Source organism: Pseudomonas sp. WC2, assembly GCF_050586545.1.
GTDB lineage: Bacteria > Pseudomonadota > Gammaproteobacteria > Pseudomonadales > Pseudomonadaceae > Aquipseudomonas.
Window position 1 is genome coordinate 284871 of the sequence record NZ_JBOBDR010000004.1, and the last position, 56346, is coordinate 341216.

Annotated in this window: 53 protein-coding genes (2 of these 53 running past the window's edge); 16 read left to right on the plus strand and 37 right to left on the minus strand. The window is 60.0% G+C overall.

The genetic code is table 11. From position 1 onward, the window contains the following. Positions 1-410: the start of a LysR family transcriptional regulator gene (locus ACQ4OE_RS06950; RefSeq protein ID WP_430946193.1), read on the minus strand. 454 nt of this gene lie to the left of the window's left edge; only the first 410 of its 864 coding nucleotides appear in the window; the start codon lies at positions 408-410; its stop codon lies beyond the left edge, outside the window. 14 nt (positions 411-424) lie between these two features. Then, positions 425-2734, minus strand: coding sequence for a heavy metal translocating P-type ATPase (locus ACQ4OE_RS06955; RefSeq protein ID WP_430946194.1), 2310 nt, complete (start codon positions 2732-2734; stop codon positions 425-427). A gap of 84 nt (positions 2735-2818) precedes the next feature. Between ACQ4OE_RS06955 and cadR the strand changes: the two genes are divergently transcribed. Further along, complete coding sequence (cadR, locus tag ACQ4OE_RS06960; protein ID WP_016983204.1) at positions 2819-3268, plus strand: Cd(II)/Pb(II)-responsive transcriptional regulator; 450 nt, start codon at positions 2819-2821, stop codon at positions 3266-3268. 20 nt (positions 3269-3288) lie between these two features. Here the strand turns inward: cadR and ACQ4OE_RS06965 are convergent, their stop codons facing one another. The 4 genes from ACQ4OE_RS06965 to ACQ4OE_RS06980 all read right to left on the minus strand — a co-directional run bounded on the left by ACQ4OE_RS06965 (position 3289) and on the right by ACQ4OE_RS06980 (position 6973). Continuing rightward, positions 3289-4125, minus strand: a complete 837-nt coding sequence (locus ACQ4OE_RS06965) for a hypothetical protein (protein WP_430946195.1) — start codon at positions 4123-4125, stop codon at positions 3289-3291. A gap of 150 nt (positions 4126-4275) precedes the next feature. After that, entirely contained in the window at positions 4276-5247 is a 972-nt protein-coding gene (locus ACQ4OE_RS06970; RefSeq protein WP_430946196.1) for a thymidylate synthase, read from the minus strand. 50 nt (positions 5248-5297) lie between these two features. Continuing rightward, entirely contained in the window at positions 5298-6113 is an 816-nt protein-coding gene (gene lgt / locus ACQ4OE_RS06975) for a prolipoprotein diacylglyceryl transferase (RefSeq protein WP_007913003.1), read from the minus strand. A gap of 77 nt (positions 6114-6190) precedes the next feature. After that, a complete protein-coding gene (locus ACQ4OE_RS06980) occupies positions 6191-6973 on the minus strand; it encodes a sulfite exporter TauE/SafE family protein (RefSeq protein WP_122594638.1) in 783 nt (260 codons plus the stop codon). Between the two features lie 131 nt (positions 6974-7104). Here ACQ4OE_RS06980 and ACQ4OE_RS06985 point away from each other — a divergent pair, with 131 nt between their 5' ends. Next, on the plus strand, positions 7105-7851 hold the full coding sequence (locus ACQ4OE_RS06985; RefSeq protein WP_430946197.1) for an NRDE family protein: 747 nt from the start codon (positions 7105-7107) through the stop codon (positions 7849-7851). Positions 7852-7967: 116 nt separating this feature from the next. Here ACQ4OE_RS06985 and ptsP read toward each other — a convergent pair whose 3' ends face one another. Continuing rightward, on the minus strand, positions 7968-10247 hold the full coding sequence (gene ptsP, locus ACQ4OE_RS06990; RefSeq protein ID WP_122594636.1) for a phosphoenolpyruvate--protein phosphotransferase: 2280 nt from the start codon (positions 10245-10247) through the stop codon (positions 7968-7970). Positions 10248-10269: 22 nt separating this feature from the next. Continuing rightward, complete coding sequence (locus ACQ4OE_RS06995) at positions 10270-10749, minus strand: RNA pyrophosphohydrolase (protein WP_003229203.1); 480 nt, start codon at positions 10747-10749, stop codon at positions 10270-10272. 143 nt (positions 10750-10892) lie between these two features. Between ACQ4OE_RS06995 and ACQ4OE_RS07000 the strand changes: the two genes are divergently transcribed. Then, on the plus strand, positions 10893-11549 hold the full coding sequence (locus tag ACQ4OE_RS07000; RefSeq protein WP_123593572.1) for an HAD family hydrolase: 657 nt from the start codon (positions 10893-10895) through the stop codon (positions 11547-11549). Positions 11550-11654: 105 nt separating this feature from the next. On the opposite strand, the gene ACQ4OE_RS07005 is transcribed toward ACQ4OE_RS07000, so the two are convergent. After that, positions 11655-12080: a DUF2269 domain-containing protein gene (locus ACQ4OE_RS07005; protein ID WP_430946198.1), complete on the minus strand. Its 426-nt coding sequence runs from the start codon at positions 12078-12080 to the stop codon at positions 11655-11657. A gap of 39 nt (positions 12081-12119) precedes the next feature. After that, the gene (gene ilvA, locus ACQ4OE_RS07010; RefSeq protein WP_122594633.1) at positions 12120-13634 is read right to left on the minus strand and encodes a threonine ammonia-lyase, biosynthetic; all 1515 of its coding nucleotides are present in this window, start codon (positions 13632-13634) and stop codon (positions 12120-12122) included. A gap of 147 nt (positions 13635-13781) precedes the next feature. Here ilvA and rpiA point away from each other — a divergent pair, with 147 nt between their 5' ends. Next, the gene (gene rpiA / locus ACQ4OE_RS07015; RefSeq protein ID WP_430946199.1) at positions 13782-14456 is read left to right on the plus strand and encodes a ribose-5-phosphate isomerase RpiA; all 675 of its coding nucleotides are present in this window, start codon (positions 13782-13784) and stop codon (positions 14454-14456) included. A 145-nt stretch (positions 14457-14601) separates the two neighbouring features. Here the strand turns inward: rpiA and ACQ4OE_RS07020 are convergent, their stop codons facing one another. From ACQ4OE_RS07020 to ACQ4OE_RS07035, 4 genes are all read right to left on the minus strand, one after another. Then, positions 14602-15519 carry an SdiA-regulated domain-containing protein gene (locus ACQ4OE_RS07020; RefSeq protein WP_430946200.1) on the minus strand — a complete coding sequence of 306 codons (918 nt, stop codon included), beginning with the start codon at positions 15517-15519 and terminating at the stop codon, positions 14602-14604. Positions 15520-15636: 117 nt separating this feature from the next. After that, the gene (locus ACQ4OE_RS07025) at positions 15637-16560 is read right to left on the minus strand and encodes an SdiA-regulated domain-containing protein (RefSeq protein ID WP_430946201.1); all 924 of its coding nucleotides are present in this window, start codon (positions 16558-16560) and stop codon (positions 15637-15639) included. A gap of 263 nt (positions 16561-16823) precedes the next feature. Continuing rightward, positions 16824-17489: a fumarylacetoacetate hydrolase family protein gene (locus ACQ4OE_RS07030; RefSeq protein ID WP_122594630.1), complete on the minus strand. Its 666-nt coding sequence runs from the start codon at positions 17487-17489 to the stop codon at positions 16824-16826. A 41-nt stretch (positions 17490-17530) separates the two neighbouring features. Next, a complete protein-coding gene (locus ACQ4OE_RS07035) occupies positions 17531-18925 on the minus strand; it encodes an FAD-binding oxidoreductase (protein WP_110718062.1) in 1395 nt (464 codons plus the stop codon). Positions 18926-19129: 204 nt separating this feature from the next. Here ACQ4OE_RS07035 and serA point away from each other — a divergent pair, with 204 nt between their 5' ends. Continuing rightward, a complete protein-coding gene (gene serA, locus ACQ4OE_RS07040) occupies positions 19130-20359 on the plus strand; it encodes a phosphoglycerate dehydrogenase (RefSeq protein WP_053124806.1) in 1230 nt (409 codons plus the stop codon). Between the two features lie 62 nt (positions 20360-20421). Here serA and ACQ4OE_RS07045 read toward each other — a convergent pair whose 3' ends face one another. Next, positions 20422-20847, minus strand: a complete 426-nt coding sequence (locus ACQ4OE_RS07045; RefSeq protein WP_430946202.1) for a DUF4399 domain-containing protein — start codon at positions 20845-20847, stop codon at positions 20422-20424. Between the two features lie 135 nt (positions 20848-20982). On the opposite strand from ACQ4OE_RS07045, the gene ACQ4OE_RS07050 reads away from it, so the two are divergent. Continuing rightward, positions 20983-21570, plus strand: a complete 588-nt coding sequence (locus tag ACQ4OE_RS07050; RefSeq protein WP_430946203.1) for a transporter substrate-binding domain-containing protein — start codon at positions 20983-20985, stop codon at positions 21568-21570. 119 nt (positions 21571-21689) lie between these two features. Here ACQ4OE_RS07050 and ACQ4OE_RS07055 read toward each other — a convergent pair whose 3' ends face one another. Both ACQ4OE_RS07055 and ACQ4OE_RS07060 read right to left on the minus strand, forming a co-directional pair. Further along, on the minus strand, positions 21690-22175 hold the full coding sequence (locus tag ACQ4OE_RS07055) for a DUF523 domain-containing protein (RefSeq protein WP_430946204.1): 486 nt from the start codon (positions 22173-22175) through the stop codon (positions 21690-21692). Position 22176: 1 nt separating this feature from the next. Further along, positions 22177-22809, minus strand: a complete 633-nt coding sequence (locus tag ACQ4OE_RS07060) for a 2OG-Fe(II) oxygenase (RefSeq protein WP_430946205.1) — start codon at positions 22807-22809, stop codon at positions 22177-22179. A gap of 108 nt (positions 22810-22917) precedes the next feature. Here ACQ4OE_RS07060 and ACQ4OE_RS07065 point away from each other — a divergent pair, with 108 nt between their 5' ends. After that, entirely contained in the window at positions 22918-23649 is a 732-nt protein-coding gene (locus tag ACQ4OE_RS07065; RefSeq protein ID WP_122594625.1) for a DUF2059 domain-containing protein, read from the plus strand. Positions 23650-23722: 73 nt separating this feature from the next. On the opposite strand, the gene ACQ4OE_RS07070 is transcribed toward ACQ4OE_RS07065, so the two are convergent. After that, positions 23723-24670, minus strand: a complete 948-nt coding sequence (locus tag ACQ4OE_RS07070) for an alpha/beta hydrolase (protein WP_430946206.1) — start codon at positions 24668-24670, stop codon at positions 23723-23725. A 98-nt stretch (positions 24671-24768) separates the two neighbouring features. Between ACQ4OE_RS07070 and ACQ4OE_RS07075 the strand changes: the two genes are divergently transcribed. Then, positions 24769-25347: a DUF6436 domain-containing protein gene (locus ACQ4OE_RS07075; RefSeq protein WP_430946207.1), complete on the plus strand. Its 579-nt coding sequence runs from the start codon at positions 24769-24771 to the stop codon at positions 25345-25347. 102 nt (positions 25348-25449) lie between these two features. Beyond that, complete coding sequence (locus tag ACQ4OE_RS07080) at positions 25450-27858, plus strand: penicillin acylase family protein (RefSeq protein ID WP_430946208.1); 2409 nt, start codon at positions 25450-25452, stop codon at positions 27856-27858. Positions 27859-28082: 224 nt separating this feature from the next. Here the strand turns inward: ACQ4OE_RS07080 and ACQ4OE_RS07085 are convergent, their stop codons facing one another. Beyond that, complete coding sequence (locus tag ACQ4OE_RS07085) at positions 28083-29048, minus strand: GlxA family transcriptional regulator (RefSeq protein ID WP_430946209.1); 966 nt, start codon at positions 29046-29048, stop codon at positions 28083-28085. Positions 29049-29202: 154 nt separating this feature from the next. Between ACQ4OE_RS07085 and ACQ4OE_RS07090 the strand changes: the two genes are divergently transcribed. Continuing rightward, the gene (locus ACQ4OE_RS07090) at positions 29203-29844 is read left to right on the plus strand and encodes an HD domain-containing protein (RefSeq protein ID WP_430946210.1); all 642 of its coding nucleotides are present in this window, start codon (positions 29203-29205) and stop codon (positions 29842-29844) included. A gap of 141 nt (positions 29845-29985) precedes the next feature. Here the strand turns inward: ACQ4OE_RS07090 and ACQ4OE_RS07095 are convergent, their stop codons facing one another. From ACQ4OE_RS07095 to ACQ4OE_RS07125, 7 genes are all read right to left on the minus strand, one after another. Beyond that, positions 29986-30876 (minus strand): ABC transporter permease subunit, encoded by an 891-nt coding sequence (locus tag ACQ4OE_RS07095; RefSeq protein WP_007913861.1) that lies wholly within the window; start codon positions 30874-30876, stop codon positions 29986-29988. Continuing rightward, positions 30873-31754: an ABC transporter permease subunit gene (locus tag ACQ4OE_RS07100; RefSeq protein ID WP_171057233.1), complete on the minus strand. Its 882-nt coding sequence runs from the start codon at positions 31752-31754 to the stop codon at positions 30873-30875. Before ACQ4OE_RS07100 ends, ACQ4OE_RS07095 begins: the two co-directional genes overlap by 4 nt. Positions 31755-31789: 35 nt before the next feature. Continuing rightward, a complete protein-coding gene (locus ACQ4OE_RS07105) occupies positions 31790-32932 on the minus strand; it encodes a polyamine ABC transporter ATP-binding protein (RefSeq protein WP_122594618.1) in 1143 nt (380 codons plus the stop codon). Between the two features lie 66 nt (positions 32933-32998). Further along, the gene (locus ACQ4OE_RS07110) at positions 32999-34096 is read right to left on the minus strand and encodes a polyamine ABC transporter substrate-binding protein (protein ID WP_122594617.1); all 1098 of its coding nucleotides are present in this window, start codon (positions 34094-34096) and stop codon (positions 32999-33001) included. A 188-nt stretch (positions 34097-34284) separates the two neighbouring features. Then, on the minus strand, positions 34285-35397 hold the full coding sequence (locus tag ACQ4OE_RS07115) for a polyamine ABC transporter substrate-binding protein (protein ID WP_430946211.1): 1113 nt from the start codon (positions 35395-35397) through the stop codon (positions 34285-34287). 172 nt (positions 35398-35569) lie between these two features. After that, positions 35570-36934 (minus strand): aspartate aminotransferase family protein, encoded by a 1365-nt coding sequence (locus ACQ4OE_RS07120; protein ID WP_122594615.1) that lies wholly within the window; start codon positions 36932-36934, stop codon positions 35570-35572. 56 nt (positions 36935-36990) lie between these two features. Further along, a complete protein-coding gene (locus ACQ4OE_RS07125; protein ID WP_122594614.1) occupies positions 36991-38349 on the minus strand; it encodes a glutamine synthetase family protein in 1359 nt (452 codons plus the stop codon). Between the two features lie 731 nt (positions 38350-39080). Here ACQ4OE_RS07125 and ACQ4OE_RS07130 point away from each other — a divergent pair. Together ACQ4OE_RS07130 and ACQ4OE_RS07135 are read left to right on the plus strand one after the other, a co-directional pair. Beyond that, entirely contained in the window at positions 39081-40457 is a 1377-nt protein-coding gene (locus ACQ4OE_RS07130; protein ID WP_007913842.1) for a glutamine synthetase family protein, read from the plus strand. A 141-nt stretch (positions 40458-40598) separates the two neighbouring features. After that, positions 40599-41225: a TetR/AcrR family transcriptional regulator gene (locus ACQ4OE_RS07135; protein ID WP_122594613.1), complete on the plus strand. Its 627-nt coding sequence runs from the start codon at positions 40599-40601 to the stop codon at positions 41223-41225. Positions 41226-41385: 160 nt separating this feature from the next. On the opposite strand, the gene ACQ4OE_RS07140 is transcribed toward ACQ4OE_RS07135, so the two are convergent. The 8 genes from ACQ4OE_RS07140 to ACQ4OE_RS07175 all read right to left on the minus strand — a co-directional run bounded on the left by ACQ4OE_RS07140 (position 41386) and on the right by ACQ4OE_RS07175 (position 48764). Then, positions 41386-41601, minus strand: a complete 216-nt coding sequence (locus ACQ4OE_RS07140; protein ID WP_003229256.1) for a TOBE domain-containing protein — start codon at positions 41599-41601, stop codon at positions 41386-41388. Positions 41602-41707: 106 nt separating this feature from the next. After that, a complete protein-coding gene (gene ssuB / locus ACQ4OE_RS07145; protein WP_430946212.1) occupies positions 41708-42514 on the minus strand; it encodes an aliphatic sulfonates ABC transporter ATP-binding protein in 807 nt (268 codons plus the stop codon). Then, on the minus strand, positions 42511-43293 hold the full coding sequence (gene ssuC / locus ACQ4OE_RS07150) for an aliphatic sulfonate ABC transporter permease SsuC (protein ID WP_003229260.1): 783 nt from the start codon (positions 43291-43293) through the stop codon (positions 42511-42513). Before ssuC ends, ssuB begins: the two co-directional genes overlap by 4 nt. Before the next feature lie 8 nt (positions 43294-43301). Next, the gene (ssuD, locus tag ACQ4OE_RS07155; RefSeq protein ID WP_430946213.1) at positions 43302-44450 is read right to left on the minus strand and encodes an FMNH2-dependent alkanesulfonate monooxygenase; all 1149 of its coding nucleotides are present in this window, start codon (positions 44448-44450) and stop codon (positions 43302-43304) included. Between the two features lie 25 nt (positions 44451-44475). After that, positions 44476-45456 carry a sulfonate ABC transporter substrate-binding protein gene (locus ACQ4OE_RS07160; RefSeq protein WP_064389465.1) on the minus strand — a complete coding sequence of 327 codons (981 nt, stop codon included), beginning with the start codon at positions 45454-45456 and terminating at the stop codon, positions 44476-44478. 90 nt (positions 45457-45546) lie between these two features. Then, on the minus strand, positions 45547-46140 hold the full coding sequence (gene ssuE / locus ACQ4OE_RS07165) for an NADPH-dependent FMN reductase (RefSeq protein ID WP_008085340.1): 594 nt from the start codon (positions 46138-46140) through the stop codon (positions 45547-45549). 333 nt (positions 46141-46473) lie between these two features. Then, entirely contained in the window at positions 46474-47112 is a 639-nt protein-coding gene (locus ACQ4OE_RS07170) for a peroxiredoxin (RefSeq protein ID WP_122594610.1), read from the minus strand. Between the two features lie 308 nt (positions 47113-47420). Continuing rightward, complete coding sequence (locus ACQ4OE_RS07175; protein ID WP_430946214.1) at positions 47421-48764, minus strand: OprD family porin; 1344 nt, start codon at positions 48762-48764, stop codon at positions 47421-47423. Between the two features lie 367 nt (positions 48765-49131). On the opposite strand from ACQ4OE_RS07175, the gene tauA reads away from it, so the two are divergent. After that, positions 49132-50118: a taurine ABC transporter substrate-binding protein gene (tauA, locus tag ACQ4OE_RS07180; protein ID WP_430946215.1), complete on the plus strand. Its 987-nt coding sequence runs from the start codon at positions 49132-49134 to the stop codon at positions 50116-50118. A 122-nt stretch (positions 50119-50240) separates the two neighbouring features. Here tauA and argA read toward each other — a convergent pair whose 3' ends face one another. Together argA and argE are read right to left on the minus strand one after the other, a co-directional pair. After that, positions 50241-51539: an amino-acid N-acetyltransferase gene (gene argA, locus ACQ4OE_RS07185; RefSeq protein ID WP_064389470.1), complete on the minus strand. Its 1299-nt coding sequence runs from the start codon at positions 51537-51539 to the stop codon at positions 50241-50243. Between the two features lie 265 nt (positions 51540-51804). Next, a complete protein-coding gene (argE, locus tag ACQ4OE_RS07190) occupies positions 51805-52959 on the minus strand; it encodes an acetylornithine deacetylase (RefSeq protein WP_430946216.1) in 1155 nt (384 codons plus the stop codon). A gap of 155 nt (positions 52960-53114) precedes the next feature. Between argE and ACQ4OE_RS07195 the strand changes: the two genes are divergently transcribed. Then, positions 53115-54485: an inorganic triphosphatase gene (locus ACQ4OE_RS07195; RefSeq protein WP_430946217.1), complete on the plus strand. Its 1371-nt coding sequence runs from the start codon at positions 53115-53117 to the stop codon at positions 54483-54485. A gap of 50 nt (positions 54486-54535) precedes the next feature. On the opposite strand, the gene ACQ4OE_RS07200 is transcribed toward ACQ4OE_RS07195, so the two are convergent. Next, positions 54536-55000 (minus strand): Lrp/AsnC family transcriptional regulator, encoded by a 465-nt coding sequence (locus ACQ4OE_RS07200; protein WP_016983809.1) that lies wholly within the window; start codon positions 54998-55000, stop codon positions 54536-54538. A 126-nt stretch (positions 55001-55126) separates the two neighbouring features. Here ACQ4OE_RS07200 and ACQ4OE_RS07205 point away from each other — a divergent pair, with 126 nt between their 5' ends. Together ACQ4OE_RS07205 and ACQ4OE_RS07210 are read left to right on the plus strand one after the other, a co-directional pair. After that, positions 55127-55465, plus strand: a complete 339-nt coding sequence (locus ACQ4OE_RS07205) for a hypothetical protein (protein WP_122594605.1) — start codon at positions 55127-55129, stop codon at positions 55463-55465. Positions 55466-55557: 92 nt separating this feature from the next. After that, a protein-coding gene (locus tag ACQ4OE_RS07210) for a GspE/PulE family protein (RefSeq protein ID WP_430946218.1) crosses the window boundary here: on the plus strand, positions 55558-56346 show its 5' end (the start). 996 nt of this gene lie beyond the right edge of the window; 789 of the gene's 1785 nt are visible here — the first part of the coding sequence; its start codon is at positions 55558-55560; its stop codon lies beyond the right edge, outside the window.

Sequence of the window (56346 nt, forward strand, 5' to 3'; positions counted from 1 at the left end):
ACCCGGTAATCCTCCAGCGCTTCCAAGACCTGCTGCGAATTGCCGATTTCCACCGACACTTCCACTTGCGGCAAACGCTCGCGAAAGGTTTTCACCAGATCGAGGATGTAATACGGCGCCGTCGCGGCAATGCGCAAAGTGCCCTGAACCTGACCGCTGTTGCGCAGGAAAAACTCGATGTCCGCCTCTTGCTGCAACAGCGTCTTGACCATCGGCAGCAACCGCGCGCCTTCGTCGCTGACGCTCAGGCGTCGACCGCCACGGTAGAACAGCTCCACCGAATACTGACTTTCCAGATTGCGGATCTGGGTGGTCACGGTCGGTTGGCTGAGGCCGAGCTTTTTCGCCGCCAGCGTGATGCTGCCCAGGCGGGCGACCATGTAAAACGCTTTCAGCTCGGCACTCAGCACAACCTTTCCTCACTCTATTTGCGCAGCAGGCGCAAACCGTTGAACACCACCAACAGGCTCACGCCCATGTCGGCGAACACCGCCATCCACATGGTGGCTAACCCGGCAAAGGTTACCGCAAGAAAGATCGCTTTGATCACCAACGCCAGCGCGATGTTCTGTTTCAGGATGCTCGCTGTATTGCGCGACAGGCTGATGAACGCCGGAATCTTGCGCAGATCGTCGTCCATCAAGGCGACATCGGCGGTTTCGATCGCCGTGTCGGTACCGGCGGCGGCCATGGCGAAACCGATCTCGGCACGGGCCAGTGCCGGCGCGTCGTTGATGCCGTCGCCGACCATGCCCACACGATGGCCCTGCTTGTACAGGTCTTCAATGGCTTGCAGTTTGTCAGTCGGCAGCAAATCGCCGCGAGCCTCGTCGATGCCAACCTGCGCGGCAATCGCCTGGGCGGTGTGGACGTTGTCGCCAGTCAGCATCAGGGTTTTCACCCCGAGCTCGTGCAATTGGCGGATCGCTTCGCGGCTGGTTTCCTTGACCGTGTCAGCCACGGCAAACAGTGCCAGCGGGCCAGAGCTATCGAGCAGCAGCACCACGGATTTACCCTGTTTCTCCAGCGCGAAGAGTTTTTCTTCCAGCGCCGGCGAACACAGGCCGAGTTCTTCGACCAGACGATGGTTGCCCAAGTGATAAGTCCGGCCGTTGATGTCGCCTTTGACGCCTCGCCCGCCCAGCGCTTCGAAGTTATCCACACTCAGCGCTGCGAAGTTTTTATCCACAGCAGCGTTGGCGATGGCCAGCGATACCGGGTGATCGGAACGTCCGGCCAACGCCGCAGCGATGGCCGGTGCGGTGGCATCGGCGGTCGCGTCGAGGGACAGGTAGTCGGTCTGCACCGGTTTGCCGTGGGTGATCGTGCCGGTTTTATCCAGCGCCAGATAATCGAGCTTGAAACCGCCCTCCAGGTACACGCCGCCCTTGACCAGAATGCCTTTGCGCGCCGCTGCCGCGAGGCCGCTGACGATGGTCACCGGAGTGGAAATCACCAGTGCGCATGGGCACGCAACCACCAGCAACACCAGTGCGCGGTAGATCCAGTCGAACCACACAGCGCCCATGAACAGCGGCGGAATGATCGCCACGGCCAAGGCAAAGACGAACACCACAGGCGTGTAGATTTTCGAGAATTGATCGACGAAGCGCTGAGTCGGAGCGCGCGCACCCTGAGCCTGTTCGACGGCGTGGATGATCCGCGCCAGGGTCGAGTTGTTCGCCGCAGCGGTGACCGCGTATTCCAGCGAACCAGCCTGGTTAATGGTGCCGGCGAAGACTTTGTCGCCGACGCTTTTCTCGACCGGCAGGCTCTCACCGGTGATCGGCGCCTGATCGATGGTCGAGTTGCCGCTGACCACTTCGCCGTCCAGCGCAATGCGCTCGCCGGGCTTCACCCGCACACGGGCGCCGAGTTCGACGCTTTTCACCTCCTGCTCGACCCACGAACCGTCAGCCTGCAACACCGTGGCTTGCTCCGGCGTCATCTGCATCAAACCGCTGATCGCGTTGCGCGCACGATCGAGCGAGCGCGCTTCGATCAGCTCGGCGACGGTGAACAGGAACATCACCATCGCCGCTTCCGGCCACTGGCCGATGAGGATGGCACCGGTCACGGCGATGCTCATCAGCGCGTTGATGTTGAGGTTGCGGTTCTTCAGGGCGATCCAGCCCTTTTTGTAAGTGGTCAGGCCACCGCTGAGGATCGACACCAGCGCAATGATCGCCACCACCCAGGTGGGCGCGGCGTTGGTGAAATGAATGACTTCAGCGGCGAGCGCGCCGATGCCGGACAACGCCAACGGCCACCAGTGCTTTTTCACTGGCGCAGGGGCTGGCGAGTCGACGCCCGCCTCCAGCGGCTCGGCGTGCATGCCGAGGGATTTGATCGCTTCGGTGATCGGCTCGGTGCCCGGCAGATTGTGGGTCACGCCGAGGACCCGATTGATCAGATTGAATTCGAGCTGCTGCACTCCGGCGAGTTTGCCGAGCTTGTTCTGGATCAGCGTCTGCTCGGTCGGGCAGTCCATCGCCTCGATGCGGAAACTGCTCAGCCGCGCATCGGCGGTGGTCTTTTCGCTCAGTTGCACCAACGCAGGCGCGGCGGCTGTCGACGAGCAGCAAGAGTCTTCGTGCGCATGAACCGGTGCCGGTGCCGCGACTTTCGACCCGCAGCAGGAATCGCCGCCCTGTGAGTGCTTATGCACAGGCTGCAATTTATGACTGTGATCGTGGCCGTCGCCGGGCTTGTGGGTGTGCTGGGAATCGCTCATTGGTCGCGTCCATGAAGGTGCCTGTTGCCAAGTAAAGACCCTGTAGCCACTATAGGGTCAAGCACCCTTTTGGAGATTGCCGTCATGAAGATCGGAGAACTGGCCAAACTCACCGACTGCGCCGTGGAAACCATCCGCTACTACGAGCGCGAAAACCTGCTGCCGGAGCCGGCCCGCAGTGACGGCAACTACCGCGTCTACACCCAGGCCCACGCCGAACGCCTGACCTTCATCCGCAACTGCCGCACCCTCGACATGACCCTCGAAGAAATCCGCAGCCTGCTGGCCATGCGTGACAGCCCGCAGGATCAGTGTGAAAGCGTGAATACGCTGATCGACGAACACATTCAGCATGTGAAGGCGCGGATTGATGGGTTGCTGGCGTTGCAGACACAACTGCTCGACCTGCGCCAACGTTGCGGCGAAGGGCCGATGGCCGATCAATGCGGGATTTTGCAGCGGCTGGAAGTGAGTGGCGGGGTTGTCGCGACGGAGGTCGAGCATTCCCATGTCGGCAGAAGTCATGGTCATTAGTCCCGCATCGCCAATGGCTCTCACACCAGCTTGAACTCCAAGACGCCCCGATGCCCCATGCCGTAGGTCAAGCCGGGGACCATTCCTGTACCCAGATAAAGACTGCAGAACAGGTGAACGGTCTCACCGCGATAAGCCTGATAGACCGTAGGCTCAATCCGAAAGCTGAGAGATGAATCCGGACTGACTGTCAGCTTGCGCTGATAGTCTCTCCAGGCGCCGGTCTGCCCGCCGTTGACACTGCTTTTCCAGAACACTTCTACGGCGTTATTGGTTTTCAGGTTTTCAATTCGGGGAATCGTCAGGAACACACCATCGGGGTGTTGATCGATTTCCAGGACACCTTGCGAGACAGCGTCGATAAATACCGAGCCGGTCTGGGCCAGTTCCGCTGCGAATGTCATATACAACGATAAGGAGGGTAAAAAACGCCCCTCTCTTTCAATGACAAAAATGACTTCGACCCGATCACCTTCGAACTGCCTTGCGATTTCGTCAACAACCGCAAAATGCAAAGGGGCGTAACCCACCACCGTCTGGGGCACCGATGTATAACTTCCCCCGCACCCGCCGAACGCCTGCCACTGCACCCGAACCTGATCGCCAATCCTGAAATCCGTTTCATTGACAGCCACACCTACACGGAGCGAGTCGATGAAGATCGGGGCACCGTTGAAAATTTCCATGGGCACCACGCATCCCCAGGGCTCCAGGCTCGGAATGTAATGAAACAGCCCTGACCGGCTCTCACAGCCTATAAACGGTCGGTTGTTCAATTGGCTCTCGAAGCGCTCAGGTACAAAACCGCTAGAGAGCTCCGAGAACCCAGCCAATGGATTGGATACAGTGATTGTCATGATCAAGCTCCTGAAATGAAAAAAGGTATTTGACTGACCCAGGCCCAGTAGACCCGCGTTCAGTCAAACACCCTCTTTTTCACTTGCCTACTGTCAGATATGACAGTCCGGTAGATCTATACCGAATATGAAAACCTCTGCACCAATCTTTCAGACCGCCATCGGCGCGGTCATTGGCGCGTGGTGCTCATAGCCTTCCAGCGAGAAGTCGCTCGGCTCGACCAGCTCCAGCCATTCCGGCTGGTATACACCCGTCTTGGCAAACTCCGGCACACGATCGGAGATTTTCAGTTTCGGCATGGCGAACGGCTCGCGCTTGAGCTGTTCGTTGAGCATGTCCAGGTGGTTCTCGTAGACGTGCGCATCACCGATGAAATAGGTGAACCAACGCGGCGTGTAGCCGGTCAGGCGACCGATCAGGCTCAGCAGCGCGGCGCCTTCGGTGAGGTTGAACGGCGTGCCCAGCCCCAGATCGTTGGAACGGATGTAGAGGGTCAGGGAAATCTCTTTGGTCTCGACATTCGGGTGAAACTGGTACAGCAGGTGGCACGGCGGCAGGGCCATTTCATCGAGCTGAGCGACGTTCCAGCCGTGGAACAGAATACGACGGCTGCCCGGATCGTTGATGATCGTGTCGATGCACTGGCGCACCTGATCGATGGCTTTGTACAGCACCACGTAGGCCTGGCCGTCTTCTTCGCCCTGAGCGATCTGCTTGTAGCCGTTGGCCAGGGTTTGTTCGATGGCGGCGCTGTTGCTCAGCGGGATCTGCTTGTACGCCGGCCATTTGCGCCATTGCACGCCGTAGATTTCGCCGAGGTCGTCGTCGCCCTGACGGAACGGGTTGGCCAGCCACTGCGCATTTTCGTTGGCGTTCTGGTCCCAGACCTTGCAGCCCAGCGCACGGAATTCAGCGGCGTTGTTCACGCCACGGAGAAAACCGCACATCTCACCGATGGCCGACTTGAAGGCCATTTTGCGCGTGGTGATCGCCGGGAAACCTTCCTGCAGATCGAAACGCAGCATCGCACCCGGGAAGCTGATGGTGTTGATGCCGGTGCGGTTGGCCTGTTTGCTGCCATTCTGAATGACGTGCGAGACCAGTTCGAGATATTGCTTCATGAGTTACCTGTGTCCTTTGAGCCCCGGCGTCGCGCGCCGGGGTTCGTAGTTTAAGCCGTCGGCGCGAGCGGTGCTGCCGGTGCGCGACGATAGGCCAGCCAGATCAGGAACAGCCCGCCGACGATCATCGGCACGCAAAGCACCTGGCCCATGGTCAGCCAGTTCCAGGCCAGGTAGCCCAGTTGCGCATCCGGCACGCGGACGAATTCGACGATGAAACGGAAGATGCCGTAGAACAGCGCGAACATGCCCGAGACAGCCATGGTCGGACGCGGTTTACGCGAGAAAATCCACAGAATCAGGAACAGCGCCACGCCTTCCAGCGCGAACTGATACAGCTGCGACGGGTGACGCGGCAATTGCGCCGGATCGCTGAATGGCGGGAAGACCATGGCCCACGGCACATCGGTCGCCTTGCCCCACAACTCGGCATTGATGAAGTTGCCGATGCGCCCAGCGCCCAGACCGATCGGCACCATCGGCGCGACGAAGTCCATCAACTGGAAGAACGACTTGCCGTTGCGCTTGCCGAACCACAACGCGGCGAGCATCACACCGATAAAGCCACCGTGGAACGACATGCCGCCCTTCCACACTTCGAAAATCAGCGTCGGGTTAGCCAGATAGGCGCTCAGATCGTAGAACAACACGTAGCCCAGACGTCCGCCGACGATGACGCCCATCGACATCCAGAAGACCATGTCGGAGAGTTTCTCCTTGGTCCAGGTCGGGTCGAAACGGTTGAGCCGGCGCGACGCCAGCAGCCACGCACCGCCAATGCCGATCAGGTACATCAGACCGTACCAGTGGATTTTCAGCGGACCGATGGCCAGGGCCACCGGGTCGATCTGCGGGTAAGGCAGCATTGCGACTCCTCGTTAGAGTTGAAACCAAAATTCCCGGGCGACGCTGCCACCTCAGGATTAAGCCAGGATTGCGACGGTTAAAGCAGGAAGCTCACACCCACGCTGAACAGCAAAGCGGCGAACAGCCGTTTCAGCAAGCGCGGCGACAAGCGATGCGCCAAACGCGCGCCGAAACGGGCGAAAACCATGCTGGTCAGGGCGATGCCCAACAGCGCCGGCAAATAAACAAAACCGAGACTATGCGGCGGCAACAATGGATCGTGCCACCCCAGAATCATGAAACTTAATGCACTGACCAAGGCGATCGGCAGACCGCAGGCCGATGACGTTGCCACCGCTTGCTGCATCGGCACGCTGCGCCAGGTCAGGAACGGCACGGTCAGCGAACCGCCGCCGACGCCGAAAATCGCCGAGGCCCAGCCGATGATGCTGCCGGCCACGGTCAGACCGAATTTGCCCGGCACCGTTCGGCTGGCCTTGGGTTTGATGTCCAGCGCCAGTTGCACCGAGATGATCAAGGCGAACACGCCGATGATCTTTTGCAGGTGCGGGCCGGAAATCGCTTCTGCCGTCAGCGCACCGAAACCGGCGCCGAGCAGAATGCCGACGGCCATCCACATGAAAATCGGCCAGCGCACAGCGCCTCGTCGATGATGCTCACGCACGGCGTTGACCGAGGTGAAAATGATCGTCGCCAGCGACGTCCCGACCGCCAGATGCGTGAGGATCGACTGATCAAAGCCCTGCAGGGTGAAACTGAACACCAGCACCGGGACAATAATGATCCCGCCGCCGACGCCAAACAGCCCGGCCAGCACGCCCGCACAGGCGCCCAGCGCCAGATAGAGCAGAAATTCCATGACCGTCTCCCAGACCGCATCCCCAAAACCGGAGCGGCATGGTAACGGATGCATGGCCTCCTGCTCCACTTGCGATGGATGCACGGACGCCGGATGCGTACAGTGGACAAAAAACACACAAGGACCACCTTATGTGCCTGATTGTTTTCGCCTGGCGCCCGGGCCATGCCCAGCCGCTGATCGTCGCGGCCAACCGCGACGAATTCTACGCCCGCCCGAGCCTGCCGCTGGCGCAATGGCCGGAGGTGCCGCACGTGCATGCCGGCCGCGATCTTGAAGCCGGCGGAACCTGGCTGGGGATTGGCGCCCATGGGCGCTTCGCTGCGCTGACCAATATTCGCGACCCGCAACAGCCGCCGGCGCGCAAGTCGCGGGGGGAACTGGTGGCGCGGTTTCTCACCGGTGATGCGTCGATTGATGATTATTTGAGCGATGTGGTCGGACGTGCGCCGGACTATGCCGGGTTCAACCTGTTGCTCGGCAATAGCCACGAGTTGTGGCACTTCAATGCGCGGTTGTCGGAGCCGGTGATGCTGGCAGCTGGCGTTTACGGGTTATCCAATGCGGGGCTGGATACGCCGTGGCCGAAGTTGCTTAAAGCCAAGGCTGCACTGAGTGCGGCGCTGGATGATCCGACGCCTGAGCGGTTGTTGGGGTTGTTGAGTGATGCGCAGACTGCGCCGTCGGCTGAGCTGCCGGATACCGGGGTGGGGATGGCGACGGAGACTTTGTTGTCGAGTGTGTTTATTGCCAGCCAGAGTTATGGGACGCGGGCGAGTACGGCGTTGGTGGTGCAGGCGGATGGGACGCGGCGGATGGTCGAGCGGAGTTTTGGGCCGTATGGCGGGCATTTGGGCGAGGTAGAGATTGTTGTTTAGCGGTGTTTGAACTGACGCCTTCGCGAGCAAGCCCGCTCCCACATTTGACCGCATTCCAAGATTAGAACGCGGTCAAATATGGGCGCGGGCTTGCTCGCGAAGAGGCCCTCAAGGTTTTAGAGAGCTTTGACGACCGCCGGCGGATTCATCTTCGACAACCCAAGGTTCTTCAGCGCCAATTGCAGCGAGCTGTGGATAACTTGCGGGTTGTCGATGGTCATCAGCTCAGCCAACAGCTCCTTGGCCTTGCTCAGATTGACCTGACGCAGCATCCACTTCACCTTCGGCAAGTTGGTAGCGTTCATCGACAAACTGTCGAAACCCATGGCCATCAACAGCACCGCAGCCGCCGGATCACCGGCCATCTCGCCGCAGATACTTACCGGTTTGCCTTCGGCATGGGCATCGCGCACCACGGTTTGCAGGGCTTGCAGCACCGCCGGGTGCAGATAGTCGTAGAGGTCTGCAACACGCGGGTTGTTGCGGTCGACCGCCAGCAAATACTGGGTCAAGTCGTTGGAGCCGACCGAGAGGAAGTCGACCATCCGCGCCAGTTCCTTGGTCTGGTACACCGCTGCCGGAATCTCGATCATCACGCCAATCGGCGGCATCGGCACGTCGGTGCCTTCGTCGCGCACTTCGCCCCAGGCCCGGTGGATCAGGTGCAGGGCTTCTTCGAGTTCGTGGGTGCCGGAGATCATCGGCAGCAGAATCCGCAGGTTGTTCAGGCCTTCACTGGCCTTGAGCATCGCGCGGGTCTGCACCAGGAAGATTTCCGGGTGGTCGAGGGTGACGCGAATACCGCGCCAGCCGAGGAACGGGTTGTCTTCCTTGATCGGGAAATACGACAGCGACTTGTCACCACCGATGTCGAGGCTGCGCATGGTCACCGGTTGCGGGTGGAACGCGGCGAGCTGTTCGCGGTAGATCGCCAGTTGTTCCTTCTCGCTCGGGAAGCGCTGGTTGATCATGAACGGCACTTCGGTGCGGTACAGACCAACACCTTCGGCGCCACGCTTCTGCGCCCGCGCCACGTCGGCGAGCAGACCGGTGTTGACCCACAGCGGCATGCGGTGGCCATCGAGGGTCACGCACGGCAGGTCACGCAGGGTGTCGAGGCCCAGCGCCAGTTGTTTCTCTTCTTCGACGACTTCGGCGAACTGCTTGCGCAGCACTTCGCTCGGGTTGGTGTAGACCTCGCCGCGTGTACCGTCGACGATCATTTCGATGCCGTCGACCTTGGCGTACGGCAGGTCGACCAGACCCATCACCGTCGGAATGCCCATCGCCCGGGCCAGGATCGCGACGTGGGAGTTGCCCGAACCGAGGACCGAGACCAGACCGACCAGCGTACCTTCCGGCACCTCGCCGAGCATCGCCGGCGTCAGTTCTTCGCTGACCAGAATGGTTTTTTCCGGATAGACCAGGTTCTGCTGACGCTCTTCCTGCAAATAAGCGAGCAGGCGGCGACCGAGGTCTTTGACGTCCGACGCCCGCTCACGCAGGTAGGCGTCATCCATCAGTTCGAAACGGTTGACGTGCTCAGTGACCACCTGACGCAGCGCGCCCTGGGCCCACTGGCCGGTCTTGATCACGGTAGTGATTTCGCTGCCCAGCGAGGCATCGTCGAGCATCATCAGGTAGACATCGAACAGCGCACGCTCTTCCGGGCGCAGCTGGGTCGCGAGCTTGGCGGACAACGCGCGCATGTCGGCGCGCACGCCTTCGATGGCGGTCTTGAACAGCGCCAGCTCAGCGTCAATGTCGGTGATGGTCTTGTCCGGCACCACGTCGAGATCGGCCGGCGGCAGCATGACCACGGCGGTGCCGACGGCTGCGCCTGGCGAGCCCGGTACACCGACAAACTTGGCTTCCTGAATGCCTTTGCCCTGACGGCCCAGGCCACGGATCGAACCGGTGGCCTCGGCGTGGGCGATTACGCCGGCGAGCTGCGCGCTCATGGTCACGAGGAAGGCTTCTTCACCTTCGTCGAACTGGCGGCGTTCTTTTTGCTGGATGACCAACACGCCGACGACGCGGCGGTGGTGAATGATCGGTGCACCGAGGAACGAGGCGTAACGCTCTTCACCGGTTTCGGCGAAGTAGCGGTAGCGCGGGTGAACCGAAGCGTTTTCGAGGTTCAGGGGTTCTTCACGCGTGCCGACCAGACCGACCAGACCTTCGTTAGGTGCCATGCTGACCTTGCCGATCGAGCGCTTGTTCAAGCCCTCGGTGGCCATCAGGACGAAGCGGTTGGTCTCGGGATCAAGCAGGTAGACCGAGCAGACCTGGCTGCCCATGGCCTCTTTGACGCGCAACACAATAATCCCCAACGCCGCCTTGAGATCCTTGGCGGAGTTAACTTCCTGGACGATCTTGCGCAGCGTATTGAGCATGGCTCGGGGTCGAACTCCGTCGTCAGTCGCGCGCTAAAAGGCGCGGGGCAAGCTCTTTGAGGGCGCGGCGATACACCTCGCGCTTGAATGTCACCACCTGGCCCAACGGATACCAATAGCTGACCCAGCGCCAGCCATCGAACTCCGGTTTACCGGTCAAATCCATCCGCACCCGCTGCTCATTGGAGATCAGGCGCAGGAGAAACCATTTCTGTTTCTGGCCGATGCACAGCGGTTGGCTGTGGGTACGCACCAGACGTTGCGGCAAACGATAGCGCAACCAGCCCCGAGTACAGGCCAGTATTTCAACATCTTCACGTTCCAGGCCAACTTCTTCGTTCAGCTCGCGGTACAAGGCGTCTTCCGGCGTCTCTTCAGGGTTGATTCCCCCTTGCGGAAACTGCCAGGCATCTTGATTGATACGGCGAGCCCATAGCACCTGGCCGGCGTCATTCGTCAGAATGATCCCGACATTGGGACGGAAACCATCGGGGTCGATCACGGCAACAACCTCGCAAACGCATGTCGCCGCATTGTTCCACAAAGGTTGATAAGGCGGCAACGAAGCTTCCTACCTTATGTGCACTCTTGTGAAAAGACCGTATTCTTGTCGCCTTTTTACAGACTTATCAGCGGGTAACTGCAATGCGCCTGGCACTCTTCGATTTGGACAACACCCTTCTGGGCGGCGACAGCGATCACGCCTGGGGCGACTATCTGTGTGAACGCGGCTTCCTCGATCCGATTGCGTACAAAGCACGCAACGACGAGTTCTATCAGGATTACCTGGCCGGCAAACTGGATAACGCCGCGTACCTGAACTTCTGCCTGGAGATCCTCGGCCGCACCGACATGGCCGTGCTCGATCAATGGCACAACGATTACATGCGCGACTGTATCGAACCGATCGTGCTGCCGCAGGCGCTGGAGCTGCTGAAAAAGCACCGCGACGCGGGCGACAAACTGGTGATCATCACCGCGACCAACCGCTTTGTTACCGCGCCGATTGCCGTGCGGCTGGGCGTTGAAACCTTGATCGCCACTGAATGCGAAATGGTCGATGGCCGCTACAGCGGGCGCAGCACGGATATTCCGTGCTTCCGCGAAGGCAAGGTGACGCGCCTGAACCGTTGGCTGGAAGAGACCGGGTATTCGCTGGACGACAGCTATTTCTATAGCGACTCGATGAATGACTTGCCGTTGCTGGAGCAGGTGGCGAATCCGGTCGCTGTGGATCCGGATCCGAATCTGCGTGCTGAAGCCGAGAAGCGTGGTTGGCCGGTGATTTCGTTGCGCGGCTGATTACGCCTTCGCGAGCAGGCTCGCTCCCACATTGGACCTGTGTCGTTCACAAGTCCTTTGTGGGAGCGAGCCTGCTCGCGAATCGGGTCGACTGGGTCGCAAGCCTTAAACAGGCTTGGCGCCCATCAACCCGGCAATCGCTACAAAACACACAAAACTGAACAACGCCAAAGCAAAGCTGAACCTGCCGACCCCGCCCGGCGCCTTGCGCAACCGATTCAAGCGCACCAGCAACCAGAACCACGCCAGCGCCGCCACGGTGTACAGCACGCTCGACGCCAGAATCCACGTCTGCCCCAGCGGCCAGCCGACCAGGTGAACCATCCACCAGCCAGTAAACGGCATGCTCAGCAGCGCCAGGCCCATCAGCAGCCAGACAAACGCCCGTGGCCGCTGCAACGTGCGGCTGCCTGCCGTCGCATCACCTTTGCGCCGTGCCAGCAAAACCCATATCCCCAGACCCAACGCACCGGCCAGCAACACCACGGTTGCGACCATGTGCGCGGTTTTCAGGGCAGTTAACGTTTCCATGGTTCGATGTCCTTATGGCCTGCCCATTAGCGTAGCCGCTCAGCCAAGAAACAGCTGATAGGCCGGGTTGTCGCTTTCGTCCCAGTACGGGTAGCCAATTTCTTCAAGGGCTGCCGGCACCAGATGACGCTCGTCGTGCGGCACTTGCAGGCCCGCGACTACGCGGCCATCGGCGGCACCGTGGTTGCGATAGTGGAACATCGAGATGTTCCAGCGCCCGCCGAGCTTGCTGAGGAAGTTGAACAGCGCGCCCGGACGCTCCGGGAATTCGAAGCGGAACACCACTTCATCAATCACGTGCGCCGCATGACCGCCGACCATGTGGCGGATATGCAGTTTGGCCAGTTCATTGTCAGTGAGGTCGATGACCGGGAAACCCTGCTCGGTCAGGCTCGCCAGCAGTGCGCTGCGCGGGTCGTTTTCCGGGTGGGTCTGCACGCCAACGAAGATGTGCGCCTCACTGCCCGTGTTGTAGCGGTAGTTGAATTCGGTGATCTGACGTTTGCCGACAGCCTCGCAGAACGCCTTGAAGCTGCCAGCCTTCTCGGGAATGGTCACGGCGATGATTGCTTCGCGACCTTCGCCCAGTTCTGCCCGCTCGGCGACATGGCGCAAGCGGTCGAAGTTGACGTTGGCACCGGAGTCGATGGCGACGAAGGTCTGGCCGCTGACGCCGCGCTGCTCGACGTATTTCTTGATCCCGGCTACGCCCAACGCGCCGGCAGGTTCGGTGATCGAGCGGGTATCGTCGTAGATATCCTTAATGGCTGCGCAAATCTCGTCGGTGCTGACGGTGATCACTTCATCGACGTAATCTTTGCAGATGTCAAAGGTGTGCTGACCGATCTGCGCTACGGCCACGCCGTCGGCGAAGATGCCCACGGTTGGCAGCACCACGCGCTCACCGGCCGCCATCGCCGCTTGCAGGCAGTTGGAATCGTCCGGCTCGACGCCGATGACTTTGATGTCCGGGCGCAGGTATTTCACATACGCGGCGATACCGGCGATCAAACCACCGCCACCAACCGGAACGAAAATCGCGTCCAGCGGCTGCGGATGCTGGCGCAGAATTTCCATCGCCACGGTGCCCTGCCCGGCAATGGTGTGCGGATCGTCGTACGGGTGGATGTAGACGTAGCCTTTTTCATCGACCAGTTTCAGCGAGTAGGCCAGGGCTTCCGGGAACGAATCACCGTGCAGCACCACTTTGCCGCCGCGCGAACGCACGCCTTCGACTTTGATTTCGGGAGTGGTCTTGGGCATGACGATGGTGGCTTTCACACCCAACACTTTTGCCGCCAGAGCCAGGCCCTGCGCATGGTTGCCCGCCGACGCGGTGACCACGCCACGGGCGCGCTCTTCATCGCTCAGTTGCGTCAGCTTGTTGTAGGCGCCGCGAATCTTGAACGAGAACACAGGCTGCAAGTCTTCGCGCTTGAGCCAAATGTCATTGCCCAGCCGCTCGGAGAGCTGGCGAGCGTTCTGCAGCGGGGTTTCTACGGCAACGTCATAAACGCGCGAGGTGAGGATCTTTTTGACGTACTGTTCGAGCATCGGAAAGCATCACTGAGCGGTTGAGCGGGACCGGGGAGTCTAACCCGGCTTTTGCCCGCACGACCACACGAATCCAGAGGTTTTAGCCGCGCTTGCGGCTATAATGCCGGCCTTTCCGTTCACACCTTGCCCGCTTCCGGAGCCCGCATGACCCAGGATCAACTCAAACAGGCAGTGGCTCAGGCCACCGTCGACTTCATCCTTCCGAAACTCGACGACAAGAGCATCGTCGGGGTCGGCACCGGCTCCACTGCCAACTGCTTCATCGACGCACTGGCTCAGCACAAGGGCGCGTTCGATGGCGCGGTAGCCAGTTCGGAAGCCACCGCCGCGCGCCTCAAAGGGCACGGGATTCCGGTGTATGAACTGAACACGGTCAGCGACCTTGAGTTCTACGTCGACGGCGCCGACGAAAGCGACGCGCACCTGAACCTGATCAAGGGCGGCGGCGCCGCACTGACCCGCGAGAAGATCGTTGCGGCCGTGGCCAAGACCTTCATCTGCATCGCCGACGCCAGCAAACTGGTGCCGGTGCTGGGCGAGTTCCCGCTGCCGGTCGAAGTGATCCCGATGGCCCGCAGCCACGTCGCCCGCCAACTGGTGAAACTGGGCGGCGACCCGGTGTACCGCGAAGGCGTGCTGACCGACAACGGCAACATCATTCTCGATGTGTTCAACCTGCAGATCACCAACCCGGTGGAGCTGGAAGCGCAGATCAATGCGATTGTCGGCGTGGTCACCAACGGCTTGTTCGCGGCACGTCCGGCGGATTTGTTGTTGCTGGGTACGAGTGAAGGTGTGAAAACACTGAAGGCTGAGTAAGCCAGACAGCCCACACTTTATGGGCAGACGAACATACCTGTGGGAGCGAGCCTGCTCGCGAAAGCGCCAGTTCAGCCAACATTTTCATTGGCTGACACGACGCCTTCGCGAGCAGGCTCGCTCCCACAGTGTTTTGTGGTGCTGGTTAATTCGGGACAGGTTTTTTGAAGACGTAAAACAGGTTCGGCTCGCTCACCAGATACAACGTCCCGTCATCATCCATCGCGATCCCTTCCGCCTGGGGCACGGTTTTCTTCAAACCTTGGCGCCCGCCACTGATCGACATGGTGCTCAACGGACGCCCATCGACATCCAGCTCCAGAATCAACCGCGACTCATCTGACAGCGCCAGCAAATGCCCGCTGCGCTCATCGTATTGAAGGCTCGATAGATCGCGCACGAACATCCCGGCATCGCGCTTGGGGTTGTTGATCACGTGCACCGCGTAGGACTTTTCCGGATTGAAGTGCGGAAAGCCGTGCACTTCGTAGATCAGCATCGGATCGCGCTCTTTCGCTACGAACAGACGCTTGCCCACCGAATCGTACGCCAGCCCCTCAAAACCCTTGTTACCGGCCATGTGCACACCGAGGGTCATCTGCTCGGCGTCGGCCGCATCGAGGAAGGTCGTGTCTTTTTCCAGATGAATCTTGATCAGCCGCTGCTGGCGCTCATCAGTGATCACGTAAGTATCGGCGCTGATGAACTCGACCGCTTCCGGGTCGCCGAAACCGATCAAGGCGATGCGCCGCAGGATCCTGCCCTCCAGCGACAACTCGACCAGTTCGGCATTCTTGTTGGTCACGGTGAACAGGCTTTTGCGCACCGGATCGAAGGTCAGTGCTGAAACATCGTCGTCCAGCCCTTCGATGACCCGCGCCTCGATCTCGACACGATATTGGTCCAGAGCAATGGACTCACTGCTCTGCGTCTGCCACAGCGTGTGCAGGTTGAACCAGGCGCGCTCGAACAAACGCATGTATTGGCCGATCGCAATCAATGCGATCAGGGCAATCATCGACAGCAGGATAAACAGAGGCTTGGGACGGGCAAGTCGACGCATTCGGGCAGGCTCGGAATCAAAACAGGCCGATGAAATATCACGCCCGTCTGAACTGAAGCTTAATGGCCACTTGCCTTTGAGGACAACCAGACTTGTCTGAAATTGCCCTGGGAACAGTTACTTCTGCTTCTCAAAGCGATAAAACAGATTCGGCTCGCTGACCATGTACAGCGTGCCCGCCTCGTCCATGGTCACGCCTTCGGCGCGCGGGATGGTTTTCTTGATGCCGTTGAAACCGCCGAGCAAGGTCATGAAGCTGACTTGTTCGCCCTTCTCGTCCAGCTCCAAAAGCAAGTGCGAATCAGCGGACAACACCAGCGTGTGCCCGGTGCGCGGGTCAATCGCCAAGGCTGACAGGTTACGGATATCCAGTTCGTCGCTGTCCAGCTTCTGCTTGTCGCCCTTCAGCGTCTGGCTGCCGTCGCTTTTCCAGGTGAACAGTGCCGGCGGGCGCTCTTCGCCCAGCAGCAGTTGCTGATTGCGAGGGTCCCAGGTGATGGCTTCGAACGCCTTGTTCTGATCTTTCGACGGGCCGAGGTCGTATTTCGGGAAATCGGCGATATTCAGCTCGCGGGTGTCGGCGTCGACTTTGACAATAGAGAGCACGTGCTCGCGCTCGTCGACGATGGCCATCAAGCCGTTTTCCATGACGGTCAGGCCTTCCGGATTGCTCCAGCCTTTGAGCGGCATCTTGCGCAGAACATCGCCCTGCAGGCTCAGCTCGGCGAGGAACGGGTTCTTGCCCATGACCGAAAACAGGGTTTTGGTCTGCGGGTTATAGGACAGGTCGGAGGCTTCGTCCTTCTCCATACCCGGCAGCAATTTCGCGTCGATCACCGCGCGGTAATCCGGCAGCCAGACGCTCTCTTTCTGCTCAGTCTGGCTCTCGAAACGTTCCAGCACCCAGAGCACACCGCGGTCATCCCAATGCATGGCGAACGCCAGGCCATAGGCAGCGGCAAGGGCCAGCAACAGCCAGGCATACCAACGCAGGGCGAAACGAGAACGGCGAGTGGGTTTGAGCTGAGTTTGAGAGGACATCAAGGGACGCGTTCCAGAAATTCAGGCTATGGGTAATAGCACAAAGAGGCCGGCTCAGACGCCAGAATTGCGGGAATTATCCAGACAGAATGTGAAAAAAACGGCAAATGGCGGGATTGCCCTGCACGTTTGTGCGTCACGACACAAAACCAATGTGGGCGCGAGCTTGCTCGCGAAGACGGCGTGTCAGGCAACGATGATGTCGACTGAGCTGACGTCTTCGTGAGCAGGCTCGCTCCCACAGGGGTGTGGCAGTGTGGCGGTTAGCGCACGCTGCTGGTGAAGCTGCTCGCGCCGACCAGTTCGAGAACGATGTCATCGCCGACGTTCAGCGGGCCGACGCCCACTGGCGTGCCGGTGAGGATCACGTCGCCGGCCTGCAGCGAGAAGCAGCCGGCCATGTGCTGGATCATCGGCACGATCGGGTTGAGCATCGCGCTGCTGTTACCGTCCTGACGGACTTCGCCGTTGATAGTCAGACGGATGCCGATGTCGGTCAGGTCAGCGAAAGTGCTGCCGACCACGAACGGGGCGATCACCGCCGCGCCGTCGAAGGACTTGGCAATTTCCCACGGCAGGCCTTTGGACTTCAACTCGGCCTGCTTGTCGCGCAGGGTCAGGTCCAGCGCCGGGGCGAAACCGGAGATAGCGTCGAGCACTTCTTCACGGCTCGGCTTGGTCGACAACGGCTTGCCGATCAACACAGCGATTTCCGCTTCGTAGTGCACCGAACCGCGCTCGGTCGGAATGCTGAAACCGTCTTCCAGCGGCACCACACAACTGCCCGGTTTGATGAACAGCAACGGCTCGGTTGGCACCGGGTTGTCCAGTTCCTTGGCGTGTTCGGCGTAATTACGGCCAATGCACACGACTTTCCCGATCGGGAAGTGGATGCGCGTGCCGTCGACGTACTGGTGCTGATAGCTCATTTACCGACTCCTGCCTTCATTGATTCATCAAAGATTACAGATCAAACCGCGAAGATCTTGCCCGGGTTCATGATGCCATTCGGGTCGAACACCGCTTTCACCGCTTTCATGTACTCGATCTCAACCGGCGAACGGCTGTAGGTCAAGTAATCGCGCTTGGTCATGCCCACGCCGTGTTCGGCGGAAATCGAACCGTTGTATTTCTCGACGGTTTCGAACACCCACTTGTTGACGGTCGCACACTTGGCGAAGAACTCATCCTTGCTCAGGTTATCCGGCTTGAGGATGTTCAAATGCAGGTTGCCGTCGCCGATGTGGCCGAACCAGACGATTTCGAAGTCCGGATAGTGTTCGCCGACGATCGCGTCGATCTCCTTCAGAAATGCCGGCACTTTCGATACGGTGACCGAGATGTCGTTCTTGTACGGCGTCCAGTGCGAGATGGTCTCGGAGATGTACTCGCGCAACTTCCACAGATTCTGCAGCTGGGTTTCGCTCTGGCTCATCACGCCGTCCAGCACCCAGCCCTGCTCGACGCAATGCTCGAAGGTTTCCAGTGCGCTGTTGGCCACTTCTTCGGTGGTCGCTTCGAATTCCAGCAACGCGTAGAACGGGCAATCGGTTTCGAACGGCGCCGGCACGTCGCCACGGCCCATGACTTTCGCCAAGGCTTTGTCGGAGAAAAATTCGAACGCGGTCAGGTCGAGTTTGCCCTGGAAGGCGTGCAGCACCGGCATGATCGAATCGAAATCGGCGGTGCCGAGGACCATCGCGGTGAGATTCTTCGGCGCGCGATCGAGGCGCATGGTCGCTTCGACGACGAAACCGAGGGTGCCTTCAGCGCCGATGAACAGCTGACGCAGGTCGTAACCGGTGGCGTTCTTGATCAGGTCTTTGTTCAATTCGAGTACGTCGCCCTTGCCGGTGACGACTTTCATGCCGGCGACCCAGTTACGGGTCATGCCGTAGCGAATAACTTTGATCCCGCCGGCATTGGTGCCGATGTTGCCGCCAATCTGACTGGAACCTGCCGAAGCGAAGTCGACCGGGTAATACAGACCTTTTTCTTCAGCGACGTTCTGCAAATGCTCGGTGACCACGCCCGGCTGACAAACGGCGGTGCGGTCGGTGAGGTTCACGTCGAGAATCTGATTCATGTAGTCGAACGAGACGACCACTTCACCGTTGGCTGCTACTGCGGCAGCAGACAACCCGGTACGACCGCCCGACGGCACCAGTGCGACCTTGTGCGCGTTGGCCCAACGGACAACGGCCTGCACCTGTTCGATGGTCTTGGGAAACACGATGGCGCTTGGCGCCGGGGCGAAGTGCTTGGTCCAATCCTTGCCGTACGCATTCAGGGAGTCGGCGTCGGTCAGGACCTTGCCAGGCTCGACCAGGGTCTTCAGTTCATCAATCAGGGCAGGATTGGTCATCGACAGAACTCTCGAACAATTCATGGTCATCCTGAGAACGCTTCACGTCGCAGGAATGAGTGTTTAGCGGGGAGGCTATGCTAGCATATCGACCCCGCAGGACAGTGCCCAAGGCCAGATCCGCGGAGACGACTTTCTTGTCGTCCGGGTCAGCGTCTGTTGACCATTTCCTGCCATTTTTCTCCGGGATACAGGTTTACGCAGATGAGCAAGACTTCTCTCGATAAGAGCAAGATCAAGTTCCTTCTTCTCGAAGGCGTCCACCAATCGGCTGTCGACGTCCTCAAGGCGGCGGGCTACACCAGCATCGAATACCTGACAGGTTCCTTGCCGGAAGCCCAGCTCAAGGAAAAGATCGCTGACGCTCACTTCATCGGCATTCGTTCGCGCACCCAACTGACCGAAGAGATCTTCGATCACGCGAAGAAGCTGGTTGCGGTCGGCTGTTTCTGCATCGGCACCAACCAGGTTGACCTGAGTGCTGCCCGCGAGCGCGGTATTGCCGTGTTCAACGCGCCGTATTCCAACACCCGCTCCGTAGCGGAACTGGTGCTGGCCGAAGCGATCCTGCTGCTGCGCGGCATCCCGGAGAAAAACGCTTCCTGCCACCGTGGCGGCTGGATCAAATCCGCAGCCAACTCCTTCGAGATCCGTGGCAAGAAACTCGGCATCGTCGGCTACGGCTCGATCGGTACGCAGCTGTCGGTTCTGGCTGAAGGTCTGGGCATGCAGGTGTACTTCTATGACACCGTGACCAAGCTGCCGCTGGGCAACGCCACTCAGGTCGGTAACCTGACCGAGCTGCTGGGCATGTCCGACATCGTTACCTTGCACGTTCCGGAAACCGCTGCGACCCAGTGGATGATCGGCGAGAAGGAAATCCGCGCCATCAAGAAGGGCGGCATCCTGATCAACGCTGCTCGTGGCACCGTGGTTGAACTCGACGCTCTGGCGGACGCGATCAAGGACAAGCACCTGATCGGCGCGGCCATCGACGTGTTCCCGGTGGAGCCACGCTCCAACGACGAAGAGTTCGAAAGCCCGCTGCGTGGCCTCGACAACGTGATCCTGACCCCGCACATCGGTGGTTCGACCGCCGAAGCGCAAGCCAACATCGGTCTGGAAGTGGCAGAGAAACTGGTCAAGTACAGCGACAACGGCACCTCCGTTTCGTCGGTGAACTTCCCGGAAGTGGCCCTGCCGGCTCACCCTGGCAAGCACCGCCTGCTGCACATCCACGAGAACATCCCGGGTGTGATGAGCGAGATCAACAAGGTCTTCGCCGAAAACGGCATCAACATCTCCGGTCAGTTCCTGCAGACCAACGAGAAGGTTGGTTACGTAGTGATCGACGTCGACGCCGAGTACTCGGACCTGGCGCAAGAGAAGCTGCAGCACATCAACGGCACTATCCGTAGCCGCGTATTGTTCTGATCAAGCGTTGAGCGACAAAAAAAGGGAGCCTGCGGGCTCCCTTTTTCATGCACGTGAAAAAGTTATTCGACGTTGACGGTGATTTTCTTCGAGACGATTGGCGGGTCGAATGCCATGTGACCGCTGTCGCCAAGTTCCAGCTGCAAGGTGTGTTTGCCCGGGGCGAGCTTGATGTCAGCCTGGGTCTGCGCCTTGCCGAAGTGCATATGGTTGGCATCGGTAGGGACGACCGAACCGGCAGGAACAATTTCCTTGGCGTCGATCAGCAAATGGTGGTGACCGGTGTTCTTGGTGACGTCACCCGCCGGCGCCAGCGCGACGTCCTTGGTCCCGAACTTGACGGTGAAAGTCTGCGGAACCGTGGCCCCGTCCTCGGGAGAAACGATGAACACTTCGGCGCCTTTTGGCGCGGGTGTGGCAGCACTGGCCAGCACCGAAACACCCATCAGCACACCCGCCAACGCTGCACGTGACATAAAGCTTTTCATTTTCTTCTCCAGTTTTTCCGTAAAATCCGCACGATCATGACAACTTCATGACCATTCGTTGTCGAAGGCACTCGACAACCATAGCAAAGCGAGCCTGACTCAGAGCATCGCGTTAATGATTTCAAAGGAGTGACCATGCGCTTTTTGCCTGGCCTGATCTGCCTGCTACCCCTTTTGAGCCCTTTGGCTCACGCCGAACTGATTGATGACGTCAACGACCGTGGCGAGTTGCGCATAGCCCTTGAGGCTAATACACCGCCCTTCAATTACAAGGATGACGGCGACAAACTCACGGGGTTCGAGGTCGAGCTTGGACAACTGCTGGCCAACGAACTGGATGTTCGCGCCGACTTCATCGTCACCGACGAGGCCGATCTGCTCCAGGGCGTCGAAAGCGGCAAGTACGACGTCGCGCTCAACCACATAGCACTGACACCCGAACTCAAGGATCGTTTCGACTTCAGCGCGCCTTACGGCAAGGTCGATTCGCAGTTGCTGGCGAAGAAAGATGAACAGCCGCAGCCTATGGTTCTGGTGCAGACATTGACTGAGGCAAAGCCAAAGGCCAGCGCGCCGGTGGAATTGGCGATACCGTTTCAGAAGGGTAATCCGGCGTTCCAGGCCAGCCTTGCGAGCGCGATGCAGCGGATCAAAGCGGATGGGCGCTTGGCGGCGTTGTCCGAGAAGTGGCTCACCGCGCAGCCCACTGAAAATCCGAAGTGAACACAAAACCTGTGGGAGCTAGCCCTGCTGGCGATAGCGGTGGATCCACCAAAGTTGGTGGAGACTGATCCAATGCAATCGCCAGCAGGCTAGCTCCCACAGTGTTTTGGGGTGAATGGTCAGTCGAGTTGTGTCAGCGCCAGCGCGGCTTGCGGCAGTTCGAGTTCGCTGAAGACCTGCACGCCATGGCGTTTGAGCAGCGCAGCGGTTACACCTTCACCGGAGACTTTGGCGCCGCTGAACGTCCCGTCATACGTCAAAAGATTCCCGCACGAAGGACTGTTGGCTTTCAGCACCGCCACGCGGATGCCGTGTTTCTGCACCAACGCCAGCGCCTGCCGCGCACCATCCAGAAACTGCGCACTCACATCCTCGCCTTCGGTGGTGATCACCGCAGCAGTTCCATCCAGCACCTCAGCGCCCTGCCCTCCGGGAATCTCCGCCGCCGCCCGTGGCGTTGGCAAACCTCCCGCGACTTCCGGACACAACGGCACCACGCGCCCTTCGGCAATCCACTGCTCAAGCAGATCAAACGGCCCGCTCGCGCCACCGTCATAACGCACGCGGTGACCCAGCAGACAGCGGCTGACCAGAATCCTGTTCATCTCAGAACGGCTCGTTGCCACGACGACGGAACCAACCGGTCAGCGACAGGCGCTCGCGGTTCGCGGGCAGCACTTCGTGCGGCACTTCGCCGGAAAGGAACACCACCAGACAACCGCCGGTAGGCTGCACGTCATGCACGCGCTCATTGCTCAGGTACATGCGCAACTGACCACCGTCCTCCGGCAGCCACCCTTCATTGAGGTAGACCACCACCGAAACCATGCGCTTGTCATCGTCGCGGAAGCGGTCGACATGCTTGCGATAAAACGCACCGGGCGGGTACAGGGCGAAATGGCATTCGAAGTCTTCGAGGCCGAGGAACAAGCCGCGGTTGAGCGCTTCGCGCAGGCTGTCCATCAGCTTCAGATAGCGGTCGCTGGCGTCGGCCTGGCCCGGGTCGATCCACTGAATGTGGTCGCCACGGATACCCTCGCGGATCTCTGAAAACGGCCCACGCCCGACCGCCGCTGGCGCCAGCTCACCTTCGGCCTCACGTTTACGGCACTCGGCGGCCAGCTCGCGGGTCAAACCGGCGGGCAGGAATATGTTCTGCTGCGACCAGCCATGCTCGGCCAGGTCGTCGACAATGCGTAACAGCAGTGGGTGTTCAGAGGATATTTGCATGGCGCGCATAGTATGCCGCCGGCGAAAAATCCGACAGAGCCACGCGGCGGCTTGCTACGAATTCTCGACAAGTACCGGCACCGCACGGAGAATAGTCCGCTGCTGACAGGAGTCCCTATGCGCCGTTTGCTTTTTTCACTGTTGATGTTCTGTGTTTTGCCCGCCTGGGCGGACGGCCACGATCAGCTGTACAAGGTCGCCGGCTGGCCAGAACAACGCGCGCATTTCAACGATGCCCTGAGCGCCGCCCAGCAGCGCTATCAGAACAGCCTGCCGCCGGCCGTTTTTCAGGCACTGGTGAACAACAGCAACCAGCGCTTCGCCCCGCAGGCCGTGGATCAACGCGCCGAAGCCCAGTTGCGGCAGACGCTCGCCGATCCGAAACCGGCGCTGACCTTCTTTCAATCGCCATTGGGCAAGAAAATCGTCGCCGCCGAATTGCTTGCGACCCGCCGCGATCAACTGGCGAAAAACGCCAAGGGTCTGCCGAAGATGCAGGTCAGCGACAGCCGCCTGCTGATCATCGGCCACCTCGCCCAAGCCTTGCCGGCCCGCGAAGCCGGCGCCGAAGTCAGCCTGGCGATTGCCGGCGTTGCGGCGGACAGCTTGAGTTCGATGATCCCGGGGCTGCTCGGCGGTGGTCAGGCGCAGGGCATGTTGAACGGTCAGCGTCAGCGTTTGATGGATCAGATCGGCGCGGACATCAACAACACGTTGCTCTACGTCTATCGCGACCTGTCGGATGAAGAGCTGGAAGAGTTTGCGACGTTTGCTGAATCGGCTGAGGGCAAGGCTTATTACCAGGCGGCGCTGGCGGCGATTCGGGCGGGGTTGGCGGTCGGGCAATGATCTTTAGCGCCTGACCGGCCGCCTTCGCGAGCCGGCTCCGGGCGGCGTTCCGGCGAAGAGGCCCTCACAGGCGCTAAAGATTCCGGCCCCTGATCCGCTTGCTCAAAAACTCGAAATACTCCTCACGCATCTCCGCCGTTTCATTCGCCAGATGATGGCGCGCCTCGGCCAGCAGCAGAATCTGCGGCCGATCGAACTTCCATTTCAACACCTGCAAATTGTGCTGCCAGTCGACCGTCATGTCCGCCTGCCCCTGAATGATCAGTGGCCGTCGCGGACTTTTTTTCGCGTGTTCGACGCGAATGATCCAGCGCGACAGAGCGCCGACCCATTTCGTCGGCAAGCGCCGTGGCTGCAACGGATCGGCCTGCAGAAATGGCAGGAAATCCGGATCATTGGAGTTCTCGCTGAAGCGCCGCGTGACCCCTCGAACAAAAGGCCTCAGCAAGTAATAGCTCAGCTGCGACCAACCCCACGCCCGCGGCCGCACCAGTGGCGCCATCAAAATCACTTGGCCCTGCGCCGGGCTGTTTTCCGCATGGTTAAGCAAATGATCAACCACAATCGCCCCGCCCGTGCTCTGCCCGCACAAGTGCCACGGTTGCGGCAGCGCAATCGACTGCGCTTCGGCGAACAACGCTTGCAGGGTGTCCTGATATTCAGAGAAATCGCGGATGCTCGCGCGCGGCCCGCTCGACAGACCATGGCCCGGCAAGTCGCAAGCGATCACGGCAAAATCCTGATCCAGCGCCCACTCGATCACATGCCGGTAGAGGCCGGTATGGTCGTAGTAACCGTGGAGCAGAAACAGCGTGGCCTTGACCTTCTCCGGCCACCAGCAATGGCTGACCAGTTCATAGCCATCGACCTCGAAACGGCCCATGCCACGCCAGACATCACGCTCCGGAAAGTCGGTCTGGTAAAAGCGCTGATAAGCCTTGGCCTCGTCCGACAACGGCTGCCACTCGGCCAAAGGCTTAAGGCTGGCGCGGATTTGATCGGGGTCGAAAGTGGCAGGCATGCGGGAATTCCAAAACGGTAAACAGACTTTATCGGCCTGCGATATTCATCTGTCGCGGCAAGCATGGCAAGCTAGCCCGCCTCTGAGGAACCAAATCCATGCGTTCGCCCTACCGCACCGCACTGTTTGCCAGCCTGCTCGCGCTGATCTGCGCCGGGGTGCTGTGGGCGGCGTACGACTGGTTTCAGGGGCGTTATCTGCGCGCATTCAGCGAACACACGGCAGTGTTTTCCGGTGATCCGCTGCGCCTGCCGGACGATCTCGCCGGGCCCGGACCGATTCGTCTGGTGCATTTCTGGGACCCCGCCTGCCCGTGCAACGTCGGCAATCAACAGCACCTGACCGAAATGGTCGAGCAGTTCAGCGCCAAGGGCGTCGAGTTCTTCTCGGTGCAAAAAACCGGCAGCCACGGCCAATTGCCCGCCACTCTCAGCAGCCTGAAAACCATCACCGTGTTGCCCGGTTCGGAACAGGTGCCCGCCAGCCCGGCTGTGGCGATCTGGGACCGCAGCGGCAAACTGGCCTACTTCGGCCCGTACAGCGAAGGCCTGACCTGCAACTCCAGCAACAGCTTCATCGAACCGATTTTGAATGCCCTGACAGACGATCGCCCGGTCAACGCCACGCACACCCTGGCGGTCGGTTGCTACTGCCCGTGGCCGGTGGAGACGAAGTAAGGCATTCCGGACTTTTCAAGGACAGCGCTGCACCGGCCCAACGGTCTGTGCTAATTGTTTGCAGCCCGACGGGCGGCAATCCCGCCTGCACAAGGAGTCACCATGAAGCGCGTGTTCACCGTTCTTGCCTTGCTCATCGTTGTCCTGCTCGCCGGCGCAGGCTGGTACGTCTACAGCAAACAGCCAACGCGACAAGGTCAGGTCGAGCTGCGCAACCTGCAGGGCTCAGTGACCGTACGCTATGACGAACGCGGCGTGCCGCACATTCGTGCCGAGAACGAAACCGACCTCTATCGCGCCCTCGGTTATGTGCACGCCCAGGATCGGCTGTTCCAGATGGAAGCCATGCGCCGCCTCGCCCGTGGCGAACTGGCCGAAGTGCTCGGGCCGAAACTGCTCGATACCGACAAACTGTTCCGCAGCCTGCGCATCCGCGAGCGCGCCGCCAGTTACGTTGCCAGTCTCGATAAACAATCGCCGGCGTGGAAGGGTCTGCAAGCGTATCTGGATGGCATCAACCAATATCAGGACACCCACGCCGCACCGATCGAGTTCGACGTGCTAGGCATCCCCAAGCGGGCGTTCACCGCCGAAGACAGCATCAGCGTCGCCGGCTACATGGCCTACAGCTTTGCCGCGGCGTTTCGCACTGAACCGTTGCTGACCTATGTGCGCGATCAGCTCGGCGCCGACTACCTTAACGTCTTCGACCTCGACTGGCAGCCCAAAGGCGTGCTCGCCAAGGAGCATGGCAAGTCGACGCCGAGCCTCGCCGCTGGCGACTGGAAAGACCTCAACGCCCTCGCCCGTCTCAGCGAACAGGCATTGATCGACAATGGCCTGCCGCAATTCGAGGGCAGCAACGCCTGGGTGATTGCCGGCAGTCGTAGCCAGAGCGGCAAGCCGCTGCTGGCCGGTGACCCGCACATTCGTTTCTCGGTGCCGTCGGTGTGGTACGAGGCGCAATTGTCGGCGCCGGGTTTTGAGTTGTACGGCCATCATCAGGCGCTGGTGCCGTTTGCCTTTCTCGGCCACAACCTCGATTTCGGCTGGAGCCTGACCATGTTCCAGAACGACGATCTCGATCTGATCGCCGAGAAGATCAACCCGGACAATCCGAATCAGGTCTGGTATCGCGGCCAATGGACCGACATGGTCGTCACCGAGCAGCAGATCAACGTGAAAGGCCAGACGCCGGTGACCCTCACGCTGCGCCAATCGCCCCACGGCCCGATCGTCAACGATGCCTTGGGCACCGCTGCCGGCAAAACCCCGATTGCGATGTGGTGGGCGTTCCTCGAAACGCCGAACCCGATCCTCGAAGGTTTCTACCAGCTCAACCGTGCCGACACGCTGGCCAAGGCCCGCGCCGCTGCGGCGAAAGTGCAGGCACCAGGGCTGAACCTGGTTTACGCCAACGCCAAGGGTGACATCGCCTGGTGGGCCTCGGCATTGCTGCCCAAGCGTCCGGTCGGGGTCAGACCGGAGTTCATCCTCGACGGCAGCAGCAATCAGGCGGACAAGGACGGTTTCTACCCGTTCAGCGCCAACCCGCAGGAAGAGAACCCGGCGCGCGGCTACATCGTCTCGGCCAACTTCCAGCCGCTGTCGCCGACCGGCATGGAGATTCCCGGTTACTACAACCTCGCCGATCGCGGCCAACAGCTCAATCGTCAGCTCAGCGACAAGAACGTGAAGTGGAGCAACGAGGCCAATCAGAAACTGCAACTCGGCACGGCGACCGGTTACGGCCCGCGAGTGTTGGCGCCGTTGCTGCCGGTGTTGCGCGAGGTGGTGAGCGATCCGGCACAGCTGAAACTGGTCGAACAACTGGCGCAATGGCCGGGCGACTATCCGCTGGACTCGGTCAGTGCGACGGTGTTCAACCAGTTCCTCTACGACCTCGCCGATGCAGCGATGCGTGATGAGTTGGGCAATGACTTTTTCGACACCCTGCTGTCGACGCGGGTGATTGATTCGGCGCTGCCACGACTGGCGGCGAACGCTGACTCACCGTGGTGGGATAACCGCAACACGCCGACCAAAGAGACTCGCGCCGATGTCGTGCGCACGGCGTGGCAGGCGAGCATGCAGCACTTGAAGCTGACCCTCGGCGACAACACTGCCGAATGGAAATGGGGCGCGGCGCACACACTGACCCATGGTCATCCGCTGGGGCAGCAGAAACCGCTGGATCGGATTTTCAACGTCGGGCCGTTTGCGGCGCCGGGCAGTCATGAAGTGCCGAACAATCTGTCGGCGAAAATCGGCCCAGCGCCGTGGCCAGTGACTTATGGGCCGTCGACGCGGCGCTTGGTGGATTTCGCCGATCCGGCGCATGGGTTGACGATCAACCCGGTCGGCCAGAGTGGTGTGCCGTTTGATAGCCACTATGACGATCAGGCCGAGGCGTATGTCGACGGCATGTATGTGCAGGCGCATTTCAGCGAGGAAGAGGTGACGGCGAATACGCGCAGTACCTTGAAGTTGTTGCCAGCGCGGGCACCTTAAAAGCCCCTCACCCTAGCCCTCCCGAAACGTCGGACCGCCCGTAGGGAGAGGGGACTGATCGGGGGATGCTCATGGCTTACACTGACCTGACCCTGCTTTGCCGAATCCATAATCGCTAAGGTCTTTCAGGTCGATGTAAAACGCCAGACACCGCGGTCGGCCCCCTCTCCCTATGGACGGTCCGACGTTTCGGGAGGGCTGGGCGGGCGGCGTTCCGATGAGGCTCAAACCATCACCGCAAAATTCAGCCGAAACTGCTGCGGCGTCACGCCTAACCTTCGGTTAAACACCCCGCGCATATGCTGCGCATCGCGAAACCCGCACTGATACGCCACGGTCTTCAACGGCGCCGTCGTGCTCTCCAGCATCACCCGCGCCGCATCCACCCGCGCGCTTTCGACAAACTCAGCCGGCGTCACCTTCGCCTCCCGGGCAAACACCCGCGAGAAATTGCGCGCACTCATGTTCGCCGCAGTGGCCAGATCGGCAATCGTCAGATCGCCAGTGAGATTGGCCAGCACATACAACTGCACCATCGCCACCGCCGACGTTGGTTCCGCGTGCGGCGTGAGGAACGGGCTGAACTGCGATTGACCGCCAGAGCGCTGGGTGAACACCACCAGGCGCTTGGCCACGCTCAACGCCACCTCAGCGCCGTGATCACGCGCCAGCAAGTACAGCGACAGATCGATCCCCGCCGTGACCCCCGCCGAGGTGTAGAGCGCGCCGTCCTCGACGTACAGGCGATCCGCATCGACCTGCGTGGTCGGGCACAACTGCGCCAATGCCTCGGCATCGTTCCAGTGCGTGGTGACGGTACGTCCCTCCAACAATCCGGCGCGCGCGAGCATGAATGCGCCGTTGCAGATCGAACCGAAACGTTGCGCCCGTGCGCTGGCTTCACGCAGCCAACCGTCGAACGTCGCGCCGAATTCCATGAACGGCAATTGCGGCCCACCGGCAACCAGCAACAGATCGTAAGCGTCGAGTGCTTCGCTGAAATGCCGATGGGCATTCAGGATCAAACCGTTGGAACAGGCCATCGAGCCGTGCTCCACGCCGATCACTTCGAGCCGATAGTGATCCTCAGGCGGCAGGAAGCGGTTGGCCTCGGCGAACACATCCATCGGGCCGCTGACATCCAGCGACTGCACGCCTGCGAATACAACGATGGCGACGGTTCTGGTCATGGCTTTGCACCTCCTGTGGGTCTCTGAGCCGAGTTGGCACGATTTGCAGGTTGATTGGCAAGGATCGCAGCCATGCATCGATTGTTCGCTTTCAGCCCCGGGCACAGACTTTCCCCATCAGCGCCACGACGGCGTTTCAGTGAGGAAACTTCCCATGAGCACGATCATTGCCGGCATCAAAATCCCCGACAGCGCCCTCGCCCGCGCCACCACCGACTACATCCGCGACATCGAATCCGACCTGCTCTATCACCACTCGCGCCGGGTCTTTCTGTTCGGCGCGTTGAGTGGCGAGCGCCAGCAACTGGCCTACGATCCAGAGCTGCTTTACGTCGGCGCGATGTTCCACGACCTCGGTCTGGTCGAAGGTCATCGCAGCGATGATGAGCGTTTTGAAGTGGATGGCGCCAACGCGGCAGCAGCGTTTCTCAAGCCGTACGGGTTGAGCGACGACGACATCGAACAGGTATGGCTGTCGATTGCCTTGCACACCACACCGGGCGTGCCCAAGCATTTGCGCCCAACCGTGGCACTCGTGACCGCCGGCGTAGAGATGGATGTGCTGGGGATGGATTACGCGGCATTCAGCACCATGCAGCGCGAAGCGGTGGTGCATGCGCACCCGCGTGGAGAAGGCTTCAAGGAATGCATTATCTGCGCGTTTGCTGATGGCTTGCGCCATCGTCCGCAGACCACGTTTGGCAACGTGAAGACCGATGTACTGAAGGATCAGGAGCCGGGATTCAAGCCGATGAACTTTGTTGAAGTCATCCGTCAATCTCCCTGGACTGCCTAAAACGAAATGTGGGAGCGAGCCTGCTCGCGAAAGCGGTGTGTCAGCCAACATTGAGTCAACTGTCACTCCGCCTTCGCGAGCAGGCTCGCTCCCACATTGGGATTTGGGTTGACCTCGAGAATGAGGCCAACCCGATATGGCTTACGCCGCTTCCGGCGACGGCGCCCGACGCACGTCAGGCTGCTTCCACGAATCGGCAGCGCTTTCTTCGATGGCTTGCTGGATCGCCTTTTTGCGCGCTTCTTCGGCGCGGCGGCTGAAGAACCAGACCATGAAGGTCACGATCGATACCGCCAGCAGAATCAGGCTCGCCACGGCGTTGATCTCAGGCTTCACGCCCAGACGCACCGCCGAGAACACTTCCATCGGCAGGGTCGTCGAACCCGGACCCGAAACGAAGCTGGCCAACACCAAGTCGTCCAGCGACAGCGCGAACGACATCATGCCGCCCGCCGCCAGCGAGGGCGCGATCATCGGGATGGTGATCAGGAAGAACACCTTCCACGGCCGGGCACCGAGGTCCATCGCCGCTTCTTCGATCGACAGGTCCAGCTCACGCAGACGCGCCGACACCACCACCGCCACATACGCCGCACAGAATGTGGTGTGGGCGATCCAGATGGTGACGATGCCACGTTCCTGTGGCCAGCCGATCATCTGCGCCATGGCCACGAACAGCAGCAACAGCGACAGACCGGTGATGACTTCGGGCATCACCAACGGCGCCGTCACCAGGCCGCCAAACAGCGTGCGGCCCTTGAAGCGCGTGATGCGGGTCAGCACGAACGCCGCCAGGGTGCCCAGCGCCACCGCTGCCACCGCGGTGTAGCAGGCGATTTCCAGCGAGCGCAGCACCGAGCCCATCAGTTGCGTGTTGTCGAGCAGGCCGACGTACCACTTGATCGACCAGCCGCCCCACACCGTCACCAGTTTCGAGGCGTTGAACGAGTAGATCACCAGGATCAGCATCGGCAGGTAGATGAACAACAGACCGATGACCAGCATCAGGCTGGAGAAACGGATGCGCTTCATTCTTTGCCCTCCATTTCTTTGGCCTGACTGCGGTTGAACAGAATGATCGGCACAATCAGGATCGCCAGCATCACCACCGCCAGCGCGGACGCCACCGGCCAGTCACGGTTGTTGAAGAACTCTTGCCAGAGCACTTTACCGATCATCAGGGTTTCCGGACCGCCAAGCAGTTCCGGAATCACGAACTCGCCTACCACCGGGATGAACACCAGCATGCAGCCGGCGATGATCCCGTTCTTGGACAGCGGAATGGTGATTTTCCAGAAGCTGTTGAAGGTGCTCGAACCGAGGTCGGAAGCGGCTTCCAGCAAGCTTTGATCGTGCTTCACCAAGTTGGCGTACAGCGGCAGGATCATGAACGGCAGGTACGAGTAAACGACGCCGATGTACACCGCCAGGTTGGTGTTGAGGATCTGCAGCGGCTCGTCGATAAACCCCATGCTCATCAGGAAGCCGTTGAGCAAACCGTTGTTGCTGAGGATGCCCATCCACGCGTAAACGCGGATCAGGATCGCCGTCCAGGTCGGCATCATGATCAGCAGCACCAGCACCGTCTGCATCTCTTTACGCGCGGTGGCGATGGCGTAGGCCATCGGGTAACCGATGACCAGACAGAGAATGGTGCTGATCAGCGCCATCTTCAGCGAGCCGAGGTAAGCGGCGATGTACAACTCGTCGCCCGCCAGCATCGCGTAGTTGCCCAGGTTCAGCAGCAGTTGCAGCTTCTGCTCGGCGTACGTGTAGATCTCGGTGTACGGCGGAATGGCCACGTCGGCTTCGGCGAAGCTGATCTTCAGAACGATGAAGAACGGCAGCATGAAGAACAGGAACAGCCAGATGAACGGGACCCCGATGACCAACTGCCGGCCATTGGGGATTATTCGGTTGATGCGGCGTTTGAATTTGCGCATGTTCATGAGCGCAGTACCACGCCGCTGTCGTCTTCCCACCACACGTAGACCTGATCACCCCAGGTCGGACGCGCGCCGCGACGTTCGGCGTTGGCCACGAACGACTGCACCAGTTTGCCGCTCGGCAATTCGACGTAGAACACCGAGTGACCGCCGAGGTAGGCGATGTCATGCACCTTGCCGCTCGACCAGTTGTATTCGCAGGTCGGTTGATCGGCGGTGACCAGCAGCTTCTCCGGACGGATCGCGTAGGTGACCGATTTGTCCTGCACCGAGGTGCTGATGCCGTGGCCGACGTAGATCTGCCGGTCGAGGTCCTTGCAGGTGATGGTCGCGTAGCCTTCGGCGTCGTCGATCACTTCGCCTTCGAAGATGTTGACGTTGCCGATGAATTCGCAGACCAGACGGCTGGTCGGGGTTTCGTAGATGTCGATCGGGCTGCCGATCTGGGCGATCCAGCCCAGGTGCATGATCGCGATGCGCTCGGCCATGGTCATGGCCTCTTCCTGGTCGTGGGTCACCATGACGCAGGTCACGCCGACGCGCTCGATGATTTCCACCAGCTCAAGCTGCATCTGCGAACGCAGTTTTTTATCCAGCGCGCCCATCGGTTCGTCGAGCAGCAACAGCTTCGGGCGTTTGGCCAGCGAACGGGCCAGGGCCACACGCTGACGCTGGCCGCCGGACAGCTGATGCGGCTTGCGCTTGGCGTACTGGCTCATCTGCACGAGCTTGAGCATTTCGGCCACGCGAGCGTCGACTTCAGCCGCCGGAATCTTGTCCTGCTTGAGGCCGAAGGCGATGTTCTGCGCCACGGTCATGTGCGGGAACAAGGCGTACGACTGGAACATCATGTTGATCGGTCGCTCGTACGGCGGCATGTCGGTGATGTCGACGCCGTCGAGGAAAATGCGCCCCTCCGTGGGCCGTTCGAACCCTGCCAGCATCCGCAGCAGAGTGGATTTGCCCGATCCCGAACCGCCGAGCAGAGCGAAGATTTCGCCCTTTTTGATTTCCAGGGACACGTCGTCCACGGCAATCGTCTCGTCGAACTTCTTCGTGACCCGGTCGATTTTGACCAACACCTGTTTCGGTGTCTGGTCGCCCTCGAGGGCTTTCTTATAGGCGCCGGAGGCAACTGCCATTTACGAAACTCCCAGAAAAAAACAATGCAGTCCGCCCCGCAAGGCGAACCCAGGATAGTGTGTGCCTTACATCCCCGATTTGACCTTGGTCCAGCTGCGGGTCATCAGGCGCTGAATGTTCGGTGGCAACTCGGTCGACACATAAGCCTTGTCGATAACGGCCTGCGGCGGATACACCGACGCATCGGTCCGGATGGATTGTTCCATCAGTTTGTCCGAACCCGGGTTGGGGTTGGCATAACCGACGTAATCACTGACCTGAGCGATCACCTCAGGTTTCAGCAGATAGTTGATGAAGGCATGGGCCTCCTTCACGTTCGACGAGTCCTTCGGAATCGCCAGCATGTCAAACCACAGCGCGCCGCCCTCTTTCGGCACCGCGTAGGCGATGTTCACGCCCTTCTTGGCTTCGGCTGCGCGGTTCTTCGCCTGGAAGATATCGCCGGAGAAACCGATGGCCACGCAGATGTCGCCGTTGGCCAGGTCACCGATGTATTTCGAAGAGTGGAAGTAGGTCACGTAAGGGCGCACCGCGAGCAACTTGTCGGTGGCTTTTTCGTAGTCCTTCGGATTGGTGCTGTTGGCATTCAGGCCCAGATAGTTGAGCACGGTCGGCATCATTTCATCAGCCGAATCGAGGAACGCCACGCCACAGCTTTGCAGCTTCTTGATGTTCTCCGGCTCGAACAGCACGCCCCACGAGTCGATCTTGTCGACGCCCAGCACAGCCTTCACTTTATCGACGTTGTACCCGATGCCGTTGGTGCCCCACAGGTACGGCACGGCGTACAGGTTGCCCGGATCGTTCTGTTCCAGACGCTTGAGCAGCGCCGGGTCGAGATTGGAATAATTCGGCAGTTGCGAGCGGTCGAGCTTCTGGAACGCGCCCGCCTTGATCTGTTTGCCGAGGAAGTGGTTCGACGGCACGACCACGTCGTAACCGGTGCGCCCGGCCAGCAGCTTGCCTTCCAGGGTTTCGTTGGAGTCGAACACGTCGTAGACCGGTTTGATCCCGGTGGCTTTCTGGAAGTCGGCCAGGGTGGTCTCGCCGATGTAATCGGACCAGTTATAAATATGCACCGTACCGGCGGCCTGGGCTCCGACAGCAATCGTCAGGCCGGCAGTGGCCAGCAGGGCTTTGCGCAAAGAAGAAAAAATAGGCAAGTGGAGGTCCTCTAAATTAGTTGGGCCCAAGTTGCCCCGCGCTGCATGACAGCCAAGGCTGCCCGGCAACAAAACCGGCGCGCAACTTACCCTCGAAAAACCGTTCCTGCAAAACTTCCTGTCATTTAATTAATCCGCTGGCCGCCCTCACGGGGAACGACAGCCAGCGGTTGCTGCTTCAAACCGGCTTATTTACCGGATTTGATCTTGGTCCAGCTGCGGGTCATGATCCGCTGAGTCGCGGCCGGCAAGTCGGCAATCGCGTACAGCTTGGCCAGTACGTCAGCCGGTGGGTAAACGCCTGGATCGCTGGTGATGTCTTTATCAACCAGTGGGGTTGCAGCGGCGTTACCGTTCGGGAAGCGCACGGCGTTGGTGATCTCGGCCATGACTTCCGGCTTCTGCAGGAAGGTCATGAACTTGTAGGCGCCTTCGACGTTTTCGGCATCTTTAGGGATGGCGACCATGTCGTAGAAGCTGCCAGCACCTTCTTTCGGAATGTTGTAGCTGACTTTCACCTTGTCACCGGCTTCAGCCGCGCGGGACTTGGCCTGGTAGATGTCACCCGAGTAACCCACGGCGACACAGATGTTGCCGTTGGCCAGGTCGGAGATGTACTTGGACGAGTGGAAGTAGGCGATCGAAGGACGGACCTTCATGATCAGCGCTTCAGCCTTGTCGATGTCTTCTTTCTTCTGGCTGTCGGTTGGCAGGCCCAGGTAGTGCAGCGCCACCGGAATCATCTCGGTAGGCGAGTCGAGCAAGCTGATGCCGCAGGATTTCAGCTTGGCCGCGTTTTCCGGCTTGAAGATCAGATCCCACGAATCGACCGGCGCGTCGGCACCCAGTGCAGCCTTGACCTTCTCGGCGTTGAAGCCGATGCCGATCGAGCCCCACATGTACGGGAATGCGTGCTCGTTGCCCGGGTCGCTGACCGACACGGCTTTGAGCAAATCGGTGTTCAGGTTTTTCCAGTTAGGCAGCTTGGACTTGTCCAGCTTCTGGTAGACGCCAGCCTTGATCTGCTTGGCGAGGAAATTGTTCGACGGCACGACGATGTCGTAGCCGGACTTGCCTGCGAGCAGTTTGGCTTCGAGGGTTTCGTTGCTGTCGAAGACGTCGTAGACGACCTTGATGCCTGACTCGTCTTCAAACTTCTTGATGGTGTCCGGAGCGATGTAGTCGGACCAGTTGTAGACGTGCAACACCTTGTCGTCCGCCTGCGCCGCAGCCGCCATGATTCCCATCAGGGACATGGCGAGCAGAGTCTTGCCAGCGAGCTTTTTGCCTAATGCCTTCATGCGTTAATGCTCCAAATTTTTCTTTTTTGAACCACTTTGTTCAGCGGCCGAACCCGGACAACTGGAACCGCGGCTAGTCTGGCAAGATCCGAGGCGGTCTTTCAAGAAAAGACCAGCCTTTCTGACAGCTTTGAGCGAGAGCGCCACGGCTCCCCCGCTCAAAGCCTAGCACTTAGCCCTGCAACGCACTGAGGGTCAGGTCCAGGCATTTACGTGCCTTTGTAACCAGCTCATCGATCTCCGCTTTGCTGATCACCAGCGGCGGCGCAATGATCATGGTGTCGCCCACAGCGCGCATGATCAGGCCGTTGTCGAAGCAGAACTGGCGGCAGATCATGCCGACGCCCCTGCCTTCGTAACGCTTGCGAGTGGCCTTGTCCTGCACCAGCTCGATCGCGCCCAACAGACCGACTCCGCGAACTTCACCCACCAACGGGTGATCGTTCAGTTCCCGCAGACGTTTCTGCAAATACGGTGCCGTTTCGTTGTGCGCGTTCTCGATAATTTTTTCATCGCGCAGAATGCGGATGTTTTCCAGACCCACCGCTGCCGCCACCGGGTGACCGGAGTAGGTGAAGCCGTGGTTGAAATCACCGCCTTCGTTGAGCACCGCGACCACGGTGTCGCGCACGATCAGGCCACCCATCGGGATGTAGCCGGAGGTCAGGCCCTTGGCGATGGTCATCATGTCGGGCTTGAGGTCGTAGAAATCGCTACCGAACCACTCACCGGTACGGCCGAAACCGCAGATCACTTCGTCCGCGACGAAGAGGATGTCGTACTTGGCGAGGATTTCCTTGATGCGCGGCCAGTAGGTGTCGGGCGGAATGATCACGCCGCCGGCACCCTGGATCGGCTCGGCTATAAAGGCACCGACGTTGTCCACGCCGACTTCGAGAATCTTTTCTTCCAGCTGATTGGCCGCCCAGATACCGAACTCTTCCGGGGACATTTCGCCACCTTCAGCGAACCAGTACGGCTGCGCGATGTGCACGATGCCCGGGATCGGCAAGTCGCCTTGTTCGTGCATATACGTCATGCCACCGAGGCTCGCGCCGGCCACGGTCGAACCGTGATAACCGTTCTTGCGGCTGATGATGACTTTCTTGTTTGGCTGGCCCTTGATCGCCCAGTAGTGGCGGACCATGCGCAGCATGGTGTCGTTGCCTTCGGAGCCGGAACCGGTGAAGAACACATGGTTCATGCCTTCCGGCGCGACGTCGGCAATCGACTTGGCCAGTTCCAGTGCCGGCGGGTGCGCGGTCTGGAAGAACAGGTTGTAGTACGGCAGTTCGCGCATCTGTTTGGCGGCCGCATCGGCCAGCTCATCGCGACCGTAACCGATGGCCACGCACCACAGACCGGCCATGCCGTCGAGGATCTTGTTGCCTTCGCTGTCCCACAGGTAAACGCCCTTGGCGTTGGTGATGATCCGCGGGCCCTTCTCTTTCAATTGCTTGAAATCGCTGAACGGGGCCAGGTGGTGATCATTGCTGAGTGCTTGCCACTCGCGGGTTTGCGGGTTGTTGCTGGTCATGCCAATTCTCCTTGTTATCGGTGAAGGCGCGGCTTTTCAGGGCCGCGCCTGGCGTATCAGACGGCGAAGAGCAGGTACTCACGCTCCCAGGAACTGATCACGCGCTTGAAGTTTTCATGCTCGGCCCGTTTTACCGCGACGTAGCCCGTGATGAAGGTTTTGCCCAGGTACTTCTCGATGGTCGCGCTGTTTTCCATACGTTCCAGCGCGTCTTCGATGGTCAGCGGCAGGCGCAGGTTGCGGCGTTCATAACCACGGCCCACCACCGGCGCGCTTGGATTGAGGCCTTCGACCATGCCGATGTAACCGCAGAGCAGGCTCGCGGCGATCGCCAGATACGGGTTGGCGTCAGCGCCCGGCAGACGGTTTTCCACACGGCGGTTCTGCGGGCCGGCATCCGGTACACGCAGGCCGACGGTGCGATTTTCTTCGCCCCATTCGACGTTTACCGGAGCCGAGGTGTCCGGCAGGAAGCGGCGGAACGAGTTGACGTTCGGCGCGAACAACGGCAGCAATTCAGGAATCAGTTTCTGCAGACCACCGATGTGGTGCAGGAACAGTTGGCTCATGGTCCCGTCTTCATTGGAGAAGACGTTCTTGCCGGTCTCGATGTCGATGATGCTCTGGTGCAAGTGCATCGCACTGCCCGGCTCGCCCGTCATCGGTTTGGCCATAAAGGTCGCAGCCACATCGTGCTTGAGCGCGGCTTCGCGCATGGTGCGTTTGAACACCAGAATCTGGTCAGCCAGCGACAGGGCGTCGCCGTGACGGAAGTTGATTTCCATCTGCGCCGTGCCGTCTTCGTGGATCAGCGTGTCGAGGTCCAGCTCCTGCAGTTCGCACCAGTCGTAGACGTCTTCGAACAGCGGGTCGAATTCGTTCGCCGCTTCGATGGAGAACGACTGACGACCGATTTCCGGACGGCCCGAGCGACCGATCGGCGGCTGCAACGGATAGTCAGGGTCGTCGCTGCGCTTGGTCAGGTAAAACTCCATTTCCGGCGCCACGATTGGCTGCCAGCCCTTGTCGGTATAGAGCTTGAGGACTTTCTTGAGGACGTTGCGCGGCGACAGCTCGATCGGGTTGCCTTGCTTGTCGTAGGTGTCGTGGATCACCTGCGCGGTCGGCTCGATGGCCCACGGCACCATGTACACGGCGTTCTGGTCGGGGCGGCAGATCATGTCGATGTCGGCCGGGTCGAGCAGTTCGTAATAGATGTCGTCTTCGACATAGTCGCCGGTTACGGTCTGCAACAGCACGCTTTCTGGCAGACGCATGCCCTTCTCGGCGATGAACTTGTTGGTCGGCGAAATCTTGCCCCGGGTGATACCGGTCAAGTCGGCGATCATGCATTCGACTTCTGTGATCTTGTGGTCTTTCAACCAATCGGTGAGCTGGTCGAGGTTGGTACTCATAAATGCCTCTGGGCTGAGTCTCCTGACATGATGTCAGGCAAAGTTTGACGCTTGCGCGTCGCGTTAAAGGGGGCCTTGCTTGTGCGCAGTGCGGGCTTACGCCGGGCACCGCGCATAGACAATGAAAGAGGAGCTTACCTGCCCTTTACGCTGGCGTTGCATTTCCTGTGCACAGTTCAGGCGTGCAGAATCGTGAGCACGTCTGGGAAGACGGCACAGGCTTTGGGAGTGAAAGCGATCTATATTGGGAGGAGACGCCATAAACCGGATGCTTCGCCGTACGTCCAGAATATCGGACGCTAGGGTTTCGACGGCTGCTGACGAGAACAACGTCGATGAACCGCGAGCCTTGCTGGCTGCGCTACGGACGGATTTGTCGCCACTGATGTGATAAGCATGCAGACCGGCCTGTTGCGAGCAGTCGGTGATGCCGATTAACGGCAGGCGAGACATGAAGCACCCCGGTATTATTGCTGTTATGGGTTTGATCGGAGCTTAGCCTTGTTCATTTTTTTACACAACACCCCCGTAAAAAATACAACACGGCCTGCTCAAGCCTGCGGGTGGCGAGCGTCCCAGAGACCAAAAAGCGCCCCAAAGTGCCCCATAAATGCCCTTGCGGCGCTTTTTTAGGGCAAAAAAGCCCTTGCTTGACTTCGGCAGGCCGTTCGGGTTGACTGAAACCAGAAAAGATCAATGATTGATATTTTTAACAACAAAGGTGTTGCATCATGTCGGTACCCCCGCGTGCCGTTCAGCTTAACGAAGCGAACGCGTTCCTTAAGGAACATCCTGAGGTTCTGTACGTTGACCTTCTGATTGCGGATATGAATGGTGTGGTGCGCGGCAAGCGCATTGAACGCACCAGTCTCCACAAGGTTTACGAGAAAGGCATCAACCTGCCGGCCTCTCTATTTGCTCTGGATATCAACGGCTCCACGGTGGAAAGCACCGGCCTGGGCCTGGACATCGGTGACGCCGATCGAATCTGCTATCCAATCCCCGATACCCTGTGCAACGAGCCATGGCAGAAGCGCCCGACCGCGCAACTGTTGATGACCATGCACGAACTCGAAGGCGACCCTTTCTTCGCCGATCCGCGTGAAGTGCTCCGTCAAGTTGTTGCAAAGTTTGACGAGCTTGGCTTGACCATCTGCGCGGCCTTCGAACTCGAGTTTTACCTGATCGACCAGGAAAACGTGAACGGCCGTCCACAGCCGCCACGCTCGCCAATCTCGGGTAAACGCCCGCACTCGACTCAGGTCTACCTGATCGACGACCTCGACGAATACGTCGACTGCCTCCAGGACATTCTGGAAGGGGCCAAAGAGCAAGGCATCCCGGCCGACGCCATCGTCAAGGAAAGTGCCCCGGCGCAGTTCGAAGTGAACCTGCACCACGTCGCCGACCCGATCAAGGCGTGCGACTACGCGGTACTGCTCAAGCGTCTGATCAAGAACATCGCCTACGACCATGAAATGGACACCACCTTCATGGCCAAGCCGTACCCGGGCCAGGCAGGTAATGGTCTGCACGTACACATTTCGATTCTGGATAAAGAAGGCAAAAACATTTTTGCCAGCGAGGATCCCGAGCAGAACGCCGCGCTGCGTCACGCGATCGGCGGTGTGCTCGAGACCCTGCCCGCGCAGATGGCTTTCCTCTGCCCGAACGTCAACTCCTATCGTCGTTTCGGCGCACAGTTCTACGTGCCGAACTCGCCGTGCTGGGGCCTCGACAACCGTACCGTGGCGATTCGCGTACCGACCGGTTCGTCCGATGCCGTGCGTATCGAACACCGCGTGGCCGGTGCCGATGCCAACCCGTACCTGCTGATGGCTTCGGTGCTGGCGGGCGTGCACCACGGTCTGACCAACAAGATCGAACCGGGCGCGCCAGTCGAAGGCAACAGCTACGAGCAGAACGAACAAAGCCTGCCGAACAACTTGCGCGATGCCCTGCGCGAGCTGGACGACAGCGAGGTGATGGCCAAGTACATCGATCCGAAGTACATCGATATCTTCGTCGCCTGCAAGGAAAGCGAGCTGGAGGAGTTTGAACACTCCATCTCCGACCTTGAGTACAACTGGTATCTGCATACCGTTTAAGCGGTTGTAGCTTCAGGAAAAAACGCCGTTGGCCGATTTAGCCAACGGCGTTTTTTTATGGCCGCCTGCGGCGGCTCGCTGGCCGACAAGACAACACAAGAGCCGGCTCGTACAATGCCCGCTGCCCCGCAGGAGACTTCCATGACGCGACCCGCCCCCGTCCGCAAACCGCGTGCCCGCAGTCAGGCGCGCATCGACTCGATACTCGACGCCGCTCGTACGCTGCTGGCCGCCGAGGGTGTGGCCAGTCTGTCGATCTACAGCGTCGCCGAACGTGCGCAGATCCCGCCCTCCTCCGTGTACCACTTTTTCGCCAGCGTACCGGCGCTGCTCGAAGCGTTGACGGCGGATGTTCATGCGGCTTTTCGCGCGTGCCTGCAAGCACCGATCGATCATGCAGCCTTGCGTGACTGGCGCGATCTGTCGCGGCTGATCGAGCAGCGGATGCTGGAGATCTATGGCGAAGACGCGGCGGCTCGCCAGTTGATCCTCGCGCAACACGGTCTGACCGAGGTCACCCAGGCTGACCGCCAGCACGACATTGAGCTGGGCGACCTGATGCACAAGCTGTTCGACCATCACTTCGAGTTGCCAAGGCTGCCGGAGGATGTCGATGTGTTTGCCTTGGCGATGGAGCTGGGCGACCGGGTTTATGCGCGTTCGGTGCAGCAACATGGGCAGATCACCCCGCGCATGGCCGAGGAAGGGATGCGCGTGTTTGATGCTTATATCGGCCTGTATTTGCCGCCGTATCTGCCCAAGCGCTGAGCCATGATCGTTCCCACGCTCTGCGTGGGAATGCAGCCCGTGACGCTCCGCGTCACTGGACGCGGAGCGTCCCTAGAGGCATTCCCACGCGGAGCGTGGGAACGATCACAAAAAACCCCGAAGGGCTCACGCCCTCCGGGGTTGTTTTTTGCTCACCGGCTTACAACTTGGCGATCGACACCTCGGTGGATTTCACAAAGGCGATCACTTCGCTGCCGACCACCAGTTCCAGCTCTTTGACCGAGCGGGTGGTGATCACCGAAGTAACGATGCCGGACGCGGTCTGCACGTCGATTTCCGACAGCACGTCGCCGAGGACGATTTCCTTGATCGAGCCTTTGAACTGGTTACGGACGTTGATGGCTTTGATAGTCATGATATTTCTCCTGAGGTCGAAATAAGCGGCAAGTGGCAAGTTACAAGCGGCAAGCAAAAGCACAGCGCTTCTACTTGTAGCGCGTAGCTTGAAGCTCGCAGCTGCTTCATTGCGCCCAACGCAGTTGCGTAGGCAGTGGTGAAACAGGTTCCGGCGCCGGCGGTTCGCCGGGCAGGGAGAGAACACGGTTAAGCACTTCGGTTTCCAGCGCCGCCAGTCTGTGCGAACCACGCACTCGCGGGCGCGGCAGTTCCACATGCAGATCAAGACCGACTTCGCCGTCCTCGATCAGAATCACCCGGTCGGCAATCGCCACCGCTTCGCTGACGTCGTGGGTCACCAGCAGCACGGTGAAGCCGCGTTGCTGCCAGAGACGCTCGATCAGTTGCTGCATTTCAATGCGCGTCAGCGCGTCCAGTGCGCCTAGCGGTTCATCGAGCAGCAGCAAACGCGGTTGATGGATCAGCGCCCGCGCGAGGGCAACGCGCTGCTTCTGCCCACCGGACAACGCTGCCGGCCATTCATTGGCACGATCCGCCAGACCGACCGCGTCCAGTGCTTCGAGCGCTTTCGGGCGCCAATTGCCTTTGAGGCCGAGGCCCACGTTGTCGATGATCTTTTTCCACGGCAGCAGACGTGCTTCCTGGAACATCAATCGGGTGTCTTCCCGCGCATCGCTGAGCGGTGCAGAGCCGGCCAGCAAGTCGCCGCCAGTCGGTTGATCGAGGCCGGCGAGCAAGCGCAAAAAGGTACTTTTGCCGCAGCCACTGCGCCCGACCACGGCGACGAATTGCCCCGCCGGAATGTGCAGATCGATGTCACGCAGCACCTGCCGCGCGCCGAAGGTTTTCTGCAGGTTGCGCACTGCCAACGGAATCCCGCGCAGCAGGCGTGGAGGTTGTTGAGCGGTCATGCTGCACCTCCTTTGGCAACCTGATACGCCGGATGCCAGCGCAACCACACACGTTCAAGTCCACGAGCCGCGAGGTCGGCGAGTTTGCCGAGCACCGCGTAAAGCAGGATCGCCAGCACCACCACGTCGGTCTGCAAAAACTCCCGGGCGTTCATGGCCAGATAGCCGATGCCGGAGCTGGCGGAAATGGTTTCGGCGACGATCAGCGTCAACCACATAAAGCCCAGGGCGAAGCGCACACCGACCAGAATCGAAGGCAGCGCGCCCGGCAGAATCACCTGCCAGAACAGGCTGAAACCGCTCAAGCCGTAACTGCGCGCCATTTCCACCAGCGCCGGATCGACGTTGCGGATGCCGTGATAGGTGTTCAGGTAAATCGGGAACAACGTGCCCAGTGCCACCAGAAAAATCTTCGCTGACTCGTCGATGCCGAACCACAGAATCACCAGCGGAATCAGCGCCAGGTGCGGCACGTTGCGGATCATCTGCACCGAGCTGTCGAGCAGGCGTTCGCCCCATTTCGACAGGCCGGTGATGAAACCCAGGACCAGACCGATGCTGCCGCCGATGGTGAAACCGAGCGCCGCACGCCAGCCGCTGATCGCCAGGTGCGTCCAGATTTCGCCGCTGCGCACCAGGCTCACGCCGGCCTCGATCACCGCCACCGGTGCCGGCAGAATCCGCGTCGACAACCAACCGGCCGACACCGACAACTGCCACACCGCCAGCAGCAACACCGGCAACGCCCAAGGCGCGAGGCTGTGGATGATTTTCTTCATGGCGCGCCTCAGCTCTGCGACGCGGCTTTGGGAAGAATGTCGTTGGCGACCATCTCGCCGAACGGGCTGACATAACCGGCGCTTTTCGGCAGTTCCGGACGCTCGATGTCGAGGTGCGGGAACAGCAGTTCAGCGACGCGATAGGATTCTTCGAGGTGTGGATAACCCGAGAAAATGAAGGTGTCGATGCCCAGATCCGCGTATTCCTTCACGCGTGCAGCCACCGTCGGGCCATCACCAACCAGCGCCGTACCGGCACCGCCGCGCACCAGACCGACGCCGGCCCAGAGATTCGGGCTGACTTCGAGGTTGTCGCGGCTGCCACCGTGCAGTGCAGCCATGCGTTGCTGGCCGACGGAATCGAAACGCGCCAGCGAAGCTTGAGCACGAGCGATGGTGTCGTTGTCCAGATGCGAGATCAAACGATCCGCCGCTTGCCACGCTTCGGCGTTGGTTTCGCGGACGATCACGTGCAGACGAATACCGAAACGTACGGTGCGGCCAAGCTTGGCGGCTTTGGCGCGCACTTGGGCGATCTTCTCGGCGACGGCTGCTGGCGGCTCGCCCCAGGTCAGGACCATTTCGACTTGTTCAGCGGCCAGATCCTGCGCGGCTTCCGACGAGCCACCGAAGTACAGCGGCGGGCGTGGTTGCTGGATCGGCGGATAGAGCAACTTGGCGCCCTTCACGCTGATGTGCTGACCGTCGTAATCCACGGTTTCGCCTTCCAGCACACGACGCCAGATACGAGTGAATTCCACCGAGGCCTGATAGCGTTCTTCGTGGCTGAGGAACAGACCGTCGCCGGCCAATTCTTCCGGATCACCGCCAGTCACCAGATTGAACAGCGCACGGCCGCCGGACAGACGATCCAGCGTGGCGGCCTGCCGCGCTGCGACCGTCGGGGAAATGATCCCGGGGCGCAGCGCAACGAGGAATTTCAGACGCTGGGTCACCGGGATCAGCGACGCCGCCACCAGCCACGAGTCTTCGCAGGAGCGGCCAGTCGGAATCAGCACACCGCCGAAGCCCAGACGATCCGCCGCTTGCGCGACCTGTTGCAGATAACCGTGGTCAACGGCGCGAGCGCCTTCGGCGGTGCCAAGGTAATGGCCGTCACCGTGGGTAGGCAGGAACCAGAAGATATTGAGGCTCATGGAGTGGTCTCCTTAGGAATTCGAGTTACTGGGCTTGGGTGGCCGAGCTTTGGGCCACAGCGGCCGGTGGTGTCCAGATCACATCCTTGATGCTCAGCGGCTTCGGAATCAGCTTGAGCTGGAAGAACGTGTCAGCGATTTTCTGCTGCGCGGCGACCACTTCCGGGGTCAGGAACAGCGCGCCGTAGCCCTGGCGTTTCACCGAGGTCAGGGTGATGTCCGCCGGCAGGCCGAGCAGTGGCGCGACTTGTTGAGTCACGTCTTCAGGATTGGCTTTCGACCATTCGCCGACCGCGCGCACTTCCTCAACGAGGGTCTTGATCACCTGAGGATTTTTCTCGGCGTATGGCTTGGTCGCGAGATAGAACTGGTGGTTGTCGACGATGCCTTTGCCGTCACGCAGGGTGTGCGCTTGCAGTTGTTTCTCGGCGGCGGCCTGATACGGATCCCAGATGACCCAGGCGTCGACGCTGCCACGTTCGAACGCGGCGCGAGCATCGGCGGGCGGCAGGAATACGGTTTGAATGTCGCTGTATTTGAGGCCGGCGTCTTCCAGTGCACGCACCAGCAGGTAGTGAACGTTGGAGCCTTTGTTCAGGGCGACTTTCTTGCCTTTGAGATCGGCCACCGATTTGATCGGCGAGTCTTTCGGCACAAGGATCGCTTCGCTATTTGGCGCTGGCGGTTCGTAGGCGACGTAGAGCAGATCGGCACCAGCAGCTTGGGCGAAGACTGGCGGGGTTTCGCCGGTCACGCCGAAGTCGATCGAGCCGACGTTCAGGCCTTCCAGCAACTGCGGGCCGCCGGGGAATTCAGTCCATTGCACGTCGACGCCTTGGGCGGCCAGACGTTTTTCCAACGTGCCTTTGGCTTTGAGCAGCACCAGCGTGCCGTACTTCTGATAACCGATCCGCAATGTCTCGGCTTGAGCTTGGGTGATGGCGCCGAAGGTGACAGCCGCAGCAAACAGAGCGACCAGACCACGACGCAAAAATACAGTGCGCATAGCGCTCTCCTTTTTGCTGTTGGGTTTTGGCTGCACCTGCTTGGCCGTTAGCGGCTGAGTAAGGTGAAGTACATCAAGTTCGGGTGTGGCTTAAATGCTCCAGCGAGCACTCAATAAACGTTCGTTCAACAGGCCCGGTTCCAGCGGTTTCGGGCGGCGGGCCATGGCGCCGACAAACTGATCCAGCGCTTCGTGCAGTCGCTGCTCCAGCGCCGGTGCCAGTTGTGCGGCGGCACTGCCTTCGCCGTAAGCGATCTGGCTGTCCTCGGCGAAAATCCCCTGAAGCATTTCCTGGGCTTTCAATGCCGACAGCACAGGCTTGAGGGCGTAATCGACCACCAGCATGTGGGCGATGCTGCCGCCCGTGGCCATGGGCAAGACAATCTTGTGATTCAGGGCGCGCTCGGGCAGCAGATCCAGCAGCGTCTTCAACGCGCCGGAAAACGAGGCCTTGTACACCGGCGTGGCGATCAACAGGCCGTCGGCGTTTTCAATCTGTTGCAGCAGGTCGAGGACCTTCGGGCTGTCGAAGCGGGCGTGGAGCAGATCTTCGGCCGGGAAATCCCGAATCTGATAACTCACCACTTCCACCCCTTGCTGCTGCAACCAACGTTGCGAGCGCTCCAGCAGCACCCCGGAACGGGAGCGCAGGCTGGGACTGCCACCGAGTGAGACGACCAGCATCGAGACAATTCCTTAAGCGTTACAGGCGATTCGCAGGTTGCGATCTCGCTTCGATGGGAGTGACCTTACCAGCTGATTTATATATCCATAAATCATATTTATTCATTTGGTTATGCGTTTTGGAGATATAAGATTTGCGTTGTTTCAGGCGAAAAAAAAGGCCGTCGAAACGGCCTGAAATCCCCTGCTTAGTAGCTACCACTGATCGTTCCAACGCTCTGCGTGGGAATGAATCCATGGATACTCCGCGTCCACTGTGACGCAGAGCGTCACGGGCGGCACCCCACGCGGACGGTTCGACGCCTCGACGTGGGAACGGTCTGCCCGGTGAGATCACTTGTTCGGCTGTGGCGTCAGGCGCAGATACGGCTTCACCGCGCGATAGCCCTTCGGAAAGCGCTGCTTGATCTCTTCCTCGTCCTTCAACGAAGGCACGATCACCACCTCTTCACCGTCCTGCCAGTTGGCCGGGGTGGCCACTTTGTAGTTGTCGGTGAGTTGCAGCGAATCGATCACCCGCAAAATCTCGTGGAAGTTGCGCCCGGTGCTCGCCGGGTAGGTGATGGTCAGACGAATTTTCTTGTTCGGATCGATCACGAACAGCGAACGCACGGTCAGCGTATCGTTGGCGTTCGGGTGGATCAGATCGTACAGATCAGAAACCTTGCGATCGGCATCGGCCAGGATCGGGAAGTTGACGATGGTGTTCTGGGTTTCGTTGATGTCTTCGATCCACTTGTGGTGCGAGTCCACCGGGTCGACCGACAGCGCAATGGCTTTGACGCCGCGCTGGGCGAATTCATCTTTGAGCTTGGCGGTGAAGCCCAGCTCGGTGGTGCACACCGGGGTGAAGTCCGCCGGGTGAGAGAACAGCACGCCCCAGCTATCGCCCAGCCACTCGTGAAAACGAATCTTGCCGGCGCTGGAATCCTGTTCGAAGTCGGGGGCGATGTCGCCGAGTCTGAGGCTCATGGTGCTGCTCCTGAGGAGTTGTTGGAGGCCTCAACTGTAGCCCGGGATTTGCCCTCATGAAAAAGAATAAATAATCAGATATCTAGATCATAAGTGAATATTAAACATCTGTTCACTGGACGCCCGACGGCTTCCCGACGAACATCAGTCGCAAGGTTCGAGAAGGCCTTGAGTTGCTGTAAAGAGGGAAATTCGGGGAGGGCTTACGGGGGTGAGCCTGACGCGAAAACGCAAAAGCCCCGTCCGGCGCGATGCCGGACGGGGCTTTTTTTACATCATGCTTTTACATCAGGTGCAGGAGCGCGCTATTACAGCAGCGGGATCGAGTAGCTGACGATCAAGCGGTTTTCGTCCTGCGAACGGGTGTTCGGCAGGTCGGTGCGCCATACAGCGTTTTTCCACATCAGGCCGACGTTTTTGAACGGGCCTTCAGGTACGACGTAACCGATGGTGAAGTCGCGTTCCCACTCGGAACGGTTCGAAGCGCTTTCGCGACCGTTGGTGCCAACGGTGTCGATCGAATCGCCTTTCAGGTAAACCACACCAGCGGTCAGGCCAGGTACGCCGACTTTAGCGAAGTCATACGAGTAGCGAGCCTGCCAGGTTTTCTCGCCGGCACGACCGAACTTCTGGATCTGCATGTCGGTGATGGTGTAGTTCGACGAACCGTCGCCCTGGTTCAGCCAAGGGAAGTCGCTGCTGCCGTTGGAAACCTGGTAACCGCCACCGAAGGTGTGGCCTTCAACGGTGTACAGGAACAGGCCGCTGTACAGGTTGTTGTCGACTTCACCGCGACCGTTACGAACGCCGGTGTAGTTACCGGTGCTGTAGTAGGCTGGATCGGTGCCGTTTTTGCCGTCATCGGAGCTGTTGAAGTAACGGAAATCAGACTTCAATACGCCCGGGCCGATTGCCCAGTTGTGAACCAGACCCAGGAAGTGCTGCTTGTAGAAGTCTTCCAGGTTGCCGTAGTAGTACTGGGCAGTCAGGTCTTTGGTGATTTTGTAGTCACCACCGGCGTAGATGAACTTGTTGCTGTCACGGAAACCGGTACCGCGGGTGTTTGCACCGCTGATGGACAGGTTTTCGTTGTTGCTGGAGTTACGACCTTTCACGGCTTCGATCTGACCACCGACCAGAGTCAGGTCCTTGATTTCGCCGGAAGTGATCTGGCCACCCTGCCAGGTTTGTGGCAGCAGACGACCGTCGTTGGTCACGATGACCGGGTTCTTCGGCTGCAGGGTACCGAGCTTCAGTTCAGTCTGGGAGATCTTGGCTTTGGCAGTCAGACCGAGGCTGGAGAAGTTGTCCACGGCTTTACCGTTGGATTCGCTCGGGAACACAGTGCCGCCGTAAGCGGTACCGCTGTTACCGTTGGTGCCGCCGCCCGAATCCAGACGCACGCCCAGCAGGCCGATGGCGTCGATACCGAAGCCGACGGTGCCTTGGGTGTAGCCGGAGATGAAACGCAGATCGAAGCCTTGGCCCCACTCTTCGTTCTTGTTCGCGCCGGTGCCATCGCGGTTGTCGGTGTTGATGTAGAAGTTACGCAGCCCCAGCGTTGCCTTGCTGTCTTCGATGAAACCGGCGGCGCCTGCCTGCTGCGCCAAAACCCCTACGGCCACAGCCAGGGCCAAGGTGGACTTGTTCATGTAAAGCTCCTCTCGTTTCTAATTTTTGTGTTCCTGGCCCCGGGTCTGTTGCCCTGGGTCCTAAGATGCGCGATTAGCGCCAGACCGTGACTGACAAGTCAATCGTAACCTTGTGTGTCTACGACCAAGGTCTAATCGCAGTGATTCGGTCCCTGCACAGTACTGATTTCCTGTTAACCCCAAAAAGAATTATTTCATTCTTTTTAATACCATTCGGGAATATGGCCTAGTAATGGCCTTCTCCACCGGGATACAGGATATCGGCTACTAAGCTCATTCCTAAATGGTATTTGTGCAGCCTTTTTTAGATCGCTTAGGTTTGACGCATCCAAATCACGTCAACCCCTGTCCAAAAGGCGACGCCATCATGGCCAAACGCGCACTATCCAGTCAATTTGTTACAGTTTGTGTGTCAGCTATTTTTTCTTTTTCGGCACAGGCGGCCAACCTCACGGTCGGGTATCAAACCGGTATTGACCCGAGCAAAGTGCCTCAGGCCGACGGTGTCTACGAGAAAACCATCGGCGAAAAGATCGACTGGCGCCGCTTCAACAGTGGCCCGGAAGTTGTGACAGCCATCGCTTCGGGCGACGTGCAGATCGGCAACCTCGGTTCCAGCCCTCTAGCCGCGGCAGCCTCACGCAACTTGCCGATCGTCGCGTTCATTGTTTCAGCGCAGATCAATGCTGCCGAAGCCTTGGTGGTGCGCAATGGCAGCGGCATCAACACACCGCAGGACCTGGTCGGCAAGACCATCGCCACGCCCTTCGTCTCGACCTCCCATTCCAGCCTGCTCGGCGCACTCAAGCACTGGGGCCTGGACGCCTCGAAAGTCAAAGTGGTGAACCTGCAGCCAGCGGAAATCGCCGCAGCGTGGAAACGCGGTGACATTGATGGGGCATTTGTCTGGTCGCCAGCGCTGGGGGAAATCCGCAAGACCGGCAAGACGCTGACCGATGCTGCACAGGTCGGACAATGGGGCGCCCCGACCTTCGAAGTGTGGGTCGCGCGCAAAGACTTTGCCGAGAAACACCCTGACGTCGTGGCCAAATTCGCCAAGGTCACGCTGGACTCATTCGCTGACTACGCCGCGCACAAAGACAGCTGGACGGCGGACTCGGTGCCTGTACAGAAAATCGCCAAACTGACCGGTGCCAACGCCGCCGATGTCCCGGAATTGCTCGCAGGCTCGGCATTCCCGGATGCCAAGGCACAACAAACCACGGCGCTGCTGGACGGCGGCACGGCGAAGGCAATTGGCGAGACGGCGAAGTTTTTGAAGGAGCAAGGCAAGGTTGAGACGGTGCTGCCGGATTATTCGCCGTACGTGAGCGCGAAGTTCATCACTGAGTAATTGATCGTTCCCACGCTCCGCGTGGGAATGCAGCACGGGACGCTCCGCGTCCCATCAGAAGCCGAACGCAGAGCGTCCGTTGAGGCATTCCCACGCAGAGCGTGGGAACGATCGGAGCTCGGTTACAGGGTTTTTTCGAAGATCTTCGAATTACGCTGATAGTTGTACAGCGACGCCCGCGCCGCTGGCAGGCGCTCAACGCTGCTCGGCTCAAACCCACGCTCGCGGAACCAGTGCGCGGTGCGCGTGGTGAGGACGAACAAGGTTTTCAAACCCTGCGCCCGTGCACGGGTTTCGATGCGTTCCAGCAATTCATCCCCACGACCGCCGTGGCGGTACTCCGGGTTCACCGCCAGGCACGCCAGCTCACCGGCATCGGAATCGGCAATCTGGTACAGCGCCGCACAGGCGATGATCATGCCTTCACGCTCGACCACGCTGAACTGCTCGATCTCGCGCTCCAGCACTTCGCGCGAACGCCGCACCAGAATCCCCTGCTCTTCCAGCGGACTGATCAGATCGAGCAAACCGCCGACGTCTTCAATCGCCGCTTCGCGCACCAATTCGAATTGCTCTTGGGCCACCAGCGTACCGCCACCGTCACGGGTGAACAGTTCGGTCAGCAGCGCGCCATCCTCGGCGTAACTGACGATATGGCTGCGGGCCACGCCGCCACGGCAGGCTTCGGCGGCGGCATCGAGCAATTCCGCCTGATAGTTGCTGCCCAGACGCTGCAAATGCGCCGGCACTTGTTGCGGACGCAGTTCGCGCACCAGTTTGCCGTTTTCGTCGATCAGGCCGAGGTCCGCACCGAACAGCAACAGTTTGTCAGCTCCCAGATCGATAGCGGCGCGGGTGGCGACGTCTTCGCAAGCCAGGTTGAAGATTTCACCGGTTGGCGAGTAGCCCAGCGGCGACAGCAGCACGATCGAGCGCTCATCGAGCAAGCGATTGATGCCCTTGCGATCGACCCGGCGCACTTCGCCGGTGTGGTGATAATCGACGCCTTCCAGCACGCCAATCGGCCGCGCCGTGACGAGGTTGCCGCTGGCCACGCGCAAGCGCGAACCCTGCATCGGCGAGGAAGCCATGTCCATCGACAGCCGTGCTTCGATGGCGATGCGCAATTGGCCGACGGCATCGATCACACATTCCAGGGTCGCCGCATCGGTGATGCGCATGCCGTGGTGGTAATGCGGAGTCAGGCCGCGCGCAGCGAGGCGGGTTTCGATCTGCGGGCGCGAACCGTGCACCAGCACAAGGCGCACGCCAAGGCTGTGCAGCAGGACGATGTCGTGAACGATGTTGCCGAAATTCGGATGCTCCACGCCGTCGCCGGGCAGCATGACGACGAAGGTGCAGTCGCGGTGAGCATTGATGTAAGGGGACGCGTGACGAAGCCAATTAACGTATTCGGGCATGAACCTGGGCCTGTAATAAATAGCAGCCGGAAAAAGGGCGAAACGGAAAACGCACAGCGGGCTGATGGTTATCGTCGGAACAGGCTTGGCGACACGCGCGCTCTCCTCATGAATACGGGTTGGGTTGCTGGCAATTTACAGCGTTTGATCGGATAAAACACATACCCCTGTGGGAGCGAGCCTGCTCGCGAAAGCGATGTATCAGGCGACATCGACGTGTCTGAAATGGCGCTTTCGCGAGCAGGCTCGCTCCCCCATGGGTGGATCATCGTTCGTCAGCAGTCAGGCAGTAATGTTCAATCAGTTGCCGTAATAGATGCACGGTAGGCTGCAAACGTGACATTTCAAGGTACTCGCCGGGCTGATGCGCGCACGCAATGTCGCCGGGGCCGAGCACGATGGTTTCGCAGCCGAGGCGCTGAAGATAAGGCGCTTCGGTGCCGAACGCTACTGCTTCGGCGCTATGACCGGTGAGCTTTTCCGCGATGCGCACCAGTTCGGCGTCTGCATCCTGCTCGAACGGCGGCACTTCCGGGAACAACGGCTTGTAGTCGATCTTCACCTGATGCCGCTCAGCGACCGGGTTGAGCTTGCGCAAAATCTCCGCGCGCAGGACTTTCGGGTCCATGCCCGGCAACGGTCGCAAATCAAATTCCAGCGAACACTGGCCGCAGATGCGGTTGGGATTGTCGCCGCCATGGATGCAACCGAAGTTCATCGTCGGTTGCGGCACGCTGAACTGCGGATTGTTGAATTCGCGCTGCCACAACAGGCGCAGGCCGCGCAATTCACCAATCGCGTCGTGCATCGCTTCGAGGGCGCTGTGGCCCAGGCGGGGATCCGACGAATGGCCGCTCTGCCCGAGGATGTCGATGCGCTCCATCATGATGCCTTTGTGCATGCGGATCGGCTTGAGCCCGGTCGGCTCGCCAATCACCGCCGCGCGGCCCAGCGGACGCCCGGCCTCGGCCAGCGCACGGGCGCCGGACATCGAGCTTTCTTCATCACAGGTGGCCAAAATCAGCAGTGGTTGCTTGAACGGCTGATCGAGCAGCGGCAACACCGCTTCGATGATCAGCGCAAAAAAGCCCTTCATGTCGCAACTGCCGAGCCCGACCCAGCGGCCATCGACTTCGGTGAGCTTCAGCGGGTCGGTCTGCCACAACGCGTCGTCGTAGGGCACCGTGTCGCTGTGCCCGGCGAGCACCAACCCGCCGGGGCCGCTGCCGAAACTGGCGAGCAGGTTGAATTTGCCGGGGCTGACCTGCTGGATGTCGCAATTGAAACCCAGATCACCCAGCCAACCGGCGAGCAGATCGATCACCGCGCGATTGGATTGATCGAGGTTCGGTTGGGTACAGCTGACCGATGGCGCGGCGATCAGCGCAGCGAACTGGTCTTGCATGGACGGCAAAGGCATCGCTGACTCCAACTCCCGATTTGAAGTCCATCATAGAACCATCCGGCGTCAGGAATAAACCGTCGCAGGGCGTAGGACGAATCAGTCCTGTACACTGCACGGCCTTGGCAGCCACATATTCCCCGGCTGCGCTCCCGATCCTGGATTTTCCGGCCATGCAGAAAGAAACCGAAATCAAACTCCGCGTCAGCCGCGAAACCCTCGCCGCCCTGCGCGAGCACCCGCTACTGAAGAAACGCAACAAAAGTGGCTGGGAACGCCGTGAGTTGATGAACCAGTACTTCGACACCCCCGAGCGCGACCTGGCTCAGGCCAAAGTCGCCCTGCGCCTGCGCAAGGACGGTGACGAAGTCATTCAAACCCTCAAGACCCGTGGCCAGAGCGTTGCCGGCCTGTCCGAGCGTAATGAATACGACTGGAAGTTGCCGAAAGCCAAGCTCGACGTGAAGAAACTCGACGGCGAATGCTGGCCCGAGTCGCTGGCCGAGCTGGACAAGAAAACCCTCAAGCCGATCTTCACCACCGATTTCGTCCGCGAGCGCGCCGAAATTGCCTGGGGCCGTGGCAAAGCCAAAGTGGTTATCGAAGCCGCGCTGGATCTCGGCCACGTTGTCGTCGGTAAACAGAAAGAAGAAATCTGCGAGCTGGAACTGGAATTGCGCGAAGGCGAGCCTGCCGCGCTGCTGGAGCTGGCGGCCGAACTGGCCGAAACCCTGGCGCTGATGCCGTGCGACATCAGCAAGGCTGAGCGCGGTTATCGTCTATACGACGCCAACAGCTACTCGCTGAGCCTGCCGGCGCCGGAGCTGACCCAGGAAACCCAACTCGACGACGCCTTCGCCGCACTGAGCTGGCACTTGCTCGGCAGCAGCCAGCGTCTGGCTGAACAGTACCGTTTCAACGGTCACTGGCGCCTGCTGCTCGACTGGGTCGAGAACCTCGCGGAAATGCGCGCCCTGCTCAGCAGCCTCGGCCAGGCCGCGCCGCGTCAGTCGACCCACGATTTGCGCGTTGCCCTGGATGCTCTGCTGGAAGACTGGCGCCCGCTGGTTCAGGCCGGTATCGAAGACGAAGACGTGCGCAAAGCCGCGCCGGAGCAGTTCCTCGAAGAACTCGAAGACCCGCGCTGGGGCCTGTTCTCGCTGAACACTTCGCGCTGGTTGCTGGCACGCACCTGGACCGCCGAGCGCAACGTGCGCGGCAATCGTCAGGGCGGCGCGCAGTTGCACAGTTGGCTGCCGCGCACCTTGGGTGAAGAAGCCACCGCTCTGCAATTGCAGCGTTATCAGCAGCAGCCGGAAGATCTGGCTGAGCAACTGCCGCGCATCGAGCGTATTCAGGTCTGGCTGCACCACGCACGTAATGTGCTGGAAATCCCGGAAATGGATCGCCTCTATGGCGAGCTGAACAAATTGGCGCAACTGGCCAACGAACCGACGATCACTGACGAACTGCTCGATGCACGCAAGCAGCAGGCGATTGCGGTTTACCAGAATCGTGCGTGGAAAATGCTGCTGCGTATGTAACACCCCCGTGTTGATGATCGTTCCCACGCTCTGCGTGGGAACGATCTGGGTCAGACAGGGAGGCTGGTGGTGGACTTGATCTCCGACAGCGCCACAATCGAATTCACTTCCTGAATCCCCGGCACCAGCGACAGCTTCTCAAAGAAGAACCGCTCATACGCCTCGATGTCCGCCGCGACAATCCGCAACAGAAAATCCACCGCGCCCATCAGCACATAACACTCCAGCACCTCCGGGAACCCGCGAATCGCTTCGGTGAACTCAGTGAAGTTCGAACGCCCGTGCGCGTTGAGTTTGATCTCGGCAAAGATCTGCGTGTTCAGGCCGATCTTCTTGCGATCGAGCAAGGTCACCTGGCCACGAATGATCCCCTCCTCCTTCATTCGCTGAATCCGCCGCCAGCACGGTGATTGCGACAATCCGACCTGTTCGGCGATCTGCGCGCTGGAGAGCGAAGCGTCCTCTTGCAGCAGGGCGAGGATCTTGCGGTCGTAGCTGTCCAACTCGCTATGCATAGAAAAACCCCAATCACTGTGTTTTGCGAATTGATCACGTCGATCAACTGCCAATAACGCCGATCATAGCCAAGAAATACCCCAAGCCGAATGTAAAAATTCCTCCAGAGATTTTGGAGAATCGTTATGCCGCACCTCGAAGCCGTGAACAGCGCACCCACCCGCGCCGACGTCTGGAACGTCAGCAACACTCATTGCCTGGCGCAGTATCAAATCCTCGCCGAAGCCGAGCCGGACTTGCTGGTACGCGTGCTCAACCTGTTCGCCCTGCAATTCCTCACGCCCGAGCAGGTCAACGTGCAGCGGATCGACGATTTGATGTCGATTGACATTGTCATGGGCGGCTTCAGTTGGCATCGCGCGCAAGTCATCGCGGAAAAACTTCGTAACCTGATCAGCGTCTGCTCGGTGGATCTGCAAAACGCCGACAGCGCTTGGGCTGCCCGCGCGCAAGCCGCCGGCTGAAAAATCCGGCAACGGCTTCGTCGGGTAGTGGCCCAACGGTCTGCGGGGCCGCGACTATCCTTTTGCGCACTGTCGCTTAAAAGGAAGCCCGCATGTCCGTTCAATTCGCCACTCAGGACCGCTGGCTGGAACTCAATGAGGTGCTGCGTGAACTGGTCGCCCAAGGCTTCATTTGCCAGGACTCGGCGGAGCAGGCGCTGAATGCCCGCCGCCGCCACGCCGCCCACGGTCAGATGCATCCGCTGGAATTCATCGCCAGTCAGCAACTCGATGACCTCAGCCGTCCGGGCAAACATCTCGATCTGGAAAGCCTGACGCTTTGGCTGGCACAGGAGGCCGGCCAGCCGTATTTGCGCATCGACCCGCTGAAGATCAACGTCGCCGCGATCACACCGCTGATGTCCTATGCCTTCGCGCAGCGGCACAAGATTCTCGCTGTGGCGGTCGATCGCGATGCGGTGACCGTGGCCAGCGCCCAGCCCTACGTCACCGGTTGGGAAGCCGATCTGACCCATGTGCTGAAGCTGCCGATCAAACGGGTGGTGGCCAATCCGGCGGACATTCAGCGCTTCAGCGTCGAGTTCTTCCGCCTGGCGAAATCGGTCAGCGGCGCCAGCAATGCCGACGCCCAGAGCGGCAACCTCGGTAACTTCGAGCAACTGCTCAACCTCGGCGCCAGCGATCAGGAGCCGGACGCCAACGATGCGCACATCGTCAACATCGTCGACTGGCTGTTCCAGTACGCCTTTCAGCAGCGCGCCAGCGATATCCACATCGAACCGCGACGCGAGCAAGGCACGGTGCGCTTTCGTATCGACGGCGTGCTGCACAACGTCTATCAATTCCCGCCACAGGTGACCATGGCGATTGTCAGTCGCCTG

What these genes read in the sequence shown, in the direction of transcription:
- ACQ4OE_RS07060 (WP_430946205.1), bottom strand. Translation starts at nt 22,809, where the DNA reads ATGCGCGCCATGCAAATATCCTCTGAACACCCACTGCTGTTACGCATT.
- ACQ4OE_RS07055 (WP_430946204.1), bottom strand. Translation starts at nt 22,175, where the DNA reads ATGAACAGGATTCTGGTCAGCCGCTGTCTGCTGGGTCACCGCGTGCGT.
- ACQ4OE_RS07140 (WP_003229256.1), bottom strand. Translation starts at nt 41,601, where the DNA reads ATGACTATCAAAGCCATCAACGTCCGTAACCAGTTCAAAGGCTCGATC.
- ACQ4OE_RS07080 (WP_430946208.1), top strand. Translation starts at nt 25,450, where the DNA reads ATGAAGCGCGTGTTCACCGTTCTTGCCTTGCTCATCGTTGTCCTGCTC.
- argE (WP_430946216.1), bottom strand. Translation starts at nt 52,959, where the DNA reads ATGCCTTTGCCGTCCATGCAAGACCAGTTCGCTGCGCTGATCGCCGCG.
- ACQ4OE_RS06955 (WP_430946194.1), bottom strand. Translation starts at nt 2,734, where the DNA reads ATGAGCGATTCCCAGCACACCCACAAGCCCGGCGACGGCCACGATCAC.
- ptsP (WP_122594636.1), bottom strand. Translation starts at nt 10,247, where the DNA reads ATGCTCAATACGCTGCGCAAGATCGTCCAGGAAGTTAACTCCGCCAAG.
- lgt (WP_007913003.1), bottom strand. Translation starts at nt 6,113, where the DNA reads ATGCTGCCTTACCCGCAGATCGACCCGGTGGCCCTGGCCATCGGTCCG.
- ACQ4OE_RS07090 (WP_430946210.1), top strand. Translation starts at nt 29,203, where the DNA reads ATGAGCACGATCATTGCCGGCATCAAAATCCCCGACAGCGCCCTCGCC.
- ssuC (WP_003229260.1), bottom strand. Translation starts at nt 43,293, where the DNA reads ATGAAGAAAATCATCCACAGCCTCGCGCCTTGGGCGTTGCCGGTGTTG.
- ilvA (WP_122594633.1), bottom strand. Translation starts at nt 13,634, where the DNA reads ATGCTCGAACAGTACGTCAAAAAGATCCTCACCTCGCGCGTTTATGAC.
- ACQ4OE_RS07170 (WP_122594610.1), bottom strand. Translation starts at nt 47,112, where the DNA reads ATGAGCCTCAGACTCGGCGACATCGCCCCCGACTTCGAACAGGATTCC.
- ACQ4OE_RS07035 (WP_110718062.1), bottom strand. Translation starts at nt 18,925, where the DNA reads ATGACCAATCCTGCCCTGATTGATGAACTGAAGACCCTGGTCGAGCCT.
- ACQ4OE_RS07205 (WP_122594605.1), top strand. Translation starts at nt 55,127, where the DNA reads ATGCCGCACCTCGAAGCCGTGAACAGCGCACCCACCCGCGCCGACGTC.
- rpiA (WP_430946199.1), top strand. Translation starts at nt 13,782, where the DNA reads ATGACCCAGGATCAACTCAAACAGGCAGTGGCTCAGGCCACCGTCGAC.
- ACQ4OE_RS07005 (WP_430946198.1), bottom strand. Translation starts at nt 12,080, where the DNA reads ATGGAAACGTTAACTGCCCTGAAAACCGCGCACATGGTCGCAACCGTG.
- ACQ4OE_RS07175 (WP_430946214.1), bottom strand. Translation starts at nt 48,764, where the DNA reads ATGAACAAGTCCACCTTGGCCCTGGCTGTGGCCGTAGGGGTTTTGGCG.
- ACQ4OE_RS07085 (WP_430946209.1), bottom strand. Translation starts at nt 29,048, where the DNA reads ATGACCAGAACCGTCGCCATCGTTGTATTCGCAGGCGTGCAGTCGCTG.
- ACQ4OE_RS07070 (WP_430946206.1), bottom strand. Translation starts at nt 24,670, where the DNA reads ATGCCTGCCACTTTCGACCCCGATCAAATCCGCGCCAGCCTTAAGCCT.
- ACQ4OE_RS07125 (WP_122594614.1), bottom strand. Translation starts at nt 38,349, where the DNA reads ATGAGTACCAACCTCGACCAGCTCACCGATTGGTTGAAAGACCACAAG.
- ssuB (WP_430946212.1), bottom strand. Translation starts at nt 42,514, where the DNA reads ATGACCGCTCAACAACCTCCACGCCTGCTGCGCGGGATTCCGTTGGCA.
- ACQ4OE_RS07075 (WP_430946207.1), top strand. Translation starts at nt 24,769, where the DNA reads ATGCGTTCGCCCTACCGCACCGCACTGTTTGCCAGCCTGCTCGCGCTG.
- ACQ4OE_RS07045 (WP_430946202.1), bottom strand. Translation starts at nt 20,847, where the DNA reads ATGAAAAGCTTTATGTCACGTGCAGCGTTGGCGGGTGTGCTGATGGGT.
- ACQ4OE_RS07135 (WP_122594613.1), top strand. Translation starts at nt 40,599, where the DNA reads ATGACGCGACCCGCCCCCGTCCGCAAACCGCGTGCCCGCAGTCAGGCG.
- ACQ4OE_RS07095 (WP_007913861.1), bottom strand. Translation starts at nt 30,876, where the DNA reads ATGAAGCGCATCCGTTTCTCCAGCCTGATGCTGGTCATCGGTCTGTTG.
- ACQ4OE_RS07105 (WP_122594618.1), bottom strand. Translation starts at nt 32,932, where the DNA reads ATGGCAGTTGCCTCCGGCGCCTATAAGAAAGCCCTCGAGGGCGACCAG.
- ACQ4OE_RS07020 (WP_430946200.1), bottom strand. Translation starts at nt 15,519, where the DNA reads ATGCGTCGACTTGCCCGTCCCAAGCCTCTGTTTATCCTGCTGTCGATG.
- ACQ4OE_RS07050 (WP_430946203.1), top strand. Translation starts at nt 20,983, where the DNA reads ATGCGCTTTTTGCCTGGCCTGATCTGCCTGCTACCCCTTTTGAGCCCT.
- ACQ4OE_RS07195 (WP_430946217.1), top strand. Translation starts at nt 53,115, where the DNA reads ATGCAGAAAGAAACCGAAATCAAACTCCGCGTCAGCCGCGAAACCCTC.
- cadR (WP_016983204.1), top strand. Translation starts at nt 2,819, where the DNA reads ATGAAGATCGGAGAACTGGCCAAACTCACCGACTGCGCCGTGGAAACC.
- ACQ4OE_RS07115 (WP_430946211.1), bottom strand. Translation starts at nt 35,397, where the DNA reads ATGAAGGCATTAGGCAAAAAGCTCGCTGGCAAGACTCTGCTCGCCATG.
- ACQ4OE_RS07200 (WP_016983809.1), bottom strand. Translation starts at nt 55,000, where the DNA reads ATGCATAGCGAGTTGGACAGCTACGACCGCAAGATCCTCGCCCTGCTG.
- ACQ4OE_RS07130 (WP_007913842.1), top strand. Translation starts at nt 39,081, where the DNA reads ATGTCGGTACCCCCGCGTGCCGTTCAGCTTAACGAAGCGAACGCGTTC.
- serA (WP_053124806.1), top strand. Translation starts at nt 19,130, where the DNA reads ATGAGCAAGACTTCTCTCGATAAGAGCAAGATCAAGTTCCTTCTTCTC.
- ACQ4OE_RS06985 (WP_430946197.1), top strand. Translation starts at nt 7,105, where the DNA reads ATGTGCCTGATTGTTTTCGCCTGGCGCCCGGGCCATGCCCAGCCGCTG.
- ACQ4OE_RS07025 (WP_430946201.1), bottom strand. Translation starts at nt 16,560, where the DNA reads ATGTCCTCTCAAACTCAGCTCAAACCCACTCGCCGTTCTCGTTTCGCC.
- argA (WP_064389470.1), bottom strand. Translation starts at nt 51,539, where the DNA reads ATGCCCGAATACGTTAATTGGCTTCGTCACGCGTCCCCTTACATCAAT.
- ACQ4OE_RS07000 (WP_123593572.1), top strand. Translation starts at nt 10,893, where the DNA reads ATGCGCCTGGCACTCTTCGATTTGGACAACACCCTTCTGGGCGGCGAC.
- ACQ4OE_RS07030 (WP_122594630.1), bottom strand. Translation starts at nt 17,489, where the DNA reads ATGAGCTATCAGCACCAGTACGTCGACGGCACGCGCATCCACTTCCCG.
- ssuE (WP_008085340.1), bottom strand. Translation starts at nt 46,140, where the DNA reads ATGCTGGTCGTCTCACTCGGTGGCAGTCCCAGCCTGCGCTCCCGTTCC.
- ACQ4OE_RS07160 (WP_064389465.1), bottom strand. Translation starts at nt 45,456, where the DNA reads ATGCGCACTGTATTTTTGCGTCGTGGTCTGGTCGCTCTGTTTGCTGCG.
- ACQ4OE_RS07065 (WP_122594625.1), top strand. Translation starts at nt 22,918, where the DNA reads ATGCGCCGTTTGCTTTTTTCACTGTTGATGTTCTGTGTTTTGCCCGCC.
- ACQ4OE_RS07120 (WP_122594615.1), bottom strand. Translation starts at nt 36,934, where the DNA reads ATGACCAGCAACAACCCGCAAACCCGCGAGTGGCAAGCACTCAGCAAT.
- ACQ4OE_RS06980 (WP_122594638.1), bottom strand. Translation starts at nt 6,973, where the DNA reads ATGGAATTTCTGCTCTATCTGGCGCTGGGCGCCTGTGCGGGCGTGCTG.
- tauA (WP_430946215.1), top strand. Translation starts at nt 49,132, where the DNA reads ATGGCCAAACGCGCACTATCCAGTCAATTTGTTACAGTTTGTGTGTCA.
- ssuD (WP_430946213.1), bottom strand. Translation starts at nt 44,450, where the DNA reads ATGAGCCTCAATATCTTCTGGTTCCTGCCTACCCACGGTGACGGCCAT.
- ACQ4OE_RS06965 (WP_430946195.1), bottom strand. Translation starts at nt 4,125, where the DNA reads ATGACAATCACTGTATCCAATCCATTGGCTGGGTTCTCGGAGCTCTCT.
- ACQ4OE_RS06970 (WP_430946196.1), bottom strand. Translation starts at nt 5,247, where the DNA reads ATGAAGCAATATCTCGAACTGGTCTCGCACGTCATTCAGAATGGCAGC.